Genomic DNA, 42500 nt, shown 5'->3' on the forward strand with positions numbered 1-42500 from the left:
CTATCAGATCCTATTACAAAGTGTCAGCAAATTACCAAGGGGAGCGTATTCTACCTATAAATTCACAGAAGGGAAACGGTTAAATTTTACGCAGGATCTAGATAAAAGATCTTATATAAATAAAGGATCTTTTAAAGAGATCTTTATTAGATCTTACTATTAGTGATCGGCTTTTCTGTTGATAAGTCTTTTTTCATTTGTAGCATCATGAAGTTAGATCAGATCGAATCTTGTTAATATGATCGGATCTACCTTTGTGTAAGCTCTGTTTAAAAGGCTCTTTTATGCACAGGGTGATCCGGGTCTTTTTTTATCCAGTGGATAGTGCATGCTAAAAATGCAGGATACTCAGTGTTTATACACAATCAGATCTAAAAAAATGATATTTTGTGGATAACCTATTGAAAACGATCTTTTAAATATTATCTTGAAATTTGCGATAACCAGTTAGGTAACCATGCTAATGCGATATCTTCAGGCAGTTCTGCATCAAGTACATCTATCTCTAGCCTTTGACCTATAAGCTTTGCACCTTTATTTGTCAGTAATACATCAATTGTTTTAGACGCTTGATTAAACGTGTCGTAACTGCGATCACCTAAACCAACTATGCCATATTCAATCGCTGATAATGAATTAACTCCGATAATATGTGTTGCAAATTCTTGTAAATTATCAGGTAAATCGCCAGCACCATGCGTGGAGGTGCAAATTAACCAGATCACATTTTCTGTTGGGATCATGCTTGGATCAGGAAATTCATGAAGTTCATTAGTGATATTAAGCGTGTTGAGTGCTTGGTGGATCTGTTCTGCTGTGTACTCAGCAGATCCCATTTGGCTGCCAACTATAATGTGGATCGTTTTCATTTTCTATTTTGTCAGTATTCTTTTGAGTGATCATAAACAATTAACAGGCTAAACAGAAGATCATCTGTGGGTATTAATTAAATACTTTTGTTTGTTTTATGTACTAATGATGGTTTTGTTTTTTAATTTATTGATTATATTAGCTTATTTATATAGATCAGCTTTTTTTACCAGTGATCAACTTGTGAATAAAGGTGGGGAAAGATCTTATTAAGGTGTCATTAAAATCAGTTTAGCCTTATTTACGAGGCCTTACAGAGTCTACTTTATCTATTTCTTTAAGGTGAATAGTGTAATGAAGCAATTTTTATGGTTTTTGTCATGCTTGTGGATAGATCTATTCATTATGTGGCTCGATCTGCACTGAAAGCCGCTAAAAATATTTTTAGAAAACTTAAAATAAAAGCCAAATCAGACATAAAATAGGGGGGTTTAGTAAAAATAATTTGAAAAAAACGATTTGTAAGGCGTTTTCTTAGTTTGGTTCATTGTTTAAATTAATAATTATTTACATAATGGCATTATGTAGTGTTTATTTTGAGGTTTTGTATGAGTGTGATCTTTCATCGGATCAAAGAAGGGGAGTTTATTCGACTGGTTGAAGCACGTGGAATTGATGATCTTTTCATTCAAGAGTCACAATTAACGCCCAATAAGTATCACTTACTAGGCATCAATACGCAAACAAAAGTTGGCTATGTTGTCCGTCATGGCCGCACTGATACCATGAGAGAATGGCGTTTAGACATTTTAGCTGCGCTGATCAAGCGCTTAGGATTCACTTACTTTAGTGTCAAAATGAATCCATAAGTACTCGATTTTTGTTGATATTAGTTTATTAAATGAACGTTACACTTATATCGGGATGATCAAACATTGTTGTAAGATCGTTTTCTTTATACATTAAATTGGCAAGTTGATGAATAAAAGAGATTACCGCATCAGATAATCCATTGCCAATTGACAGTCTATTTATGCCTAAAAACGTCGCTTTTGGATAATCAAGTAAGCCTTTTTGGGCCATTAAATTGATAGGAATTGAGGTGGATTGAATGACTCTTTTTATCATTTTTTCATCGTTTAGACCCGGTAGAAAGACCCCATCAGCTCCTGATAATTGATATGTTGTGATACGTTTTATAGCATCATCGATACTAATATCACCCTCTAAAAACACATCAGATCGGGCATTAATGAAGAACTCTGAGTATCCTTCTTTTTTTAAGACATGTTTTAATTTAGATAAAATATCTGCTTGATCATCCATTGTACGCAAAGACTTACGTCGTTTAGATGAATCTTCAATATTAATCCCAACAGCTCCTAAGCGTGCTATTTGTAATACATGCTCGCAAATTTCTGCATGATCATCGCTGTATCCTGATTCTATATCGACAGTCACTGGTACTGATACAGCATTTATAATAGCGCTAGTTTGTTTTAAGAAGGTTTCAAAATAGCATTGTTCGGCATCGTTTTGACCTCGTGTATTAGCCATTCCCCAGCTAGTTGTCCCCAATGCTTTAAATCCAACATGTTCAAGTATTATGGCTGAAAGAGGATCCCAAGCATTGGGTAAAATTAATGGTTTTTCACCTAAGTGAAGGTTTTTAAAAAATGTATAGTGATTCATGTGAATATCCAGTTTTAAAAAACAGTCACTATACTGAGTTGGGTTTTATCAGGCTGGCCATTTACGGCAGTGAAGGGATATGTGTGATGGAAAATAAAAAGGCGCTTAACGCGCCTTAATATACATGATGATTATTTACCGATACAGAACGAGCTAAATATTTTCCCGAGTAAGTCATCGGAAGTAAATTCACCTGTAATTTCATTGAGGAATTGCTGAGTAAGGCGAAGTTCTTCTGCCAAAATTTCGCCAGCAATGTGCATTTCTAGCTGATCTTTACCAGTTTGAAGATGGTAAGCGGCATTTGAAAGCGCTTCTAAATGGCGGCGACGCGCCATAAATCCACCTTCGGTAGCACCTTGATAGCCCATACATTGCTTTAAATGTTCTCGCACTAAATCAATACCTTGATTATTTTTAGCGCTTAAACTGATGACCGGATGGTTATGGTGTTCCTGAATACTGACTTGCTCACCGGATAAATCAATTTTATTCCTGATCACCGTAATGCCTAAATTGGCGGGTAATTTATCGATAAATTCAGGCCAAATCGCCGCAGGATCGGTGTCTGTACTCTCTGTGCCATCAAGCATAAACAATACGCGATCGGCTTGTTTTATTTCATCCCAAGCGCGTTCAATCCCTATTTGTTCAACGATATCTGGGCTGTCACGTAAGCCTGCAGTATCGATGATATGAAGTGGCATGCCATCAATATGAATGTGTTCTCGTAATACATCTCGGGTCGTGCCTGCAATATCCGTTACAATGGCTGCATCACGCCCAGCAAGCGCATTTAGTAAACTTGATTTGCCTGCATTCGGGCGGCCTGCAATTACCACTCTCATACCTTCGCGAATAATGCTACCTTGCTTAGCCTGATTAGCTACTTCACTCAATTGGCTGATAATGGCATTTAAATCGGCTGATACTTTACCATCTGATAAAAAATCGATTTCTTCATCAGGAAAATCGATAGCGGCTTCAACATACATGCGTAGATGAATAACTTGTTCTACAAGCGTTGAAATATGCTTTGAAAATTCACCTTGTAGCGAGTGTAGGGCGCTTTTAGCTGCTTGCTCTGAGGTTGCATTAATTAAGTCGGCAATGGCTTCGGCTTGCGTTAAATCAAGCTTATCATTCATAAAGGCGCGCTCACTAAACTCACCTGGTTTGGCGAGACGAACATCGTCTATTTTACAAATTTCCTTGAGTAGCATATCGAGTACAACTGGGCCGCCATGACCTTGAAGTTCTAATACATCTTCGCCAGTAAATGAATTCGGGCCTTCAAAAAACAATGCGATACCTTGGTCTAACTCATCACCTGAAAGTGCTTTAAAAGGAAGGTACTCGGCATAACGTGTTTTAGGACAACGTCCGAGAAGTTGCTCAGCGACGGAGCGGGCAAGTTTACCCGATACACGGATGATCCCAACGCCACCTCGACCAGGGGCAGTTGCTTGTGCTGCGATTGTTTCTTGATTGATCATGATGTTATTTCAAAGAAGGACATGGCTTTTATTGTATAACAAAGCATTTAATGCGGCTATGCAGACGGGTAATAGCGATAAAAAAAGGCGACCTAAGTCGCCTTTTTAGTTGTTAGAGGATTAACCTCTAACTTTAATACCTTTTTTCTCCATACCGCGGTAGATGATAAGCATCTGCGCAATAGAGATAAGGTTGGATACTAACCAGTATAAAACTAAACCTGACGGGAACCATAAGAAGAATACAGAGAAGATAACCGGCATATAGGTCATCATTTTTTGCTGCATTGGGTCGGTAACTGTCATTGGTTGTAGTTTTTGGGTTAAGAACATACTCGCACCAAATAGAATTGGTAAAATGTAGTATGGGTCTTTTGCTGATAAGTCCATTAACCATAAACCAAATTCAGCATGGCGTAATTCGACAGATTCAAGGAATACATAAAATAACGCTAAGAAAATAGGCATTTGTAGTAGCAGAGGGAAACAGCCACCCATCGGGTTCACTTTCTCTTTGCGGTACATTTCCATCATAGCTTGGCCAAACTTTTGTTTGTCTTCGCCATGCTTTTCTTTTAATGCCATAATTTTTGGCTGCAAGTTACGCATTTTCGCCATTGAGGTGTATTGCGCTTTAGTCAGTGGGTATAACAAAGTTTTCACGATAATCGTGATGGCAATAATAGCTAAACCCCAGTTGCCTAAAAGACCATAAAGCCATTTTAGTAATGAAAAGAGTGGTTGGCTGATAAACCATAAAATACCGTAATCGACCGTTAAATCTAAGTCATCATGCAGTGCTTTTAGTGATTCTTGATCTTTAGGTCCCATGTAATAAGTTGCAGTTAATAGCTGTTGTTGCCCAGCTGCAATCGTCGTTAACGGACCTTTAATCCCCATCATGGCTGAGTTATCAGATAATTTACGTGAGTAAATATTATTTTGCTCATCTTGTTTTGGTACCCAAGCACTTACAAAGTAATGCTGAATAAACGAGATATAACCACCTTGAGTATCAATACTTAAGTTTTTATCTTCAATATCAGAAAAAGAATATTTTTCGTAAGGCTTTTCAAACGCGCCGTAAGCAAAACCTAAATAGTTTTGATCAACCATGCTGCCTTTATCTTGAATAGTGCGTTTTACCTGAGTAAATAACTGTACTGTAGCTGCATTTGCAGATTTGTTATTGATGGTGTATTCAACATCAACAGCATAATTGCCTTTTTTAAACACATAGGTTTTAACAAATTCAATGCCTGTATCGTTTACATACGTAAGTGGGATGCGAAGTTCGTCATTAACCAACGTATAACTTTGTTGCTCAGCACTATAAATAGGGCGACCTTGTTGGCTTGCATCTGGGCCATCAATACCAATTAAACCACTTTGTGAAAAATACTGATTACCAGTAAATTCACCAAGTAACATAAAGGGTACGTCACCATGTTGTTGCTCGGGATATTGTATTAAGTTTGCTTCTACAATATCACCGCCTTTGGTGTCTAACTTAACTGTCAATACGTCAGTAGTGACTGAGATATAAGATTGACTTGGACGTTGAATTTGACCCGGAACAGAAGAGTCACTTGATGATGGGATAAACGTATCACCAGTTGATTGGGTTGCATCTTTTACTTGTGTTGAAGCACTCTGTACGGTTTGTTGTTGAGGGTTATAGTCATTATTCCATTCTTGAAATAATAAAAATGACACTAACAATAAACCGATAAATAAAAACGTGCGTTGAGATTCCATAACAGCTCTTATTTCTCGTATTTATGATTAATTGGATGTTTTATTTCAGGCACAGGATCATCTCCGCCTGAATGCAAAGGGTGACATTTTAATATACGTTTTAGTGATAACCAACCACCTCTTATTACTCCATGGTTTTTAATTGCACCCATAGCATAACTTGAACAAGTTGGATTAAAGCGACAATGTGGGCCTAAGAATGGACTAATCCATTTTTGATAACCGGTGATCAAAAGCAATAAAATAGCTTGCGGTATTTTAGCTATTCGAACCATAGTATTTGCCTACACAATAGCCTATTTAACAACAGTGATTTACCTACTATTGTTTGTTTTGCATCAGGCAAAACGGCATGATTAAAAGGTGACCTAAAGATACCTCAATTGCCTAGTGAATTCTATCGCTAATGTTGTAGATTGTTTTATTTTGAAGGCTTGCGTGGACGTTTTATAAACGGTGCGGGTTTTGGTGCGCCTGGTTTACAGCGTTCGTTAATCTTTAACCAAAGCTTGTCGAGTTGTTTACGCAGTAAAGTATTATCTTGTAAATCGCAGCCATCTTTAACCATTAACACGATATCGATATTGTCGAGTTTGTGTTGACTTAAGCGAAAACTTTCGCGAGCGAGACGTTTTATACGGTTACGTTGGTTGGCTTGTTTAACGCGTTTTTTTGCGACAGTAAGACCTAAACGAGGTTTATTTACATCATTAGGTTTTGCAAGAAGGGTAAAATTTTCAGTTGCAGCCCTAACAGGCTCATTGAAGACTTTTGAGTAATGCGAGGGAGTTAGTAAACGTAACTCCCTGCCAAAGCCAAAGCTTTCCACTAATATTAAGCAGAAAGTACTTTACGGCCTTTTGCACGACGACGTGCTAAGACTTTACGTCCATTTACAGTTGCCATGCGAGCACGGAAACCGTGATTACGTTTGCGTTTGATTACGCTTGGTTGAAAAGTTCTTTTCATAACATTTCTCCGATCGGTTAAAGTAAAAACATCCTATGCAGGTCGCGATCCTGGCACAGGTGCCATTGCGAGCGCGAGATGTTATAGATATCACTTATCAAAGTCAATCATAAAAGCGTTTAGCGCATGATTTAATCGAACTCAATAATAGCTATATATAGTAACGTCTTTTTCATTGGATCAAAATAGATCCTTTCGTTAACAAAAGTTTTCCACAATGGCAGTGGCTAAATAGTCAACAAGCTCTGGAAAACTTGAATAGATCGGTTTTTTTGTCACGGATCTGCAAAGTTATCACCAGTTTATCTTCTTAAAGATTAAAAATATATTTCATTATTAAACATGGGTTTATGTGTTTTTTAACGCTAGATCACAAATTAAAAAAAAATCAATATTGAACTTGTGGATAAAGTCGATTCATAATGGCATGCTATATTGCGTTTAAGTACGCTATTTCTGTATCGTATTGATGAACGGGAATACTGTTTCAGCACTGGGAGTTAACTGTGTATCTGTCGGTTTGGCAAAGTTGTTTATATGTCCTACAAGATGAACTACCTTCACAACAATTTAGTATGTGGGTTCGTCCATTGCAGGCGGAAAGTACCGAGGATACCTTGACCATTTACGCGCCTAATCGTTTTGTGCTTGATTGGGTAAGAGAAAAGTATTTAAACCGTATTAATGAGTTATTAGTTGAAATTTGTGGCAACGAAACGCCAACGCTTCGTTTTGATGTAGGCAGTAAGCCTGTTTTGAATAAACCAGCTCCCGCTATGATTAATGAAGCCCAAAATCCACCGTCTAATAAAACCCGTGCAGAAGTGAGCTCGCCACAACAGGTTGAGCCAGCTCTAAAAAACGCACATAAATCAAATATTAAAGAAACCTATACCTTTGATAGTTTTGTTGAAGGTAAATCTAACCAGTTAGCCAAAGCGGCAGCATCGCAAGTTGCTGATAATCCTGGTACAGCATTTAATCCTGTATTTATTTATGGTGGCACAGGCTTAGGTAAAACACACTTATTGCATGCTGTTGGTAATGGCATTTTAGCCAATAAACCGAATGCCAAAATTGCTTACATGCATTCTGAGCGCTTTGTGCAAGATATGGTGCGTGCGCTGCAAAATAATGCCATTGAAGAATTTAAGCGTTATTACCGTAGTGTTGATGCACTATTAATTGATGACATTCAATTTTTTGCTAACAAAGAGCGTTCACAAGAAGAATTCTTTCATACTTTTAATGCATTACTCGAAGGAAATCAGCAGATCATTTTGACATCCGATCGTTATCCTAAAGAGATCGAGGGGGTTGAGGATCGTCTAAAATCGCGTTTCGGTTGGGGGTTAACGATAGCTATTGAGCCGCCAGAACTTGAAACCCGTGTTGCAATTTTAATGAAAAAAGCGCAGCAAAGTAAAATAAAACTCCCTGAAGAGGTGGCTTTTTTTATTGCGAAAAGGTTACGTTCAAATGTTCGAGAGTTAGAAGGTGCGCTTAATAGGGTGATAGCGAATGCTAACTTCACAGGCCGTCCAATAACCATTGATTTTGTTAAAGAAGCTTTACGAGATTTATTAGCGTTACAAGATAAACTAGTCACGATTGATAATATTCAACGCACGGTTGCTGAATATTACCGGATCCGAGTTTCAGATCTATTATCTAAGCGCCGCAGCCGTTCTGTTGCGCGTCCACGCCAAGTTGCGATGGCACTTTCGAAAGAGCTCACTAACCACAGTCTACCTGAAATAGGGGATGCGTTTGGTGGTCGCGATCACACAACTGTTTTACATGCGTGCCGTAAAATTAAATCACTACGTGAAGAAACGCATGAAATTAAAGAAGATTATCAAAACCTGATAAGAACACTCTCATCTTAAGGTTAGCTCAATGATGCAAATAACAATTCCAAGAGACCAATTTCTTAAGCCATTGATCCAAGTATCAGGGGCGATTGAGCGTAAACATACATTACCTATTTTATCTAATGTATTGCTCGAAATAGCAGATGGTAAATTAATGATGACCGGGACTGATTTAGAAATTGAGTTAGTCGCTTGCGTTACATTAAATCACTTTGTCGAAGACAGTAAACTGACTTTGCCCGCTAAAAAATTACTCGATATTTGTAAAAGCTTACCAGATGGCAGCGACATTACGCTTTCAGCTCAAGATTCTCAGGTTTTATTAACTTCGGGAAAAAGTCGCTTTTCGCTTTCTTCTTTATCTGCGCTCGATTTTCCTAATTTAGAGGAATGGGATGGAGAAGTTGATTTTCAAGTAACTCGTAATGAATTACGTAAGTTATTAGAAAGCACACATTTTTCGATGGCGAACCAAGATGTTCGTTATTATCTAAATGGAATGTCGTTTGAGGTCGATAATGCTGAAATTAAAACAGTCGCGACGGACGGTCATCGTTTAGCCTTATCGCAAAAAAAATTAGATTACTCTCTTAATACACAACGTCAATTGATCATACCTCGCAAAGGTGTGCAAGAAATTATGCGTTTAATGGTCAGTGATGATAACTTGGTCACGATTCAATTTGGTGCAAATCATTTTAGAATTATTGATCAAGAGTTCACTTTCACCAGTAAACTAGTAGATGGACGTTTTCCTGATTATCGTCGTGTTTTACCGCGTGGCGGTGATAAAGTGGTTACCGCTAATAGAGAGTGGCTACGTAGCGCATTTTCTCGCGTATCTATTTTATCAAATGAAAAGTTTCGTGGTGTGCGTCTTAATTTTTCTGCTGGTGAGTTAAAAATCACAGCTAATAATCCTGAGCAAGAGCAGGCAGAGGAAATTGTTGAAGTTGATTATAGCGGCCCTGATTTAGAAATCGGTTTTAATGTTTCTTATGTGCTTGATGTACTTAATACATTAAAAACTGAAGATGTCAGCTTCACTTTATCGGATTCAAACAGTAGTGCTCTAGTTGAAGGTACTGGCGATGATGAAGCTATGTATGTTGTTATGCCTATGCGTTTATAGCAATGAGCTTAGAGCTAGTTACTGTTAAAAACTTTCGTAATTTAGCAGATCTTTCATTTTCACCCGTTGATGGCGTTAATATTATTTACGGTGAAAATGGAAGTGGCAAAACTAGTTTACTTGAAGCTATTTATTACCTTTCTCATGGAAAATCGTTTCGTACTATAAAATACAAAACGATTATTCAACATCATCAAGAAACATTTGTAATACATGCTAAAAAACGCATAGACCAATTATTATTGCCCGTTGGAATTAGTAAAAACCAAGCAGGCGATACCGAGTTAAAAATTCAAGGCAAAGCGAGTCGTAAAATAGCTGAGCTTGCCGAATTAATACCTGTTCAACTTATTACACCTGAAAGTTATGCTTTGTTTTTTGGTGGCCCTAAAGAGCGTCGGAAGTTTTTAGACTTTGGATTGTTCCACGTGGAACATGATTTCTTTTCTTTGTGGCTATCATTTAATAAACTATTAAAACAAAGGAATGCGCTTTTAAAGCAAAAACCACATAACTATCATGAGCAAATTAAGTATTGGGATAAAGAATTTGTAAGGTTAGCGTACGAAATAAATACGTTGAGAAAAACGTATTTAGAGAGGTTTCGTAACGTTTTTTTTGATAAAATAGCCGCTAATTTACCACTAATTGTAAACTTAGAAATTAAGTACAACAGTGGCTGGAAAGATGAAGCGGAGTTATCAGAACTCCTAATACAAAGTTTTACTCGGGATGTGAAACAAGGTTTCACTAGTTTTGGACCACATAAAGCAGATTTAACCTTTTGGATTAATGATACTTTGGTTGAAAACTATTTTTCTCGTGGTCAGCTTAAGTTATTAATCTATGCACTTAAGGTGACACAAAATTATATCATTGAAGCTGAAACACAAAAGCAGTCAATTTTATTAATAGATGATTTATGCTCAGAGTTAAGTATTGATACGCGAAAAGATGTAGGGCAGTTACTTGCTCAATGTCATTCACAAATATTTATAACCGCTATTGAGTCTGAAAGTGTATCCGCCGTGTTGGAACCTATGAAAAGAAAATTAGAAATGTTCCACGTGAAACATGGCAAACTAATAACAAGTTAATTGGAATAAACCATGTCTGAAATTTACGATTCGTCGAGTATTAAAGTACTAAAAGGATTGGATGCAGTTAGAAAGCGTCCAGGAATGTACATTGGTGACACGGATGATGGATCCGGTCTACATCACATGGTGTTTGAAGTTGTAGATAACTCAATCGATGAATCACTTGCAGGTCATTGTGATGACATTGCTATTATGATTCACACGGATGGTTCAGTCTCTGTTCGTGATAATGGTCGTGGTATTCCAACATCAATTCATGAAGAAGAAGGCATATCTGCAGCTGAAGTTATCATGACGGTATTACATGCCGGTGGTAAGTTTGATGATAACTCTTATAAAGTATCAGGTGGTTTACACGGTGTAGGTGTATCAGTTGTAAATGCTTTGTCTGAAAAGCTACGTCTAACAATTCGTCGCGAAGGTAAAGTGCATGAGCAATTTTATACTCGCGGTGTGCCTGATGCGCCATTAGCCGTAATCGGTGAGTCGGATACAACAGGTACTGAGATTCGCTTTTGGCCAAGTGGCGAGACTTTTACTGATTTAAATTATCATTATGATATTTTAGCAAAACGTTTACGCGAACTTTCATTCCTAAACTCTGGTGTTAGCATTCGTTTAATGGACGAGCGAGATGAGCGTAATGATCACTTTAAATATGAAGGTGGTATTAAAGCGTTTGTTGAGTATTTAAATAAGAATAAAACACCTGTTCATCAAAGTGTATTTCATTTTAATTCAACCCGTGAAGAAGACGGTATCAGCGTTGAAGTGGCGATGCAGTGGAACGATGGTTTCCAAGAGGGCGTTTATTGTTTTACCAATAATATTCCACAGCGTGATGGTGGTACTCACCTTGCCGGTTTCCGTGGTGCATTGACCCGTACTTTAAACAATTATATGGATAAAGAAGGGTTTAATAAAAAAGAAAAAACCAGTGCCTCAGGTGATGATGCACGTGAAGGTTTAACTGCGGTTATTTCTGTAAAAGTACCCGACCCAAAATTCTCATCACAGACCAAAGATAAATTAGTATCAAGTGAAGTAAAGTCGGCTGTTGAACAGGCTATGACAGAAAAGCTTACTGAGTTTTTATTAGAGCACCCAACAGAAGCCAAGATTGTTGTTACTAAAATAGTTGATGCCGCTCGCGCTCGTGAAGCTGCGCGTCGTGCTCGTGATATGACTCGTCGTAAAGGTGCAATGGATTTAGCTGGTTTACCGGGTAAATTGGCTGATTGCCAAGAAAAAGATCCTGCACTGTCTGAACTGTATATCGTGGAAGGTGACTCGGCAGGTGGATCTGCCAAACAGGGTCGTAATCGTAAAAACCAAGCAATTTTGCCATTAAAAGGTAAGATTCTAAACGTAGAAAAAGCACGTTTTGATAAAATGCTTTCTTCTCAGGAAGTCGCAACGCTTATTACTGCATTAGGTTGTGGGATTGGGCGTGATGAATATAAGCCGGAAAAATTACGTTACCACAGCATTATCATCATGACCGATGCTGACGTCGACGGTTCGCATATTCGTACGTTACTGTTGACCTTTTTCTATCGCCAAATGCCGGAAATTGTAGAGCGAGGCTATATTTATATTGCTCAGCCACCACTTTATAAAGTGAAAAAAGGTAAGCAAGAGCGCTATATTAAAGATGATCCAGCATTAACAGAATATTTAACGACGCTTGCACTTGAAGACAGTTCTTTATTTGTAAATGATAAAGCGCCTGCAATTAGTGGTTTGGCATTAGAAAATATTGTTAAAGATTATCAAGCTACAGAAGGTGTTATCGCGCGTTTGACTCGAAAATACCCTGAGTCTATTTTGAAGCAGTTAATTTATCAGCCAGCACTTGAAGAAGTAGATTTAAAAGATTCTGCAAAAGTAATTGCTTGGACACAAGCTGTTGTTGACTCATTAGTGAGTGAAGATGTTGATGCAACAATCTTCAATGCAAATACTCACTTTGACGCGGAGCGTAATTTAACATTCCCAGTCATCACTATTCGCCAACATGGTATTGATAAAGACCACATCTTGAACCTTGATTTCATTACGTCGCATGACTACCGTAAAATCAAGAAAACAGGTGAGCTAATGGCAAACCTGATTGAAGAAGGTGGTTATATTCAGCGTGGTGAGAAAACGCTAGAAATAACTAACTTTGTTGACGCTCTTGATTGGTTGATTGCTGAATCGAAACGTGGTTTATACATTCAGCGCTATAAAGGACTAGGTGAAATGAATCCAAGTCAATTATGGGAAACAACGATGGATCCAAGTGCACGCCGTATGCTCCAAGTTAAAATTGAAGATGCGATTGCCGCCGATCAGCTATTTGCTACTCTGATGGGTGATCAAGTTGAACCTCGACGTGAGTTCATTGAGCGCAATGCATTACGCGTTGTAAATTTAGATGTTTAAAAAAACACGCTAAAAAAAAGGAGACCATTTGGTCTCCTTTTTTATTTTTTAACTGAAACAAACTGCTTAAAACCGAGCGCATCACGGGTTATACTGAGTCTAATTTCGGGCTGCAATAAGCATAAGCGATACTAATAATCATGCAAAAATACGATACTAAAACCTTTCAAGGTTTAATTCTGGCATTACAGGATTACTGGGCACAGCAAGGCTGTGTGATTGCACAACCACTCGATATGGAAGTGGGCGCAGGGACATTTCATCCATTAACATTTTTAAAATCCATTGGACCAGAGCCAATGTCGAGTGCTTACGTTCAGCCATGTCGTCGTCCTACCGATGGTCGTTACGGTGAAAATCCAAATCGTTTACAGCATTACTATCAATTTCAAGTGGTATTAAAACCATCTCCAGATAACATTCAAGAGCTTTATTTGGGCTCACTTGCTGCTGTGGGTATTGATACATTAACCGACGAAGTCCGTTTTGTTGAAGACAACTGGGAATCGCCAACTTTGGGAGCTTGGGGTTTAGGTTGGGAAATTTGGCTAAATGGTATGGAAATAACGCAATTTACTTATTTCCAACAAGTAGGCGGTTTAGAGTGCTCTCCAGTGACAGGTGAGATCACTTACGGTTTAGAGCGTCTGGCTATGTATATTCAAGGTGTTGATAGTTTGTATGACCTAGTATGGGCTGATGGTCCATTTGGTAAAGTTACTTACGGTGATGTTTTCCATCAAAATGAAGTTGAACAATCGACTTATAATTTTGAATATGCCGATGTAACAGCATTATTTGCACAATTTGATCAGTGTGAAAAAGAGAGTCAAAAGCTTATCGAAGCAGGCTTGCCACTACCAGCATATGAACAAGTGATGAAAGCATCTCATGCCTTTAATTTACTTGATGCACGTCATGCAATTTCGGTTACTGAACGTCAACGTTATATTTTAAGAGTTAGAGCCTTATCAAAAGCCTGTGCTCAAAGTTATTACGAAGCGCGTGAAGCGCTTGGTTTTCCGTTGTGTAAAGGTTAAGGACAAAAAATGAATACAAATAATTTATTAATTGAAATTGGAACAGAAGAATTACCTCCAAAATCATTACGCACATTGGCCGAAGCATTACTGCAAAATTTTTGCGATGAACTTGCAACATTAGAGCTGAGCTATGAATCAGCCTCTTGGTATGCATCACCACGTCGTCTAGGTGTAAAAGTATTTGGTTTAATTAATTCGCAGCAGGATAAAGAAGTTGAAAAACGAGGTCCTGCTTTACAAGCTGCATTTGATGCTGATGGTAATCCTACTAAAGCGGCGATAGGCTGGGCTCGTGGTTGTGGTATTGAAGTTGAACAAGCTGAACGTTTAGAGACTGATAAGGGTGCTTGGTTATTGCATGTTGCAAAAGTGGCTGGTCAGGCGGTAGAAAGTTTAATACCAGATGCATTGAGCAGTGCTTTAGCTAAATTACCTATCGCCAAACCAATGCGCTGGGGGGCATATAAAACCCAGTTTATTCGTCCTGTACATACCGTGACTGTCTTTTATGGGGCATCATTAGTTGAGGGCACTATTTTAGGCAAAGCGATTTCAAATCAACTACAGGGTCATCGTTTTCATCATCCAGCACGTATCGAAATTAATCATGCAGATGAAGCGTTTGCCGCACTTGAAAAAGCATATGTTGTTGCTGATTACGAAGCACGCAAAGCCTTAATTAAAGGCCAAATAGAAGCTTTAGCAGCTGAGCATAACGCTATTGTTGCTATGGATGAGTCGCTACTTGAAGAGGTAACGTCGTTAGTTGAATGGCCTGTTACGTTAACCGCAACATTTGAAGAGTCGTTTTTAACTGTACCATCTGAAGCGTTAATTTTCACGATGAAGGATGACCAAAAGTATTTTCCTTTGTTAGATCAAAATGGCAACTTACTAAATAAGTTTTTATTTGTATCGAACATAGAAAGTAAAAACCCCGCGCAGGTTATTGCCGGTAATGAAAAAGTAGTGCGTCCACGTTTAGCTGATGCACAATTTTTCTTTGAAACGGATAAGAAGAAAACGCTGGAAAGTCGCCTTACTTCGTTAGAAACCGTTTTATTTCAAAAAGACCTTGGCACGTTAAAAGATAAATCTGAACGTATTGCTGCACTGTCAGGGTTTATTGCTGAAAAACTTGGCGCATCTGTTGTTGATGCGACTCGCGCAGGTTTACTCAGTAAAACTGACCTGATGACCGAAATGGTCATGGAGTTCACCGACGTACAAGGCATTATGGGAATGCATTATGCTCGCCATGATGGTGAAACAGAAGCGGTTGCTCTGGCGCAAAATGAGCAATACATGCCTCGTTTTTCTGGTGATGCGTTACCAAGTAGTTTGATTAGCTGCTCAGTTGCATTGGCGGATAAATTCGATTCGTTAGTCGGTATTTTTGGTATTGGCCAAGCACCTAAAGGTGACAAAGATCCATTTGCTTTACGTCGTGCAGCCATTGGTGCATTGCGTATCATTGTAGAAAAAGATCTTGAGCTTGATGTCCTTGAAATTATTACCAAGGCCATGACTTTATTTGGTGATAAATTATCAAATGAAAATGTAGCTGAGGAAGTATTTGAATTTTTACTTGGCCGTTTCCGTGCTTGGTATCAAGATCAAGGTATTGAGGTTGATGTTATTCAAGCGGTGTTAGCGCGCCGTCCAAGCCAACCGTTAGATTTTGATCGTCGAGTTAAAGCGGTAAGCCACTTTAGAAACTTAGAGCAAGCCGCAGCACTTGCAGCGGCAAATAAACGTGTTGCGAATATCTTAGCTAAAAATGACTTTAAAGCAGCAGAGCAAGTAAACGAGACCTTACTTGTAGAAGCAGCAGAAAAAGAGTTGGCAGCTCAAGTGAAGCGTTATCAAGCAGAGCTTGCACCTGTTATTGCTTCCGGTGACTATCAAAGTGTGCTCGAAAAGCTAGCGGCTATTCGTGAGCCGGTTGATACCTTTTTTGATAATGTAATGGTAATGGCTGAAGATGAAGCCGTTAAACAAAATCGTTTTACGTTATTAAACGAGCTTAGAAGTTTATTTTTACAAGTTGCAGATATATCTGTACTACAAAAATAAAAAAGAGCCGACGAAAGTCGGCTTTTTTATTTGATGCTGTCGTATTAAACTAAATAACACATTGAAATTAATGTATATTATTTATAAAGACACCTTATTTTTAAAAGAAAAATCAACGAGGATAATAACAATGAAAAAATTGATTCTGCCGGTCGTGTTAGCAACGCTGCTTAGCGCGTGTTCAAGTCCAGATACATTTACTTCTGAAGCAACCACGGTGAATAAAATTGATCGTCCGTTATATTTGCGTGGAGATTTTTCTTTATGGGAAAGCCAGCCTGAATATCAACTAGCGCCAGTAAGTAAGGATATATACCAAACTAAAGTTAAATTTACAGCAGTTGGCAAAGCGTATGAATTCAAAATTGCCGATGAAACATGGAGTGCAGGTCTTAATTGTGGTTATAACAATGAGGATTTAGATAAGTTTTTAGAGCTAGGTATTCCTGTTCAAGCAAACTGTGACAGTGTGTATAACTACTTTAGTTTTTCGCCTTATGAAGCGGGTTGGTACCAAGTGAGCATTAATTTTAGAAATATAGAAAAACCATTGGTAACAATTAATCAAATATTTGAATAAAGAATGGGCCTGTATTTACAGGCCTTTTTTTATGACATATTGAAAAGGCAACGTCTCTGTTTGAGCTGCCACCAGCGTATGATCCATAAAGCGACAAAAGCTTGGAATATCACGCGTGGTCGATGGGTCATCAGCTAAGATCAAGACAGTTTCATTTGGCTGCATTTTGCGAATGGTACCACGGATCATCATGACCGGCTCTGGGCAGCGTAAACCAATAGCATCTAAGGTGTGATCGGTAGAATCAAAATGTGACATAACAGTCCCTATATTAAAAGAGGCGTTAGTTTAGGGGTTTATGTAAGAGGCTTCAAATATAAAACACGTGAAGACGCACTTAATCAGGCCTAATACTAAATCATACATCAGTATTAGGTTGTAATTCATTGTATTTAGAGGTGCGTTCGATTTTTAAAACCGCTCGTTAAACATCAATTAAGCAGCGTATTTACTTGTTGATATCGGGCACAATAACAAAAACTAAAAAGCTGAAATCGTATTCTGCTTCGTACTGTTCCATTCTGCCTATCGCCGCATTGGTTAAAAGACTACCCTCGGTTAGTAGTACACTCCCATTGGCGTATTTAATATCTTGGGCAATGATCATTCCGGCTTTGAGCATGTCTGTTGTTAGGCAAAATTGTGCGTCGCTACCTGGCGGAATGTTGGCGAGTAAATTAGCAAAAGCATCAACAATTTTAGCATCATAGGTTTTGTTTGCTAGGGACTTTATTGCTAATAAAGCATCTCGCGGGTTGAGCTTTTTTTTAGAAAATGCCCCAGAGATATATTTATCATAATCACGCACTATAGCTAAAATTCGAGCTCCTATTGGAATTTGTTCAGCCTTTTTTTCACCTGGGTAACCATTTCCAGAGAATTTTTCATATTGATACCTCAAAATATCCGATACATCATGCAATGATGGGATTGTATCAATAATTTCAGCCCCTTTAGTGGCTTGTTTATGAAGCATTAAAAGTTGCTCATTTGTCATCGTAGATTCTGGAATCGTTAAGAGGTATTCGGGTAAGGATATCTTGCCCAATTCGTGTAGTGAAGCGGCTAGATAGAGGTGGGTTAAACTGTTTTTATCAAGTTTTAGCTTGTGTCCTAAAAGTCTACATTGTTTAGCGATACGAATATCGTTTTCATAATGGCTATCACGTTGTTCAGCAGCAATTAATGAAATCATCTCGATAACTTGATGTAATAGGCGCCTTTGTTTTGTTGATGCGGTGCTGAGCTTTGTTAAGCTTTCGTTTAGCGATGCGGTACGCTGACTTACTTTTTCATCGAGCAAACGATTTAGTTCTTCTAGTTCTTTGTTTTTTTTATGGAGTTGGTGGGTAAGTCGCTCATTTTTAACTTCAAGAATAACGCTAGTAACCGCGTCTGCTACAAGCTCTTTTATTTGAGTATTATCCCAAGGCTTAGTGATATAAGCGTGTATTCCTCCTTGATTGATTGCTTCTATGGTGCTTTGCATATCTGAGTAGCCCGATAATAAAATACGCTTGCTTTTTGGTTGTAATTCTTTGGTAGCTGCCAGTACTTTAGCGCCCGAGATATGGGGCATTTTCATATCGCTGATCACTAAATGAACTTTGTTTTTTGATAAAAACTCAATTGCTGCACTAGGATCATCAAAAGTGGTAATTTCATAATCCCGTCTAAAAATACGTTTCAATGCCATGAGAACTTCAGTTTCATCATCAACAAATACGATTTTTGGTTTAAAGGTCTCAGGCATAGTTGAAAATCTCTTTATTGGGGTCTAAAACAGTAGAGAAGTGTTTTTATTATTAACAAGCTTAATGGCATAAACTAAATTATAGTTTAGACATGAGTTACCGCTAATTTTTCTTTTTAATTCATAATATAAGCTCACACTTATCTGGAGTTCATGTGCCTGATGCTAAGCAATCAGAGACTTTGGTTAATACCATAGAAAGTCAATTGGATCACGAGCGCCACTTAAGATTGCAATTTGAAAAGCAATTACTAAAAAGTCAGGCGGCTTTAACGCACGTTGAACAGCAATTAATAAATCAAACCGCTTCTGTTGAGTCGCGCCAGAATCAGCTCGAATTTTTAACCTTCTTGGCCACGGTTACTTTCAGCCAAACATCTTTAGAATCAATCATTGAAAGTTTTTTAGTTCGTACAGCAAGTTTTTTTTCGACTTGCAGTGCTTATGTGAAGTGTGATCTTGCGGGCAATATTGCAATTCCTTTACATAAGAAAATGCATGATTGTGAGATAAAAGTACCTGAGTTAATGTCTTCAATTAATGCAAAGCAGCTGATTTTAGCGATTAATGAGGCTGAATTTGAAACGGTATTAATGGGTGCTAAATCTTTTTTTACCAGTAATAATCAATTTGAATATGTGGTGGTATTACCTTTATTTAAGAATAAGCAATATCATTTATTGGCTATTTTTTTTGAGAACGATAAACAGCTCGATAGTTCAAAATTACAAACGTTAGAATCAGGGCGTAACTTAGTTAAGATTGCGCTGGGTCGTAAATTGGCAGAGTTAAAATTAGATAAAAAATACAAAGAGCTAAATAAAGCATATCACTCATTAGCACAGACTCAGCAACAGCTTACTCAGGCTGAAAAAATGGCATCGATAGGCCAGTTAGCTGCCGGTGTTGCACATGAAATTAACAACCCTATTGGATATGTGACGAGTAATATTACCTCTTTGCAGGAATACATCAGTGAATTAAGAGAAGTATTTTTATCGGTTGATTTAGGTGATGCTGAGCGTGGTGAAGAGGTTGCTTTTTTATTACAAGACAGTAAAGCGATTATAGAGTCCTGCATGGGCGGACTTGAGCGGGTAAAGGTTATTGTTAAGGACTTAAAAACATTTTCGCATTCGGGCCAGGAAAACTCGATTAAGTTTAATATCAATAGCTGTGTTGATTCTGTGCTTTCTATTTTGGGTTCTGAATTTAAGTATGGTAAGTACGACGTTAAGTTAGCGTTGTGCGAGCTTATTCCTGATGTATTAGGAACTAAAAATCAGATAGAACAAGTTATCTTAAATATTGTTATGAATGCTAAGCAAGCCATGCCCGATGGCGGGTTGATTCAAATTAACTCTTACTTAAAAGACGAGCGAGTTTGTTTGGCGATAGAAGATCAAGGTTGTGGAATGGATAGCCAAGTTAAGCAGCGATTGTTTGACCCTTTTTTTACCACTAAACCGGTTGGGGTGGGCACAGGGCTTGGGTTATCAATTAGCTTTAAAATTATCGAGGTACATCATGGGTCTATTGAAGTGAGAAGCGAAATAGGCAAGGGCAGTTGTTTTACTATTAAACTCCCTTTACCTAGTCACCAAGAGATATAAAGCAGCCACAAGGGCTGCTTTTAATGTAGATTAAGGGCGTTCAAAAACAGTTGCTATGCCTTGGCCTAACCCAATACACATAGTTGCTAAACCATATTTTGCGTTTTTATCTTCCATTAAATGTAATAAGGTTGTGCTGATACGCGTACCAGAGCATCCTAATGGATGACCTAACGAAATCGCCCCTCCGTTTAGGTTCACTTTTTCATCAACAACGTCTGCTAGGCCTAAATCTTTCAGCACAGGTAATGCTTGCGCTGCAAAGGCTTCATTTAACTCGGCTACACCGATATCCTCAATCGTAATACCTGCGGCTTTTAGCGCTTTTTGGCTTGCTGGTACTGGGCCATAACCCATGATAGACGGATCGCAACCGGCAACCGCCATTGCTTTAACGCGGGCACGAATTGGTAAACCAAGTTCTAATGCTTTTTCTTCAGACATCATCAACATTGCAGATGCACCATCAGAAAGCGCCGATGATGTACCTGCTGTTACTGTACCTGTTGCTGGATTAAAAGCAGGACGAAGTTGCCCTAAACCTTCAAGATTTGTTTCAGGGCGGATCACTTCATCGGTATCAATACTGATTAAAGTACCGTCTTCGTCATGGCCAAGCGTTGGTAAAATTTCGCGTTTAAAACGACCTTCAACCGTTGCTGCATAAGCTCGTTGATGTGAGCGTACCGCAAACTCATCTTGTTGTTGGCGACTAATGCCATGCAATGTTGCTAAGTACTCTGCTGTTAAGCCCATCATACCCGCAGCTTGCGCTACTGATTTAGATAAGCCCGCATGAAAGTCAACACCGTGGCTCATTGGTACATGGCCCATGTGCTCAACACCACCCACAATATAGACATCACCCGCGCCGGTCATAATTGCGCGAGCGGCATCGTGAATAGCTTGCATTGATGAGCCACATAAGCGATTTACGGTTACTGCTGGCACAGTGTGTGGAATGCCTGCTAACAAAGCGGCATTACGTGCAATATTAAAGCCTTGCTCTAGGGTTTGCTGAACACAACCCCAGTAGATATCGTCTATCTGTGAAGGATTTAATGCTGGGTTACGATCAAGTAAACCTTTCATTAAGTGGGCGCTTAAATCTTCAGCGCGAGTGTGGCGAAAAATACCATTACGTGAACGCCCCATAGGTGTACGAATACAATCAACAATTACTGGAGTTTTCATGTTATTGGCCCTCTACCTGATAAAATTTACGTCCTGCTTCTGCCCATTGACGTGTTTGATCTGAGACTTGGAAAATAGCACCTAAATGGGCGTATTGGTCTGCTTTAGCTACAAAGTTAGCTAAACCAATTTGGTCTAAATAACGGAATGCACCGCCTCTGAATGGAGGGAAACCTAAACCATAAATAAGCGCCATATCAGCTTCTTGTGGTGAAGCGACGATGTTTTCTTGTAAACATAACAGCACTTCATTCAGCATTGGGATCATACAACGGTCAATGATTTCTTCTTTGCTAAATTCTTTTTCAGCAGCACATACCCCACTTAACAACTCAAGCGCATCTGCATCTGTTTTTTTCTGTGGGCGGCCTTTTTTATCCATTTGATATTGATAAAAACCTTTGCCATTTTTCTGACCAAAACGATTTGCTGCAGCTAATACGGCAACTGGGTCTTTTTCTTGGCGAGCCATACGGGCAGGGAAACCATCAGCCATAACGTCTGTACAATGATGCGCGGTATCTAAGCCGACTACATCAAGTAAATAAGCAGGGCCCATTGGCCAGCCAAACACGTTTTCCATCACTTTATCCGCTTTAGCAAAGTTAACACCTTCGACAACTAATTGGTTAAAACCTGCAAAGTAAGGGAATAAAACACGATTTACAAAAAAGCCTGGGCAATCATTCACTACGATTGGTGATTTACCCAGTTTCAGGGCGTAATCAACCACAGCATTGATTGTCGCATCTGAGGTTTTGCTACCACGAATAATTTCTACCAAAGGCATTCTGTGAACTGGGTTGAAAAAATGCATACCACAGAAGTTTTCTGGTTTTTTCAGTGCGCTGGCTAGTACATCAATACAAATAGTTGAAGTATTAGAAGTCAGTACCGTATTTTCTGGCATATCAGCTTCAAGTTTTGCAAGTACTGCTTGTTTAATTTTTGGATTTTCAACCACAGCTTCTACAACGATATCAGCACTTTGTAGGTCAGCATCGTTAAGTGTAGGTTTGATTGCGCCAAGGGTTTTAACCATTTTATCGAGCGTTAAACGGCCACGTTCAAGCTGCTTGCCTAAAATCTTCGAGGCTTCATTCATTCCTAAATCAAGCGCTGCAGGCTGAATATCTTTCATGATAATAGGCACGCCTTTGTAGGCTGACTGGTATGCAATACCGCCTCCCATAATACCCGCGCCTAATACCGCAGCTTGTTTAATGTCAGTTGAGTGACCTTTAGCAAGTTTACGTGCTTTAGATTTAATAAATTGATCCGCTAAGAAGATACCTACTTGCGCTGCCGCTTCAGGTGTTTTTGCTAGTTTTGCAAAGTTAGCATTTTCAATAGCCATTGCTTCAGCACGGCCATGATTTGCTGCTGCTTTAATGGTTTTAACGGCCATCATTGGTGATGGGTAGTGACCTTTAGTTTGTGCGTAAACCATGCCTTCAGCCATCGCAAAACTCATGCCTTGTTCAACACGATTCATTTTTAATGGTTGTAGTTTTTCTTGGCGCTTGGCTTGCCAATTAAGCTTGCCTGTAATCGCCTGTTCCAGCATTTTTACAGCGCTGTTTATAAGCTTGTCATTGGCTACAACGGCATCAACGGCGCCAATTTTTAGGGCTTCGTCTGCGCGATGTTCTTTGCCGGTGGTGATCCATGTCATGGCATTATCAGCACCAATAATACGCGGTAAACGCACCGTACCACCAAAGCCCGGCATGATGCCAAGTTTAACTTCTGGCAATCCTAGCTTTAAGTCTGGTGCTGCAATACGGTAATCGGTTGCTAATACCCATTCACAACCACCCCCTAAAGCCATGCCATTTACGGCAGAAATGGTAGGGAAAGGTAAGTCTTCTAATTGATCAAAAACATCAGTGGCATTTTTAATCCACTGAACTAATTCAGCTTCTGGCTTATCAAAGGTCGGTAAAAACTCAAAAATATCGGCGCCGATAATAAAGTGATCTTTATTACTGGTGAACACCATACCTTTGATATCAGGGTTGTTGGCGAGCTCAGCTAAGGCTTGACCACATTCTTGCAGGGTCTGCTGAGATAATTTATTAACTGGGCCGGGTACACAAAATTTAAACTCGGCGATGTTTTCTTTAATAAAAGAAACCTCGAAGGAATCACTCTTAAATAACATTAACTATGTCTCCCTAGTTATCAAACTCAACTGGTACGATGAGTGTGCTTTTTACGCAGATTGCCTGCTTTAAATTTAAAATGCAATTAAATTTTAGTGAATTGCTTACATCTGGTTAAAAAATAACAGCTTGAACCTGTTATATAGGGTAGTCGAACTTATTTATTTTTATCGAGAAATCTTGCAAAAGGTAGAGCTTACAAGCAAGCTAGCTCGGTCAACAGATTGCTTGTTTAAATCTCTTTTTTACTTGGTCGCACTAACAGTAAGGATCACTTTAATGCATTTACATCCACGAGGACTGCGCATTGTGACGTTGTGCTCGTTTTTTTTCTCAAGTGTTTGTTTTTCCTCATCAGATAATCATAATGATTTTATTAAAGCTGAAAAAATTGCTCGCTCAGGCAATGTAAACAATTACCAGCAGGCATTCGAACAGCTTGATCATCCTCTGAAGCCTTATGTGCAATTAGCATTTCTTAAACACCACCCAAAGCTGAGTAATGAAAAGGAAGTTGAACGATTCTTAGATGTGTATGAAGGTACACCTTTGGAATGGCCATTGCGTAAAACGTGGCTTGAGTATTTGATGAAAAGGCGGGATAAAACACTTTTCATTAAGTATTACAAAGACACAAGTGACGCTGAACTCAGCTGTACTCATTTGCGTTATCAACTTGATTTAGGGGCCCCTGAAGCTGCAATTTTAAATCAAGTGACAGATCTTTGGTTGGTTGAGAAATCTCAGCCTAAAGCGTGTGATAGTTTGTTTTCACTTTGGCATAAAAAAGGTTACATGAGCCAAGAGTTAATTTGGCAACGACTCAGCATGGTTGCTGAAAAAGGTCAGTATTCTTTGATCCCCTATCTAGAAAAACAATTACCAACTCATGAACAATACCTTGGCGACCTTTATTATACCGTGCGCAAAGATCCATCGGCGACGGCTGGGATTTATCGCTTTAAACATGGTTCAGAAAAAGAAGCGCAAATCGCAATTTATGGGATTCGTCGTTTAATATGGCGTGATGAAGACCTTGCTATTCGTGCATGGGATAAACTCGAGCAAAAATTTACATTTTCAGAATCACAAAAAAATGAAGTTTATTATTCATTTGCTTTAGCGCTAGCTTCTAAACAGCATGCACAAGGAAAATTTTGGCTTAATAAAGTACCTAATGAGCATCATGATGATGCGTTAATGCAATGGCAATTGACCAATTTGCTTCAGTTACAGGATTGGCCAGGGATTATTGCCTATTTTACAGATAAAAAGCTAAGTAATGGCCAGCTTTACTGGCTTGGTTATGCTTTATTGCAACAAGGTGAAGCGCAGAAATCAACACAAGTGTGGCAAGAGTTGGCAACAAAACGCGACTATTATGGCTTTTTGGCTGCGGCTCGTTTGGGGATAGCTGTCACATTACAAGAGCAAGCGCTTAATGTAGAGCAGGCACTGATTAAAAGTGTTCAGCAGTCGCCAGGCTTTTTGCGTGCGAAAGCATTTTTTGAAATGGAGCGAACCACATCAGGTAAGCGAGAGTGGAATTATTTACTCAAGTCATCGACAGATGATGAAAAGTTAGCTGCGGCGAGTTTGGCGCATAAAGAGGGGTGGCATGATAGCGTTATCATCACCTTGGCTCAGATTGAACGTTATCATCACCTAGATTTACGTTTCCCACTGGCCTATGAAGAGTTATTTGAGCGTTACAGTAAACGCAGCGACATTGATATAGCTTGGAGCTACGCGATTGCAAGGCGCGAAAGCTCGTTTGCTGCTAATGCAAGTTCTTCTGCAGGCGCATATGGCTTAATGCAACTATTACCCTCTACCGCCAGCTACGTCAACAAAGGCAGCGTGTCGCGCATAAAACTGTACGACCCAAAAGTTAACGTTAGACTGGGTAATGAATATTTAAAATATTTAAAACAAAAAGCGAAAGGAAACGAGGTGATTGCTACAGCATCATATAATGCAGGCTATTCTCGCGTTGCCAAATGGTTGCCAAAAGAAGCGGTGGACTTTGATCTTTGGGTTGAAGGTATTCCATATCGAGAGACACGTGATTATGTCAAAAATGTGTTTGCGTATCGTCAGGTTTACCATACTCGATTTGGTTTTGCTGATAACTTATTTGATGACTTAGTCAAAATGAAAATCCAAAAATAGCGGTGGCTAACAAAGCAGTTAGTCTATGTTATTATGTGTGCAACTTTATAAAAGAAAAGATGGTCTTATCATGGATAAATTAGCGGCGTTATATGGTGAACATATAACAACAATTCAAGCAAGAACGCGCACTATTTTAACTCTTGAAGGGCTAGATGGATTAGTCATTCATTCTGGGCAGGCGAAGCGTCAATTTTTAGATGATATGGATTATCCGTTTAAAGTAAATCCTCATTTTAAAGCTTGGTTACCTGTGATCGATAATCCTCATTGTTGGTTGGTGGTAAATGGTATTGATAAACCAAAGCTTATTTTTTATCGTCCGGTTGATTTTTGGCATAAAGTACCTGATGAGCCAAGTGATTTTTGGGCTGAATTTTTTGATATCGAGTTATTACTCATTCCCGATCAAGTTGAAAAACTACTACCATACGACAAAGCTAAGTTTGCCTATATTGGTGAGTATTTAGAAGTTGCGCGTGCACTTGGTTTTAATGAAATAAACCCTGAGCCAGTATTAAACTACTTTCATTATCACCGTGCTTATAAAACACAATATGAGCTGGCATGTTTGCGTGAAGCAAATCGCATCGCGGTATTGGGTCATGAGGCTGCAAAAGCAAAGTTTTATGAAGGTGGCTCAGAGTATGATATCCAACATGCTTATTTGATGGCAACCCGTCAAACTGAAAACGAAATGCCTTATGGCAATATTGTTGCATTAAATCATAACTGTGCAATTTTACACTACACCAAGCTTGAGCGACGTGCGCCTGAAAAAAGCATATCGTTTTTAATTGATGCGGGTGCCAGTTTTCATGGTTATGCCGCTGATATCACTCGAACGTATGACTTTAATCCACAAGGTGAATTTGCAAAATTAATTAGTGCGGTAAATGAATTACAGCAAGTGTTATGTGCAGGTTTAAAACCAGGACTTAAATATGGTGAGTTACATGTAAAATGCCACCAAGGCATTGCACAAATACTCAGTGATTTTGGTATTGTAATGTTATCTGCTGACGCGATTATCGAAAAAGGTATCACGAGCACTTTTTTCCCGCATGGTTTGGGCCATCATTTAGGACTGCAAGTACATGATATGGGCGGGTTTATGGCCGATGAGCGCGGTACACATCAACCGGCTCCTCCTGGGCATCCATTCTTACGTTGTACGCGTATTATTGAATCAAACCAAGTGTTTACGATTGAACCGGGATTGTATTTCATTGATTCGTTATTGAGCGAGCTTGCACAAACCGACAATACGCAGTACATCAATTGGGAAAAGGTAGAAGCCTTTAAGCCTTATGGTGGAATACGTATTGAGGATAACGTGATTGTTTATGCCGATCACAATGAAAATATGACAAGAAACCTTAATTTAGCGTAAATAATTACGTTAGAATAAAAAGAGCCGCAAGGCTCTTTTTTTATCTAAGTGAGCCGAATGAGTTTAGAGTATCCATATCCAGCATCCGATTTGTTCTACCAAGAAGATATTAAAAAAAGTACGTTTATCGTACACATAGCACACACACCCGATTTAATGAGTGCGAAAAAATTTATAAAAAATATTGAGCATAAATACGCAGATGCAAACCATAATTGCTGGGCGCATATTGCGGGTGCGCCAAATGGGAGTCATGTGCTGGGTTTTTCGGATGATGGCGAACCGAATGGAACCGCAGGCAAGCCGATGTTGAACGTATTAGTCGGTTCAGGACTGGGTGAAATTACCGCCGTGGTGACCCGTTATTTTGGTGGGATAAAGCTTGGTACCGGTGGTTTAGTGCGCGCTTATGGCGGTAGTTTAAATAATGCGTTAAAAAACTTACCAACATTAATGCAGGTGCCAAAGGTACAATTGTTCGGTCAAAGTAATTATCATCAACAAGGTCAAATTGAACAGCGATTTAATAGTGCCTATCAAGTATTTAACATAGAAAAACACTATGCCGATGTAGTTTTGTGGCAGATTACCATTGATGCTCGCCAAGCTGATGATGCGATAAAGGATATTTTTGAAATTAGCCACGGTGCGGTTGAGTTGAAAATCAAACCATAAGACAATAATCAAATTGTAATCAGGGATCACAATACACATGCAGTTTCGTACCATAATTAAAATACTCGGTCAGCTGGTGGCTATGTTTAGCATCACAATGATCCCACCGGCGTTAGTCTCGTTAATTTATAAAGATGGTGGTGGTGTGCCTTTTGTTTTGGCATTTGTATTTAGTTTGGTGATAGGGCTTATCGCTTATTACCCAAACCGTCGTCAAAATGGCGATTTAAAAGCGCGTGAAGGCTTTTTAATTGTGGTGCTATTTTGGTTAGTACTTGGCGCGTTTGCATCTTTACCCCTCGTTTTTTTAGATGCGCCAAAGCTGTCTCTTGCGGATGCTATTTTTGAATCCTTCTCTGGGTTAACCACCACGGGTGCGACAGTTTTAACAGGAATTGAATTTTTGCCTAAAGCGGTGCTGTTTTATCGTCAGCAGTTACAATGGTTAGGCGGAATGGGGATCATCGTTTTAGCGGTTGCGGTACTGCCAATGCTAGGTGTTGGTGGTATGCAACTTTACCGTGCAGAGACGCCAGGGCCTGTTAAAGACTCTAAAATGACGCCTCGTATTGCCGATACCGCAAAACACCTTTGGTATATTTATGTATCGTTAACGGTTGCATGTTCAACAGCATACTGGGCTGCTGGCATGGATTGGTTTGATGCGATTTGTCATGCGTTTTCGACGATTGCAATAGGTGGATTTTCGACGTATGACGCATCAATGGGGTATTTTAATAGCCCACTTATTAACTTTATTTGTGTATTCTTTTTAATAATAGCCGCAATTAATTTTTCGCTGCACTATGCCGCTGTTGCAAGTCGTAACTTAAAAGTCTATTTGCGAGATCCTGAATTTAAAGTGTTTTTGGGGATTCAAGCTGTACTTATATTGTTATGTTTTAGCGTGTTATCGTCTGAAGGGGTCTATGAAACGGCCGATCAAACCTTAGATCAGGCGATGTTTCAGGCCGTATCTATGAGTACTACCGCAGGATTTGCTACCGATAACTTTTCAGCTTGGCCACTGTTTTTGCCTATTTTACTTGTTTTTTCGAGTTTTATTGGTGGATGTGCTGGGTCGACCGGTGGTGGAATGAAAGTTGTTCGAGTCTTTTTATTATATCTACAAGGCGTGAGAGAGCTGAACCGTTTAGTGCATCCTAGGGCTATTTATTCAATTAAATTGGGGCGTAAAGCATTACCAGATAAAGTGATTGAAGCCGTGTGGGGATTTTTCTCTGCTTATGCGTTGGTGTTTGTCATTATCATGTTGATGCTGATGGGCACTGGCCTTGATAACATTACGGCGTTTTCAGCAACCGCAGCGTGTTTAAATAACTTAGGCCCAGGGTTAGGTGATGTTGCTGCCCATTATGGTGATATCACCGATAGCGCTAAATGGATTTTAACCCTTGCGATGGTCTTTGGCCGTTTAGAAATATTTACTTTATTAGTCTTGTTTACCCCTACATTTTGGCGTGGGTGAGGACAGACCGAAGCATAGCTTCGCAGCTGTCCGAAGTGGAGTCATGGATGACGACAGGAGAGATGCTTCATGGATGAATTTAAACACTATTTCTAGCTAAGACCGAAGCATAGCTTCGCAGCTGTCCGAAGTGGAGTCATGGATGACGACAGGAGAGATGCTTCATGGATGAGCTCAAACACTATTGAGCACTAACTTCAAACAAACAACAATAAAAAAGGCGAACTCAGTGTTCGCCTTTTACATTTTAGTGATCGGGTTACATAAAAATAGCACTAACCTGAAAGAGCTTCTCAACGACATGAATTTGCTTTTTATCAATCAAAAACATAATGACATGATCACCTGATTGGATCACCGTACTATTATGAGCAATTAAAACGTCGTCATTGCGCACGATCGCACCGATAGTGGTGCCAATAGGTAGCTTAATATCACCTATGGCGCGACCAACCACTTTAGAGGTTGTTTCATCACCATGCGCCACAGCTTCAATCGCTTCTGCAGCACCTTTTCGTAATGAGTACACGTTCACAATATCGCCGCGTCTTACATGGGTTAACAGGGCTGAAATGGTTGCTTGCTGGGGTGAGATAGCAATGTCAATTTCGCCGCCTTGTACTAAATCGACATAAGCACCACGTTGGATCAGCACCATTGTTTTTTGTGCGCCCATGCGTTTGGCCAGCATAGCAGACATAATATTGGCTTCGTCGTCGTTTGTTACGGCAATAAAAACATCAACTTGTTCTATGTGTTCTTCAGAAAGCAGTTCTTGGTCCGATGCATCACCGGCAAAGACCACGGTATTGTGTAACATGCCTGATAGCTGTTCAGCACGGGCTAAATTACGTTCTATCAATTTGACACTGTGGGTTTTTTCGAGAGAGAGGGCTAAACCCGCGCCAATATTACCACCGCCGGCAATCATAATTTTCTTATACGAGCGTTCGAGTTTTTGCAGTTCGTTCATTACGGCGCGAATATGCTTGGTTGCCGCAATAAAGAATATTTCATCGTCAGCTTCAATCACGGTTGTACCTAATGGTTTAATCGCTTTGCCTTGGCGATAAATCGCTGCAACACGGGTTTCGACATTCGGGATGTGTTCTTTGAGTGCCGAAAGAGCATAACCGACTAATAAGCCGCCATAATAGGCTTTTACTGCAACCAGCGAGAGTTTGCCTTCTGCAAATTGCAGCACTTGTAATGCACCTGGATAATCGATGAGTCGACGAATGTATTTTGTGACGAGTTGTTCAGGGGCGATGTAATGGTCAACCGGTAAATCATGATTGTGGAACAGTTGCTCTTTGTAACGTAGGTATTGCTCAGAGCGAATTCGGGCGATTTTTGTTGGGGTATTAAAAATACTGTAAGCGACTTGGCAGGCCACCATGTTAACTTCATCCGAGCTTGTTACGGCGATGATCATATCGGCATCTTCTGCGCCCGCACGGCGTAAAACTTCTGGGTGGGCGCTGTGGCCATTCACTACTTGTAAGTCGTATTTATCTTGTAACTCACGCAGTTTATCTGCATTGATATCCACCACCGTAATTTCGTTTTTCTCACCCACTAAGTTTTCAGCGAGTGTGCCGCCCACTTGTCCTGCACCTAAAATGATTATCTTCATGGTTTATTTTTATCGCTTTTAAAAGGGCCTTTAAAAGGCCCATTTGTTATAGTCGCTTGGTGATTTTTGCGTAATAAAAACCATCGGTAAGTTCAGGTAAAAACTGCCAGCCGGGTTGCTCTTGCGTATCTAAATCATGCAGAGGCTGATGGATAGCATCGTCTGTGCGCGCTAAAAACGCTTTTACTTGGTCTTTATTTTCTTGTGGTAAAACTGAGCATGTTGCATAAACAAGTGTGCCACCTGCTTTAAGTAACGGCCAAATTTTATCTAAAATGCTGCTTTGCAACAATGCAAGTTGCTCTATATCGGCTGCCCTACGTAGCCATTTGATATCGGGATGTCGACGGATCACACCCGTTGCTGAGCAAGGCACATCGAGCAATATTTTATCGAAAGCGTTTTGATCCCACCAAGCATCTGGGTTCGCTGCATCGGCACAGAGTAATTGCGCAGTCAGGCCAATTCGCGATAAATTTTCTTGAACGCGCGCTAAACGAGTCTCATCGCAATCGAGCGCTGTAACCGCAAGGTTATCAGCTAACTCTAAAATGTGGCAGGTTTTACCACCAGGTGCTGCACATGCGTCTAAAATACGCTCTTCAGCCTGCGGGTCGATTAAGCGAGCTGCAATTTGAGCTGCACCATCTTGTACTGAACACGCTCCTTCAGCAAAGCCTGGTAAGCTAAATACGTCACACGGCTTTTCAAGAAGTACGGCATCACAAAAACCATCTACTTTGCGGGCTACAATATTGGTCTTAGCTAGTAATGCTAAGTATTGTTCTGTGCTGTATTGGCTATGGTTTATGCGTAACCACATAGGTGCTTGCTGTTGATTGGCTGCTAAAATGGTTTGCCACTTTTCGGGATATGCTTCTTGAACTGCTTTGATAAACCAACCTGGATGATTATATAAACAGACCTCAACTTGGTTGGCAGCTGCTTCAAGTTCAGCTTGTTGACGCTGAAAGTTGCGCAGCACTGCGTTAACGAGTCCTTTTAAACCCGGCGCTTGAAGTGCTTGTAAAGCGTTAACCGTTTCAGCAACCGCAGCATGCGCGGGTGTACGCATGTGCTGAAGTTGGTAAATGCCAACATACAGCAAAAACTGAAAAACACGCTGTTTTCCTTTAAGTGGCTTGGTGAGTAACGTGCGACAGTAATGCTCTAGGCTGGGTAGTTGTCTGAGCACACCATAACAAAGTTGTTGTAATAATGCTTTTTCTTTAACAGCCACTTTTGCCGCTGCAGCGGGTAATACTTGATTAAGAGATAAACCTTGATCAACAACTTGATAGAGTGTTTCAGCTGCCAGTGCGCGCACATTATTCATTAATAAAACCTGCCTTGCTGCCTACGGTGACCCAATCGGCTCGGCCATTTAAAAAATCTTGAGCAGACATCGGCTTTTTACCTTCAGGTTGGAGTTGCGTTATTTTAAGAGCGTGCTGCGTGGTTGCAATCACAATACCGTGTTTGTCGGCTTGTAAAATGGTGCCCGCTTGCCCTTGTTGGTTCACGATTTCAGCTTGCCAAATTTTGACTGTATGGCCTGAAAATTCTGTAAAGCAAATTGGCCAAGGGTTAAATGAACGAACATTACGCTCAATTTGGTCAGCAGCCATAGTCCAATCGATATTTGCTTCTTCTTTAGAAAGCTTTTTGGCGTAATTAGCTTGATCATTGTCTTGTTTAGTTGCAATAGCTTTTCCATTTGCAATATCGCTTACAGTTGCAATCATTGCTTTTGGCCCAAGCAGTGCAAGCTTGTCATACAAGCTGGTGCTTGTTTCATCTGGTGCGATAGGGCAAGTAACGATTGACAGCATGTCGCCAGTATCTAAACCAACATCCATTTGCATGATTGTCACGCCTGATTCAGCATCGCCAGCCCAAATTGCTCGTTGAATTGGTGCTGCACCGCGCCAGCGAGGTAAAATAGAGCCGTGTACATTTATGCAGCCAAATTTAGGTGTATCAAGAATAGCTTTTGGGAGTAATAAGCCATAAGCGACAACAACCATTAGGTCAGCATTTAATGCAGCTAGTTCTTGCTGTACTTCGGTACTTTTTAAACTGGCGGGCTGTAATACCTTAATATCATGCGCTACAGCGAGCTCTTTCACTTCACAGGCTTTGAGCTTTTTGCCTCGTCCTGCTGGGCGGTCGGGTGGGCAATAAACTGCAACAACGTCATGTTCAGAGTCGATTAAAGCTTGTAGGTGGCGGGCTGCAAAATCTGGGGTGCCCGCAAAAATTATGCGTAATGCTTGTGTCACTCGAATATTCACTTTTTGGTTGGTGTTGGCTTATCTTGCCATTTTGGCTTCTTTCTCTAATTTTTTGCGGATGCGGTCACGTTTTAATGGTGATAGGTAATCAACAAACAGTTTACCTTGCAAGTGGTCGAGTTCATGTTGAATACAAATGGCTAATAAGCCGTCTGCATCTAATGAAAACTCTTGGCCATCAATGTTAAGGGCTTTCACTGTAACTGTTTCGGCTCTATCGACTTTGGCATAAGAGTTGGGTACTGACAGGCAGCCTTCCTCACTAATTGTAGAGCCATCTTTTTGGGTGATTTCAGGGTTTATAAGAACGAGTTGGTCAGATTTATCTTCTGTGACATCAATAACTACAATGCGTAGGTGAATGTTAGCTTGAGTCGCTGCTAAGCCGATACCGTTTTCTTCATACATAGTATCAAACATATCAGCTACAATCTTTTTAATAGAATCATCAACTTGTGTAACTGGTTTTGCTATTGTGCGCAGTCGCTCATCAGGAAAGCGTAAAACTTCTAAAAAAGCCATATTTACCTTTAAATGTTATGTGTATAGTACAAGATTGTGTTATGTTTTTATTTTAGCCATTACTGGTCACCTTTTACAGGTTTAGATTAAGAATAATAAAAAACAGCTCAAGGAAGCTAGCATGATTAAAAAGCTTACAGCTACGGTTTTTGCATTGGCGATGGTGTTTCCTGCTATCGCAGACGTATTAACTATAAAAAAAGATGCCCCGCAGCAATATGTTGTAAAAAAAGGTGACACACTCTGGGATATCTCTCAGATATATCTAGACGAACCTTGGTTATGGCCAAAGTTATGGCGTATGAATCCTCAGATAGATAACCCACACTTGATTTACCCTGGTGATATGTTGACGTTGGTATATGACGCCGATGGCCAACCTATGCTGGTGATGAATCAGATGAATCAGAAATATAAAAAGTTATCACCTACTGTAAGAAAAACCCTAAAAAAGGCCGATGCAATCCCAACAGTGCCACTTGAATTTTTGCGCCCTTATTTATCTTATGAGCAAGCGCTTGATGAAGACGTAATTGCAACAAAACCATATATCTTAGGTGCTAATGTTGCGGTTAAGTCTCAGACGGTGGATCACATTTTATATGTAAAGGGTGATCTGGAACGGAGTCAGTTTTATGGTATTTATCGTAAAGGTGAGGCTTATATTGATCCAGAGTCTGAAGCTGTATTAGCACACAAAGCAAAGCTAGTGGGGACAGCAAGAGCGTTTCGTAGTGGTGATGTACAAAAAGGTGAAGCAGCATCTGTTCGTGTGCAAAATGTAAAACAAGAAATCAAAGCGGGTGACTTTTTAATGCCTGCAATGGAAGGGCAATCTTTACCCGCGTTTTTTAATTTAACGCGACCAGAAGCCGGAATATCAGGCAGTATTATTGCATCGACAAACGATTATCGCGAATTTAGCCAATACGATGTTGTGATTTTAAATCGTGGTAGTTTTAATCAGTTAAAACCAGGCCATGTTTTGGACATTCGCCGTCCATCTCCTAAAGTAATAGATGGAAAGAATGGGCCAACATACTTAGAAGATACCTCTCGTTATGACAAAGTGAGTGCGAGTTTTGAGGGGTTGTTTGGTGAATCGAATCAAAATCAAAAATTGTGGACGACACCTTCAGAGAAAGTAGGTGAGTTGATGGTCTTTAAAGTTTATAACAATCTAAGTTACGCCATTATCATGGAAACATTGATGCCAATTCGTTTAGGGGATACGATTAATGTAGACCTTTAATGCGAATGCTCTAAGGAGGGAGCATGTTAGAAGTTGAGAAAAACGAGCTACGTATTTGGCTCGTTTTTTATTTATGTAAAGGCTTGGGAATTCAAACATTACTTAAGCTAAAGCACCATATAGAATTAGATCAGTTACTGCTTTTATCAGAATCTCAATTAAGACAATTGGGTTTGAAACCTGATGTTATTCATCAGATACTTAATCCTGATCTCCATTATATTTGTAAGCTTGAGCAGTACCTTATTGAGCAAAACATTACTGCAATTTATTATAGCCATCCGGCTTACCCTCCTTTATTAAAAGAAATTGTCTCCGCTCCACTTATTTTATTTTGCCGTGGCAACGTTTCGTTGTTGCAATCGCCACAGTTGGCAATTGTAGGGAGTCGAAGTGCAACCCCTAATGGCTGTCATATTGCGGGTGATTTTGCATATCAATTAAATCAGCAAGGGCTCACGGTTACTTCTGGTTTGGCTGGGGGGATTGATGCTGCAGCGCACAAAGGTTCTTTAGCTGCCACGGGTAAAACAATTGCAGTGCTTGGAACGGGGGTGGATATTATTTATCCTAAAAGAAATCAACTATTGGCGGCGAAAATAGCTGAGCAAGGTTTAGTTATCAGTGAGTTCTTGCCCGGCACAAAGGCACAAGCAGTTAATTTTCCTCGTCGAAATCGAATTATTTCTGGGTTAAGCCTTGGTACGCTGGTGGTTGAGGCTGAGCTTAAAAGTGGATCTTTGATTACCGCTCGTTATGCGTTGGAACAAAATAGAGAGGTCTTTGCTGTGCCAGGTTCGGTATTGAATGAGCTGTCTCATGGCTGTCACTTTTTAATTAAACAAGGCGCAAAACTAACTGAGAATATTGATGATATTTTTGAGGAGTTAGGTCTTTTTGTCAAAAACGGTCTATATAGTAAAGAAGAGGTGCAAAGTGACGATGATGAACCTTTATTATCTGAACTAGGATTTGACGTAATGACAGTTGATGAGCTGTCAAATAAAACGAACATTCCCATTGAGCAACTTTTAACTCGTTTGTTAGATCTTGAGTTATCCAATGACGTAGAGCGCGTATTGGGTGGTTATGTAAAATTGAGGAGGGATTAAAATGTTCGATATCCTCATGTATTTGTTTGAGAATTATATTCACAGTGAGTCTGAGATTTATGTAGAGCACAGTGAATTAACGGATGAGCTTTTACGGGCTGGTTTTAATCGCGGTGAAATTTACAAAGCACTCGATTGGTTAGAGCAGCTTGCAGAGTTGCAACACTGTGATGAATTACCTTATTTAAATAATAAACCTGCACAATCAGTTCGCGTTTATACAGAGTTTGAATGCAGCAAGTTAGATGTGACTTGCCGTGGTTTTTTACTTTTTTTAGAGCAAATTAGTGTGATAGATGGTGAAACCCGAGAGATGGTGATTGATAGGTTACTCGATCTTGATAAAGTTTTTATAGGGCTTGATGACTTAAAATGGGTTGTTTTAATGGTGCTTTTTAATGTGCCAGGTAAAGAGCAAGCCTATGCACAAATGGAAGACTTATTATTCGACGAGCCACCAACTTTATTGCACTAACTAACGAGTTGTTTGGTTTTTATAAAATAGGGGCATTTTGCCCCTATTTTATTGGGTTTTACTTGACCCAACAATTTACTGCATTATATTGACCGCAAATTGAACGAGTACAGGCAACTTGATGAGTAAAATCGATCATGCTCTTTTTTCAGCACATGAACATGCTTTAGAAAAAGAATATGAAATCTGCCCTTTGTGTGGTTCAGAGTTGGTGATCCGGCACAGCAAGACAGGCCCATTTATTGGCTGTGCGAGCTATCCTAGTTGTGAATATTCAAAGCCGTTAGTTGAGCATGAGGTTGAATCTCTCAAGGTACTGACTGACAGCGCCTGCCCAGAATGCAGTAGACCACTTGAAGTAAAGAATGGTCGCTATGGTATGTTTATTGGTTGCACAGGCTTCCCTGATTGTCATTATATCGCTCATGATGAACCGGCTGAGCAAGAGGCTCTTCCTACTTGCCCTAAGTGTAAAAAAGCACATCTTGTAAAGCGTAGTAACAAATCGGGAAAAACATTTTATTCTTGCGATGCTTATCCGGCTTGTAAGTACATAGTCAATTTTTTACCGGTTGATGAGTCTTGCCCATCTTGTGGTTGGGCCATCATGCTTGAAAAAAATATGGCCAGTGGCAAAGTCCATATTTGCCCTCAAAAGGCCTGCGGCTTTAAACAGAAAGTTTCTTAGTTTAGGGGTGATGAGTGTCTGTAAATGATGATTTAACTCAGTGCATTCGTAAACTTGAACAAGGTGGTGTTATTTGTTATCCCACTGAAGCAGTGTACGGTTTAGGGTGTGACCCCGATAACGAAAGTGCAGTGATGGCACTATTGGCACTTAAACAGCGCCCAGTTGAAAAGGGGTTGATTTTAATTGCTGATAATTATGCTCAGTTACTTCCTTACGTTGATGATGAAAAAATTCCAATGGATAAGCGTGCTGAAATTTTTTCAGCGTGGCCAGGGGCGGTCACTTGGGTGATGCCTGCAAAGTCAACCGCGCCTAAATGGCTCACTGGACAACATGACACTATTGCAGTGCGGGTAACAAATCATCCGGTGGTGAAGCAGCTTTGTCTGCAATTTAATAAGCCTTTGGTATCAACCAGTGCAAACTTAACAGGGCAAGCCCCTGTGATGTCACTCGATGAAGCAAAGGCTGTTTTTACACATCATGTTGCGTATTATGTTGCTGGTAAATTAGGTGGCAATACAAAACCAAGCCAAATTAAAGACGCTCGTACAGGGCAATTATTTAGAGACTAATTAATGGCAAACTTAACGTTAGAAACAGTTAAATCTTTTTTACTCGACTTACAAGACCGTATTTGTGCGGGTTTAGAGCACGCTGATGGTGGCGCTAAATTTGTTGAAGATGCATGGCAGCGCACTGAGGGCGGGGGCGGTCGTACGCGAGTTATGACTAATGGTGCTGTGATTGAGCAAGGTGGCGTTAATTATTCTTATGTATTTGGCGCGTCGATGCCTGCATCGGCCACAGCTCATCGGCCAGAGTTAGCTGGGCGCAGTTTTCATGCCTGTGGGGTATCATTAGTGATCCACCCTAAAAACCCGCATATTCCGACAAGTCATGCCAATGTGAGATTTTTCATCGCAGAAAAAGAAGGCGAAGCACCGATTTGGTGGTTTGGTGGTGGGTTTGATTTAACGCCATTTTACCCCGTTCTGGAAGATGTAAAACATTGGCATCAAGTGGCAAAAAATCTTTGCACACCATTTGGTGAAACGGTTTATGATGATTACAAAAAATGGTGCGATGAGTATTTTTATTTAAAACATCGTGGTGAAACCCGCGGCGTCGGCGGTCTGTTTTTTGATGACTTAAATGCGTGGGGGTTTGATAAAAGCTTTGCCTTTATGCAGGCGGTGGGTAATGGCTTTTTAGACGCATATGTGCCAATTATTGAAAAGCGAAAAGCGACACCAGTTACTGAGGTGCAGCGTGACTTTCAACTTTATCGTCGCGGTCGTTATGTTGAGTTTAACCTCGTTTGGGATCGTGGCACCTTGTTTGGTTTGCAAACAGGGGGGCGGACTGAGTCTATTTTAATGTCGATGCCACCGCTTGCTCGTTGGGAGTATAATTATTCACCAGAGGCTGAATCAGCCGAAGCCGTACTTTATAACGAGTATTTAAAACCCCGCGATTGGTTAGCTAATTAAGTTAGCTACTTTGTGGTGGTGGAGGTTCAAAACATAGGTGTTTTGAACCTTTTTGCATCACAGTTTAAAGTTTCGAACTTGCTGATCGAGCTCCCGAGCTAACATTAATAACTGTTCACTGACTACTCTACTATCACAGGCATCCTCTAAAGAACGCTCAGCGTTATCTCTAATTGCAATCACACTTTGGTTAATTTCTTCAGCCGCTAAATTTTGTTGTTCTGTCGCATCCGCGATTTGCACATTGAGTTGATTAATTTCATACATTTGATTTGAAATGGCTTTTAGTGCTTGTGCTACATCTTTCACTTGGATGGCGCGCTGATCCGCTTCTTGGCACGAGTTATTCATTGTTTTTACAGTTTGTTTGGCTTCTTGCTGTAGTTTCTCAATAGTACGTTTAATTTCATCGGTTGAAATTCGGGTGCGTGTTGCTAAAGTGCGTACCTCATCAGCCACAACCGCAAAGCCACGCCCAGCAGAGCCCGCTCTTGCCGCTTCAATTGCGGCATTTAGGGCCAACAAGTTAGTTTGTTCAGCAATGCTGCTTATGACTTCAAGAACTTTGCCTACCTCAAACGTTTGGCTTTGTAGTTGGCTTACTTGTTGTGCTGCGTGGCGCACATCACTTGCAAGTTGATTGATGCTGGTTTCGGTTTGTACAGCAATTGCCATGCTTTGTTCAGCCATCAGGTTGCTAGCATCCGATTTTTCTGAGGCAAAGTGAGTGGTGTTTTTAACCTCGCTTGAGGAACATTCAAGCTCATTAATTGCTGCGGCTACAGAATCTGTTCCTTGTTTTTGTTCGAGTATTGCTTGTTCTGTCGTATCGGCAGCGGCAAATATTTTTTCTGCACAGTGGATTAATACTTTCGATGATTCAGATACTTGACCCATATTTGATTTAAAGCTGGCCATCATAATATTAAAATTACTGGCTAAACGACCAAGTTCATCATTTGTTTCATCATTAATGGTTAGACTCAAATCTTTGTTTTGCGCCACTAAACGCATCGTTTTACCCAATTGTTTTAAGCGGTTAATAAAGAGCCGTTTGAATAATAAACCTAAGATAACAAAGGCGCAGATAAAAATAGCGCCCAACATAGAGCTACTTATTAGGGTGTTTTTTTGAATTGCTTGGTCTATTTCGTCAAGAGAATAACTTATTTTGACAGCCCCAAGAACATCACCTTCTTGCGCTTGATGGCAACCTAAGCAGTTCGTGCCTTTATAATCACTACTGGCAACGAGAGGTTTTAGATAGGTTAGGACACGTTGATTATTAAGTTGTTCGATGATCAATTGTTCTTCGCCTCTTAGCGCGGCTTTTTCTTGCGATGTGTATGCAAGCTCACCTTTTTCGCCTAAACCATAAAGCTTTTTAACTTGTTCGCTGCGAAGAATGTGCGCGCTTTCAATGTTGGGATGATCATTAATTTTATCGGTCAAAATACTGCGATTACTCATGGTACCGGTGAGCATCAGGGTATTAATCGAATCAAAATAATTATCGGCTAATAGCTTTATATTTGATTCTATGGTTTGCTGCGCCAAATGCTGTTGCTGCTGGCTACCATTAATTATGCTAGCGATGAGCACTAGGCACCCAGTCATGGCGAGTAAAGCATAAATTTTATATTGAATTGAAATGGCACGCATAAATAATAACCCTTCTTAGCACGAAAAGTTATTATCCATTTTTTAGCAGTATTGTTTTTGACTTAACGCAAAGGGCTGTGAGTTTCCAGCCAATAATACTTAACCTGAGCTTTGGTTAAGAGATTTACTAACGTATTGATAGTGAATTGGTAAATGTTTTTTCAAGTCTGTAGCTGGAAACTTTTAAGGATAACAAGGCGAATTTACGCATCAATAGCTGGCCTATTGTAAGTAAATTCAACGCCGTTAGCATTGAAAGTAGCCGCTGGAGATAAATTTATTATCCAGAGATCAGGTTACTTACTGATTGATCATGTGGCTCGCAAGTTGCGCCAACGATTGACGAAGCCCTTCACGTAAAAGAGGGTTATCAATTTCTTCATCAAGCGCTTTATTCATACAAAACATCCACTGATCCCGTAAATCTTGATCGATCGGAAAAGGCATATGACGTTTGCGCAGCATTGGGTGGCCATGTTTCTCGACAAATAAATCTGGGCCACCAAGCCAACCTGATAAAAACTCAAAAAAGACCTGACGAATGCGGTCTAAAGGTTGGGGGTGCATATCATATAAAGGTTTAGTGTAAGCTTCCTGGGCCATTATATCGTAAAATCGATTTGCCAACGCGCGGGCACCAGCTTCGCCACCCATTAATTCATAAGGTGTTTTTTCTGGATTCGGCGCTTCTACAGGGTTGTTTTGTGCTGGTTGTTTGGTAAATATACGTTGTATTAATTGCTTCATAAAATTCAATCGTTTAAAGGTCGAGGGTTAAATGGATAAGTACGCAGTTTTTGGTAATCCAATCAAACATTCTAAATCACCTGCTATCCATTGTAAGTTTGCTCAATTACTCGGTGAGCAATTACAGTATCAGGCGATTTTAGCACCAATAGAGCACTTTGAAACAACAGTCACTGCTTTTTTCGCAGACGAAGGCTTAGGTGCCAATGTGACCATGCCATTTAAAGAACGCGCTTTTGCCATGTGTCAGCAATTAAGTGAGAGAGCCAAAGTATCTGGTGCGGTCAATACCTTAAAACGCCTGAATAATGGCGGGCTTTATGGTGACAACACCGATGGTGCAGGCTTAGTGAGTGACTTGCTTAATCACAATATCACTTTAAAAGATCAGCATATTTTATTAATGGGGGCAGGAGGTGCAGCCCGAGGTGTATTGCTGCCATTGTTGCAAGAGCAGCCTCGAAAAATTACTATCGTCAATCGCACTAAGGCTAAAGCGCAAACACTAGCAGAGTTATTTAGCCAATTTGGCGTGATAGAGTATTGTAGTTTTGATGAGTTACCTGACGCATCTTTTGATGTTGTAATTAATTCAACTTCGTCGAGTATCGAAGGGGTGTTACCCAATCTTAAAGCGGTTCATATTGAAGCCGCGAGCGCTATTTATGACATGGTCTACAGCGATGTAGGCACTATTTTTCTTGATTGGGCAAAACAGCATAATGAAAATGCAATGCTGTTAGATGGGATTGGTATGTTGATAGGGCAAGCAGCTGAGGCTTATTTTGTTTGGCGTAATGTTTATCCGCCTGCAGAACAAGTGGTGCTGTTAGCAAAACAAAAGGTACTATAAAAATGAATCAAGCGGTTTTATTTAATGATGATGTGAGCTTTGATGCGCAATTGCAGCAATTAACGTTTAGTGCCATGTTTTGTGGTCAGTCAATAAAGTGCGTTATTGAGCTAGCTAATTTCAAATTAGAGAATAAAAGCGATGCTTTAGCCTATTTTGAATTATATAAATTTGATTATGAAGAATTAGCAGAGCAGCTAATAGAAGATGAAGATTATGATGACAATGGTTTAATTGTCATCACACAAGAATTTTAAGCGAGTTTAGTATTCATCTAAATACTCATTTTTGAGTTTTACATAATTTTGAGCCGACACGGTTAAAAATACTCGTTCTTCTTCTGTTAGTGGAC

General features: G+C 39.9%; 40 protein-coding genes (1 of these 40 running past the window's edge). 21 read left to right on the forward strand and 19 right to left on the reverse strand.

Annotated elements, in window-relative coordinates; genetic code table 11:
• Nucleotides 1-422: 422 nt before the first annotated feature.
• Nucleotides 423-869, reverse strand: coding sequence for a flavodoxin domain-containing protein (locus tag AC3KZC_RS00005; protein WP_490579753.1), 447 nt, complete (start codon nucleotides 867-869; stop codon nucleotides 423-425).
• 549 nt (nucleotides 870-1418) lie between these two features.
• Here AC3KZC_RS00005 and AC3KZC_RS00010 point away from each other — a divergent pair.
• Nucleotides 1419-1679 (forward strand): hypothetical protein, encoded by a 261-nt coding sequence (locus tag AC3KZC_RS00010; protein ID WP_490579752.1) that lies wholly within the window; start codon nucleotides 1419-1421, stop codon nucleotides 1677-1679.
• Nucleotides 1680-1707: 28 nt separating this feature from the next.
• On the opposite strand, the gene AC3KZC_RS00015 is transcribed toward AC3KZC_RS00010, so the two are convergent.
• From AC3KZC_RS00015 to rpmH, 7 genes are all read right to left on the reverse strand, one after another.
• A complete protein-coding gene (locus AC3KZC_RS00015; protein ID WP_490579751.1) occupies nucleotides 1708-2502 on the reverse strand; it encodes an isocitrate lyase/PEP mutase family protein in 795 nt (264 codons plus the stop codon).
• 131 nt (nucleotides 2503-2633) lie between these two features.
• Nucleotides 2634-3998 (reverse strand): tRNA uridine-5-carboxymethylaminomethyl(34) synthesis GTPase MnmE, encoded by a 1365-nt coding sequence (gene mnmE / locus AC3KZC_RS00020; RefSeq protein ID WP_490579750.1) that lies wholly within the window; start codon nucleotides 3996-3998, stop codon nucleotides 2634-2636.
• A 120-nt stretch (nucleotides 3999-4118) separates the two neighbouring features.
• On the reverse strand, nucleotides 4119-5714 hold the full coding sequence (gene yidC, locus AC3KZC_RS00025; protein WP_490579776.1) for a membrane protein insertase YidC: 1596 nt from the start codon (nucleotides 5712-5714) through the stop codon (nucleotides 4119-4121).
• Nucleotides 5683-5793, reverse strand: coding sequence for a PQ-loop domain-containing transporter (locus tag AC3KZC_RS00030; protein WP_119081615.1), 111 nt, complete (start codon nucleotides 5791-5793; stop codon nucleotides 5683-5685). Before AC3KZC_RS00030 ends, yidC begins: the two co-directional genes overlap by 32 nt.
• Nucleotides 5765-6031, reverse strand: a complete 267-nt coding sequence (yidD, locus tag AC3KZC_RS00035) for a membrane protein insertion efficiency factor YidD (RefSeq protein ID WP_490579749.1) — start codon at nucleotides 6029-6031, stop codon at nucleotides 5765-5767. The genes AC3KZC_RS00030 and yidD overlap by 29 nt, the downstream gene beginning before the upstream one ends.
• A gap of 146 nt (nucleotides 6032-6177) precedes the next feature.
• Nucleotides 6178-6585 (reverse strand): ribonuclease P protein component, encoded by a 408-nt coding sequence (gene rnpA, locus AC3KZC_RS00040; protein WP_490579748.1) that lies wholly within the window; start codon nucleotides 6583-6585, stop codon nucleotides 6178-6180.
• A gap of 5 nt (nucleotides 6586-6590) precedes the next feature.
• The gene (gene rpmH, locus AC3KZC_RS00045; RefSeq protein ID WP_009838893.1) at nucleotides 6591-6725 is read right to left on the reverse strand and encodes a 50S ribosomal protein L34; all 135 of its coding nucleotides are present in this window, start codon (nucleotides 6723-6725) and stop codon (nucleotides 6591-6593) included.
• Nucleotides 6726-7231: 506 nt separating this feature from the next.
• On the opposite strand from rpmH, the gene dnaA reads away from it, so the two are divergent.
• The 7 genes from dnaA to AC3KZC_RS00080 all read left to right on the forward strand — a co-directional run bounded on the left by dnaA (nucleotide 7232) and on the right by AC3KZC_RS00080 (nucleotide 16957).
• On the forward strand, nucleotides 7232-8614 hold the full coding sequence (dnaA, locus tag AC3KZC_RS00050) for a chromosomal replication initiator protein DnaA (protein ID WP_490579747.1): 1383 nt from the start codon (nucleotides 7232-7234) through the stop codon (nucleotides 8612-8614).
• A 13-nt stretch (nucleotides 8615-8627) separates the two neighbouring features.
• Nucleotides 8628-9731 (forward strand): DNA polymerase III subunit beta, encoded by a 1104-nt coding sequence (gene dnaN / locus AC3KZC_RS00055; RefSeq protein ID WP_490579775.1) that lies wholly within the window; start codon nucleotides 8628-8630, stop codon nucleotides 9729-9731.
• A 2-nt stretch (nucleotides 9732-9733) separates the two neighbouring features.
• A complete protein-coding gene (recF, locus tag AC3KZC_RS00060) occupies nucleotides 9734-10828 on the forward strand; it encodes a DNA replication/repair protein RecF (RefSeq protein ID WP_490579746.1) in 1095 nt (364 codons plus the stop codon).
• A gap of 12 nt (nucleotides 10829-10840) precedes the next feature.
• Nucleotides 10841-13258 carry a DNA topoisomerase (ATP-hydrolyzing) subunit B gene (gene gyrB / locus AC3KZC_RS00065; protein ID WP_490579745.1) on the forward strand — a complete coding sequence of 806 codons (2418 nt, stop codon included), beginning with the start codon at nucleotides 10841-10843 and terminating at the stop codon, nucleotides 13256-13258.
• Nucleotides 13259-13398: 140 nt separating this feature from the next.
• On the forward strand, nucleotides 13399-14298 hold the full coding sequence (glyQ, locus tag AC3KZC_RS00070) for a glycine--tRNA ligase subunit alpha (protein ID WP_490579744.1): 900 nt from the start codon (nucleotides 13399-13401) through the stop codon (nucleotides 14296-14298).
• Between the two features lie 9 nt (nucleotides 14299-14307).
• On the forward strand, nucleotides 14308-16377 hold the full coding sequence (gene glyS, locus AC3KZC_RS00075) for a glycine--tRNA ligase subunit beta (RefSeq protein ID WP_490579743.1): 2070 nt from the start codon (nucleotides 14308-14310) through the stop codon (nucleotides 16375-16377).
• A gap of 130 nt (nucleotides 16378-16507) precedes the next feature.
• A complete protein-coding gene (locus AC3KZC_RS00080) occupies nucleotides 16508-16957 on the forward strand; it encodes an early set domain-containing protein (RefSeq protein WP_490579742.1) in 450 nt (149 codons plus the stop codon).
• A 15-nt stretch (nucleotides 16958-16972) separates the two neighbouring features.
• Here the strand turns inward: AC3KZC_RS00080 and tusA are convergent, their stop codons facing one another.
• Both tusA and nosR read right to left on the reverse strand, forming a co-directional pair.
• Nucleotides 16973-17215, reverse strand: a complete 243-nt coding sequence (gene tusA, locus AC3KZC_RS00085) for a sulfurtransferase TusA (protein ID WP_490579741.1) — start codon at nucleotides 17213-17215, stop codon at nucleotides 16973-16975.
• Nucleotides 17216-17405: 190 nt separating this feature from the next.
• On the reverse strand, nucleotides 17406-18710 hold the full coding sequence (gene nosR, locus AC3KZC_RS00090) for a response regulator c-di-GMP phosphodiesterase, NosR family (RefSeq protein ID WP_490579740.1): 1305 nt from the start codon (nucleotides 18708-18710) through the stop codon (nucleotides 17406-17408).
• A 155-nt stretch (nucleotides 18711-18865) separates the two neighbouring features.
• On the opposite strand from nosR, the gene AC3KZC_RS00095 reads away from it, so the two are divergent.
• Nucleotides 18866-20323, forward strand: coding sequence for a sensor histidine kinase (locus AC3KZC_RS00095; RefSeq protein WP_490579739.1), 1458 nt, complete (start codon nucleotides 18866-18868; stop codon nucleotides 20321-20323).
• Nucleotides 20324-20353: 30 nt separating this feature from the next.
• Here AC3KZC_RS00095 and fadA read toward each other — a convergent pair whose 3' ends face one another.
• Nucleotides 20354-21517: an acetyl-CoA C-acyltransferase FadA gene (gene fadA, locus AC3KZC_RS00100; RefSeq protein ID WP_490579738.1), complete on the reverse strand. Its 1164-nt coding sequence runs from the start codon at nucleotides 21515-21517 to the stop codon at nucleotides 20354-20356.
• Between the two features lies 1 nt (nucleotide 21518).
• Nucleotides 21519-23681, reverse strand: coding sequence for a fatty acid oxidation complex subunit alpha FadB (gene fadB, locus AC3KZC_RS00105; RefSeq protein ID WP_490579737.1), 2163 nt, complete (start codon nucleotides 23679-23681; stop codon nucleotides 21519-21521).
• Between the two features lie 280 nt (nucleotides 23682-23961).
• Here fadB and AC3KZC_RS00110 point away from each other — a divergent pair, with 280 nt between their 5' ends.
• The 4 genes from AC3KZC_RS00110 (at nucleotide 23962) to AC3KZC_RS00125 (ending at nucleotide 29411) form a co-directional block, all read left to right on the forward strand.
• Entirely contained in the window at nucleotides 23962-25854 is a 1893-nt protein-coding gene (locus tag AC3KZC_RS00110; protein WP_490579736.1) for a transglycosylase SLT domain-containing protein, read from the forward strand.
• A gap of 70 nt (nucleotides 25855-25924) precedes the next feature.
• Nucleotides 25925-27247 carry a Xaa-Pro dipeptidase gene (gene pepQ, locus AC3KZC_RS00115; RefSeq protein WP_490579735.1) on the forward strand — a complete coding sequence of 441 codons (1323 nt, stop codon included), beginning with the start codon at nucleotides 25925-25927 and terminating at the stop codon, nucleotides 27245-27247.
• A gap of 57 nt (nucleotides 27248-27304) precedes the next feature.
• Complete coding sequence (locus AC3KZC_RS00120) at nucleotides 27305-27922, forward strand: YigZ family protein (RefSeq protein ID WP_490579734.1); 618 nt, start codon at nucleotides 27305-27307, stop codon at nucleotides 27920-27922.
• A gap of 37 nt (nucleotides 27923-27959) precedes the next feature.
• Nucleotides 27960-29411 (forward strand): TrkH family potassium uptake protein, encoded by a 1452-nt coding sequence (locus AC3KZC_RS00125; protein ID WP_490579733.1) that lies wholly within the window; start codon nucleotides 27960-27962, stop codon nucleotides 29409-29411.
• 259 nt (nucleotides 29412-29670) lie between these two features.
• On the opposite strand, the gene trkA is transcribed toward AC3KZC_RS00125, so the two are convergent.
• The 4 genes from trkA to def are packed head-to-tail and all read right to left on the reverse strand — an operon-like array spanning nucleotide 29671 to nucleotide 33863.
• A complete protein-coding gene (gene trkA, locus AC3KZC_RS00130; RefSeq protein ID WP_490579732.1) occupies nucleotides 29671-31047 on the reverse strand; it encodes a Trk system potassium transporter TrkA in 1377 nt (458 codons plus the stop codon).
• Nucleotides 31048-31093: 46 nt separating this feature from the next.
• Nucleotides 31094-32383 carry a 16S rRNA (cytosine(967)-C(5))-methyltransferase RsmB gene (gene rsmB / locus AC3KZC_RS00135; RefSeq protein WP_490579731.1) on the reverse strand — a complete coding sequence of 430 codons (1290 nt, stop codon included), beginning with the start codon at nucleotides 32381-32383 and terminating at the stop codon, nucleotides 31094-31096.
• Nucleotides 32376-33329, reverse strand: a complete 954-nt coding sequence (gene fmt, locus AC3KZC_RS00140; RefSeq protein WP_490579730.1) for a methionyl-tRNA formyltransferase — start codon at nucleotides 33327-33329, stop codon at nucleotides 32376-32378. The genes rsmB and fmt overlap by 8 nt, the downstream gene beginning before the upstream one ends.
• Nucleotides 33330-33359: 30 nt before the next feature.
• On the reverse strand, nucleotides 33360-33863 hold the full coding sequence (gene def / locus AC3KZC_RS00145; protein WP_490579729.1) for a peptide deformylase: 504 nt from the start codon (nucleotides 33861-33863) through the stop codon (nucleotides 33360-33362).
• Nucleotides 33864-33984: 121 nt separating this feature from the next.
• Between def and AC3KZC_RS00150 the strand changes: the two genes are divergently transcribed.
• From AC3KZC_RS00150 to hemF, 6 genes are all read left to right on the forward strand, one after another.
• Nucleotides 33985-35115: a LysM peptidoglycan-binding domain-containing protein gene (locus tag AC3KZC_RS00150; RefSeq protein ID WP_490579728.1), complete on the forward strand. Its 1131-nt coding sequence runs from the start codon at nucleotides 33985-33987 to the stop codon at nucleotides 35113-35115.
• A 23-nt stretch (nucleotides 35116-35138) separates the two neighbouring features.
• On the forward strand, nucleotides 35139-36227 hold the full coding sequence (gene dprA, locus AC3KZC_RS00155; RefSeq protein WP_490579727.1) for a DNA-processing protein DprA: 1089 nt from the start codon (nucleotides 35139-35141) through the stop codon (nucleotides 36225-36227).
• A 1-nt stretch (nucleotide 36228) separates the two neighbouring features.
• A complete protein-coding gene (locus AC3KZC_RS00160; RefSeq protein ID WP_490579726.1) occupies nucleotides 36229-36702 on the forward strand; it encodes a DUF494 family protein in 474 nt (157 codons plus the stop codon).
• A gap of 121 nt (nucleotides 36703-36823) precedes the next feature.
• Nucleotides 36824-37390: a DNA topoisomerase family protein gene (locus AC3KZC_RS00165; RefSeq protein ID WP_490579725.1), complete on the forward strand. Its 567-nt coding sequence runs from the start codon at nucleotides 36824-36826 to the stop codon at nucleotides 37388-37390.
• Nucleotides 37391-37404: 14 nt separating this feature from the next.
• Nucleotides 37405-37968, forward strand: coding sequence for an L-threonylcarbamoyladenylate synthase type 1 TsaC (gene tsaC, locus AC3KZC_RS00170; protein WP_490579724.1), 564 nt, complete (start codon nucleotides 37405-37407; stop codon nucleotides 37966-37968).
• 3 nt (nucleotides 37969-37971) lie between these two features.
• Complete coding sequence (gene hemF / locus AC3KZC_RS00175; RefSeq protein WP_490579723.1) at nucleotides 37972-38886, forward strand: oxygen-dependent coproporphyrinogen oxidase; 915 nt, start codon at nucleotides 37972-37974, stop codon at nucleotides 38884-38886.
• A 57-nt stretch (nucleotides 38887-38943) separates the two neighbouring features.
• Here hemF and AC3KZC_RS00180 read toward each other — a convergent pair whose 3' ends face one another.
• Entirely contained in the window at nucleotides 38944-40548 is a 1605-nt protein-coding gene (locus tag AC3KZC_RS00180) for a methyl-accepting chemotaxis protein (RefSeq protein WP_490579722.1), read from the reverse strand.
• Between the two features lie 300 nt (nucleotides 40549-40848).
• A complete protein-coding gene (locus AC3KZC_RS00185) occupies nucleotides 40849-41295 on the reverse strand; it encodes a group II truncated hemoglobin (protein WP_490579721.1) in 447 nt (148 codons plus the stop codon).
• A gap of 31 nt (nucleotides 41296-41326) precedes the next feature.
• Here AC3KZC_RS00185 and aroE point away from each other — a divergent pair, with 31 nt between their 5' ends.
• Nucleotides 41327-42148 carry a shikimate dehydrogenase gene (gene aroE / locus AC3KZC_RS00190; RefSeq protein WP_490579720.1) on the forward strand — a complete coding sequence of 274 codons (822 nt, stop codon included), beginning with the start codon at nucleotides 41327-41329 and terminating at the stop codon, nucleotides 42146-42148.
• 2 nt (nucleotides 42149-42150) lie between these two features.
• On the forward strand, nucleotides 42151-42405 hold the full coding sequence (locus AC3KZC_RS00195) for a DUF1488 family protein (RefSeq protein ID WP_490579719.1): 255 nt from the start codon (nucleotides 42151-42153) through the stop codon (nucleotides 42403-42405).
• A gap of 6 nt (nucleotides 42406-42411) precedes the next feature.
• Here AC3KZC_RS00195 and AC3KZC_RS00200 read toward each other — a convergent pair whose 3' ends face one another.
• On the reverse strand, nucleotides 42412-42500 hold the 3' end of the coding sequence (locus tag AC3KZC_RS00200) for a gamma carbonic anhydrase family protein (protein WP_490579718.1). It continues 445 nt past the right edge of the window; 89 of the gene's 534 nt are visible here — the last part of the coding sequence; the start codon falls outside the window, past its right edge; its stop codon occupies nucleotides 42412-42414.

The sequence above is a fragment of the Pseudoalteromonas sp. J2K-J031 genome, from assembly GCF_058197095.2.

Excerpts from the sequence above, each read along its gene's own strand:
- glyQ (WP_490579744.1), top strand. The coding sequence starts at position 13,399 with ATGCAAAAATACGATACTAAAACCTTTCAAGGTTTAATTCTGGCATTA.
- hemF (WP_490579723.1), top strand. The coding sequence starts at position 37,972 with ATGGCAAACTTAACGTTAGAAACAGTTAAATCTTTTTTACTCGACTTA.
- AC3KZC_RS00160 (WP_490579726.1), top strand. The coding sequence starts at position 36,229 with ATGTTCGATATCCTCATGTATTTGTTTGAGAATTATATTCACAGTGAG.
- aroE (WP_490579720.1), top strand. The coding sequence starts at position 41,327 with ATGGATAAGTACGCAGTTTTTGGTAATCCAATCAAACATTCTAAATCA.
- recF (WP_490579746.1), top strand. The coding sequence starts at position 9,734 with ATGAGCTTAGAGCTAGTTACTGTTAAAAACTTTCGTAATTTAGCAGAT.
- AC3KZC_RS00080 (WP_490579742.1), top strand. The coding sequence starts at position 16,508 with ATGAAAAAATTGATTCTGCCGGTCGTGTTAGCAACGCTGCTTAGCGCG.
- yidD (WP_490579749.1), bottom strand. The coding sequence starts at position 6,031 with ATGGTTCGAATAGCTAAAATACCGCAAGCTATTTTATTGCTTTTGATC.
- AC3KZC_RS00010 (WP_490579752.1), top strand. The coding sequence starts at position 1,419 with ATGAGTGTGATCTTTCATCGGATCAAAGAAGGGGAGTTTATTCGACTG.
- fadB (WP_490579737.1), bottom strand. The coding sequence starts at position 23,681 with ATGTTATTTAAGAGTGATTCCTTCGAGGTTTCTTTTATTAAAGAAAAC.
- AC3KZC_RS00165 (WP_490579725.1), top strand. The coding sequence starts at position 36,824 with ATGAGTAAAATCGATCATGCTCTTTTTTCAGCACATGAACATGCTTTA.
- pepQ (WP_490579735.1), top strand. The coding sequence starts at position 25,925 with ATGGATAAATTAGCGGCGTTATATGGTGAACATATAACAACAATTCAA.
- AC3KZC_RS00110 (WP_490579736.1), top strand. The coding sequence starts at position 23,962 with ATGCATTTACATCCACGAGGACTGCGCATTGTGACGTTGTGCTCGTTT.
- AC3KZC_RS00125 (WP_490579733.1), top strand. The coding sequence starts at position 27,960 with ATGCAGTTTCGTACCATAATTAAAATACTCGGTCAGCTGGTGGCTATG.
- AC3KZC_RS00005 (WP_490579753.1), bottom strand. The coding sequence starts at position 869 with ATGAAAACGATCCACATTATAGTTGGCAGCCAAATGGGATCTGCTGAG.
- tusA (WP_490579741.1), bottom strand. The coding sequence starts at position 17,215 with ATGTCACATTTTGATTCTACCGATCACACCTTAGATGCTATTGGTTTA.
- AC3KZC_RS00180 (WP_490579722.1), bottom strand. The coding sequence starts at position 40,548 with ATGCGTGCCATTTCAATTCAATATAAAATTTATGCTTTACTCGCCATG.
- rpmH (WP_009838893.1), bottom strand. The coding sequence starts at position 6,725 with ATGAAAAGAACTTTTCAACCAAGCGTAATCAAACGCAAACGTAATCAC.
- AC3KZC_RS00120 (WP_490579734.1), top strand. The coding sequence starts at position 27,305 with ATGAGTTTAGAGTATCCATATCCAGCATCCGATTTGTTCTACCAAGAA.
- dprA (WP_490579727.1), top strand. The coding sequence starts at position 35,139 with ATGTTAGAAGTTGAGAAAAACGAGCTACGTATTTGGCTCGTTTTTTAT.
- gyrB (WP_490579745.1), top strand. The coding sequence starts at position 10,841 with ATGTCTGAAATTTACGATTCGTCGAGTATTAAAGTACTAAAAGGATTG.
- glyS (WP_490579743.1), top strand. The coding sequence starts at position 14,308 with ATGAATACAAATAATTTATTAATTGAAATTGGAACAGAAGAATTACCT.
- trkA (WP_490579732.1), bottom strand. The coding sequence starts at position 31,047 with ATGAAGATAATCATTTTAGGTGCAGGACAAGTGGGCGGCACACTCGCT.
- fadA (WP_490579738.1), bottom strand. The coding sequence starts at position 21,517 with ATGAAAACTCCAGTAATTGTTGATTGTATTCGTACACCTATGGGGCGT.
- nosR (WP_490579740.1), bottom strand. The coding sequence starts at position 18,710 with ATGCCTGAGACCTTTAAACCAAAAATCGTATTTGTTGATGATGAAACT.
- def (WP_490579729.1), bottom strand. The coding sequence starts at position 33,863 with ATGGCTTTTTTAGAAGTTTTACGCTTTCCTGATGAGCGACTGCGCACA.
- AC3KZC_RS00150 (WP_490579728.1), top strand. The coding sequence starts at position 33,985 with ATGATTAAAAAGCTTACAGCTACGGTTTTTGCATTGGCGATGGTGTTT.
- AC3KZC_RS00195 (WP_490579719.1), top strand. The coding sequence starts at position 42,151 with ATGAATCAAGCGGTTTTATTTAATGATGATGTGAGCTTTGATGCGCAA.
- AC3KZC_RS00185 (WP_490579721.1), bottom strand. The coding sequence starts at position 41,295 with ATGAAGCAATTAATACAACGTATATTTACCAAACAACCAGCACAAAAC.
- rsmB (WP_490579731.1), bottom strand. The coding sequence starts at position 32,383 with ATGAATAATGTGCGCGCACTGGCAGCTGAAACACTCTATCAAGTTGTT.
- mnmE (WP_490579750.1), bottom strand. The coding sequence starts at position 3,998 with ATGATCAATCAAGAAACAATCGCAGCACAAGCAACTGCCCCTGGTCGA.
- AC3KZC_RS00015 (WP_490579751.1), bottom strand. The coding sequence starts at position 2,502 with ATGAATCACTATACATTTTTTAAAAACCTTCACTTAGGTGAAAAACCA.
- dnaN (WP_490579775.1), top strand. The coding sequence starts at position 8,628 with ATGCAAATAACAATTCCAAGAGACCAATTTCTTAAGCCATTGATCCAA.